The sequence below is a fragment of the Gemmatimonas sp. UBA7669 genome (genome assembly GCF_002483225.1).
GTDB lineage: Bacteria > Gemmatimonadota > Gemmatimonadetes > Gemmatimonadales > Gemmatimonadaceae > Gemmatimonas.
Genome location: NZ_DLHL01000051.1, coordinates 273,071 through 330,741 on the forward strand (window position 1 = coordinate 273,071; position 57,671 = coordinate 330,741).

Below are 57,671 nucleotides of genomic sequence, written 5' to 3' on the forward strand. Positions count from 1 at the left end.
CTCTGCGCCTCTGCGTGAGCTGTTCAGTGCCTGTCAGCGTCGCACGGGAACTGCCTACTTCACGTCAACAACCTTGACGCCCGCCGTCGACGCACCGGCGCTCACATAACCAATGGCGCCGGCGTTGGCCTTCACATAGGCCACCACCTCGTCATCCGAGGCCTTGGTGGGCGGCGGCACGTCCTTGCCCGAGAAGATCTGCTGCTGCCAGTAGCTCTCCACCGCCGCGACGCCACGGCCAAGTACGCTCTTGGAGAACGCGGCCCGCACACTGCTGCCCTTGGCCTGATCGACCGGCTGAGCGGCCGTGCCGTTGGGGAACTTCGTGGTCTGCTTGAGGAACAGCTTGGTCACCACGTCGCCCGAAAGATCGGCGGTCGAATTGGCGCTGTTCACGATAACCTTCACGTCCTGGGCCGCGGCCGGCGTGGCCACCACGAACAGGGCCAGCATCGCGAGAACGGTAAAAATCTTGCGCATCATGATGGGTTCCTCAGAAGCTGAAGGCGACGGAGAGCAACCCGTAATAGGTCCGCTGAGCCGGCGCGAGACGCGCCACCAGCGGCGGGGCCGTGGGCACGATCACCGACGGCACCGGCGTGTCAAACTGATAGCCCTCCACGCGATGCCCCTCGAGCTTGAAGGCCACCTGCGCCGACGGCTTGTACGACACACCCAGCGCCACATCCTGGTTGAGTGGCAGCGCCAGATTCGGGATGGGCGTATTGGCGAAGCGCACCATGTTGCGTCCGTCGTTGTACTCGGCCACCAGGGTGAGCTGCTCGGTGGGATTCACGCCGGCCTGCACGTAGTACGACGAGAAGTCCACGAAGTTGGGCGACTTGGTCTGCTTGAACGTCGTGTATTCGGCTCGCGCAAAGGCCTTGGAGAACACCGCCTCCGCCGAATACAGGAATGTCGTCGTGCGATTCGGCCGCTGCGCCTCCGGCAACGTGGCACTCGGCGTGCTCATGTAGTTGTTGGCGAACGCGCCAACGCGCACGCCATCAATGGGCGTGTTCACCCAGAGCTGACCACCCACCGTGTTCTCGTTGCGCGTGTTGACCACACTCACGCCGGTGGACGTGGGAATCTGCGCCTTGAGATCGTAGCCGCCGCCAAAAAGCGTGGCGTCGATGGACCAGTCGCTGCCAAGATCAAAGGGCTTGCGCAGTACCACGCCGTCCACGAACTCGAGTGTCTCACCGTACACCGCATTGCCCACGCGGAAGAGCGGAAGCAGCGTGCCGATGTAGCGGATCTCGTTGAAAATGCCGCGCGGCAAGGGGTTGCGACCGGCCTTGAGCGAGAGTCCGTTGTCGAAGCGATGCTCGTAGAAGGCCCACACCGGTTCGACATCGGGCGTGACGGCGTTGAGCGGGCTGCTGCCGATTTTGCGGTGCAGCAACTGCGTCACCACGCGATCCTTGTCAGAAATCTTGTAGCCGAACTGCAGCGCCAGAATCTGATAGTCCGACGTGCCGTCTTTCGTAATGCCCGTGACGGGCAGTCGATCGGACTTGCCGTAGGCAATCGTCGCCGATCCGTGAATGCTGAGGCGATCGTCCTGCTGCGCCTGGGCGGAGGCCGACACCGTCATGCCGGCGAGGAATACCATGGCCGCCGTGCGGCCGTGCTTCAATTGCGTGAACATGCTGGGGAGTTATCGGATGAATCAGTCGGAATAGCGTCGTTCCACTGTGACGATGGGCGGTGCATCGCTTGATGCACCGCCCATCGTTCACATCACCGGCGTCGGATCAGAACGATTCGAGAATGTCGTCGGAGTCCCCGTCCTCATCGAACGGGATGAGTGCCGCGGCACTCACCGGGAAGACATCGTCGGACTTCTCAGCGGCGGCCTGACCACCGCGGACCGGGGCAGCGCTGCGCGCCGGAGCCGGCTTGCCCACACCGCGCTTGGCGGCACGGGAGTTTGCAGGGGCCGTGGCCGCCCGACGCGCCGCCGACGTGACCGCCGGAGCGGCCGCGCTGTGGCTGATCGGGCGACCACGGTCACCCAGGTCGAACTGCGCGGCCAGCTCCTGCATTTCCGCCGACTGCGCCGACAGCTCGGCCGCGGCACTCGCCGATTCCTCGGCGTTGGCGGCGGTGCGCTGCGTGAGCCCACTGATCTGCGACATTGCGGTCGTGACCTCGGCGAGCTCCTTCTCCTGCTCCACCGCGCCTTCGGCGATGTTGTTCATGATCGTCGTGGCGCGCTGCACGCCGGTGCGGATCTCTTCGAGACGACGCTTCACGCTCTCGTTGAGCTGCACACCGGTCTCGGCCTTCGCCACCGACTCCTCGATGAGCGTCGCCGTGTTGCGCGAGGCTTCCGAGGCGCGGATGGCCAGGCTGCGCACTTCATCAGCCACCACCGCGAAGCCCTTGCCTGCATCACCAGCGCGGGCCGCTTCCACGGCCGCGTTGAGGGCCAGCAGGTTCGTCTGGAAGGCAATCTCGTCGATCGTCTTCACGATCTTCGCCGTCGCGTCGGCCGACTTCTTGATCTCGGCCACCGCATCGGCCAGCGCCGTCATGCGCTCCACACCCTGCTCGGTCGTCTGCGTGGCCTTGTCCATCGCCGCACGGGCTTCGGCAGCGTCAGCCGCGTTGGCCTTCGTGCGCTCGTCCACCACCTTGATGCGGTTCGACACCTGGTCGATGGCACCAGCCTGATCGGCGGCACCACTCGCCAGCTCCTGGCTGCCGTCGCCGATCTCGCGCGCCGCCGAGTTCACCTGGCTGATGGCCTGCGTCAGCGACGCGAACACCTCGCTGATGTTCTCGAGGGCCATGTTGAGCGACTCCTTGATGGCGGCGTGTTCGCCGACATAGTTGCCACGAACACGGGCCGAGAGGTCACGCGCGGCCACGCGGGCCAGCACGTCCTTGGCTTCGGTGATCGGCTCGATGACCGAGTCGAGCGTGGAGTTCGTGCCCGACACCAGCTCGGCGTAGGCGCCGCGGAAGTTGTCCGGATTGCCACGCTTGGAGAGGTCACCATGCTTGGCCGCGTCGATCACGCTGTTGATCTCACCCACCACGCCCTGCAGCGTGTCGGTGGCGCCATTGATGCTGCGCGAGAGCACGTCGTGCTCGCTGCGCACTTCCACCTTGGCGCTCAGGTCACCCGTCGCGAGGCGATCGGCCGCACGCGCCACCCCACCGATGTAGGAGAGCATGCCGCGGAAGGCCTCGGCCAGCTCGCCGATTTCGTCCTTCGACTGCAGGTCCACCTGCAAATCGATCTTGCCGCGAGCAATGTCACGGCCGGCATCGGACAGCGTGCGCATGGCGCCGATGATGCTGGTCAGCGTGCCCCAGGCCAGCACGCCGAGCGCCGCCAGCGCCACCACCAGCACGGCCGTGGTGACGTAGAACTGCGTGCTCTGCAGCTTGCCCGCCGAGGCGAAGGCCGTGGTGATGGCCGTATCCGACTGGGCAATCTGCGTGGAGATTTCGCCAGACAGTGTGGCGTACTTCTCCTTCACCTGCGTCATGCCGCCCATCAGGTCTTCCATCGAGCCCGTGATCATGCCGGTGCTCGATGCCTTGGCCGTCTCGGCATAGCCGACAAAGTCCGCGCCGATCTTGGCGATGGTGGCCGAGTCGGTGGTGGCGTTCGCCGCCAGCGAATCGTTCACCGCCTTGAACTCGGCAATGAGCGCGTCGGCCGCCGTGATGGCCGCCGTATCGCTGGCACCCACGGCATCACGCAGCGCGCGCTGGTAGGTCTCGAGCGTCGCGAGCTGCTTGCGGCTCTGTTCCAACGCCGGGGAATAGCCCGTGCGAATGGTGGTCAATTCGGATTGAGCCCGCCGACCGAGAACCAGAGTGGTGCCCAGCGTCACGAGGAAGCCGAGCGCGGCCACGACGGGGAGGGCCAGGATCTTGGCCTTCAAGGTAAGTGATCGAAACATGTGGGGTGAGTGCGAAGATCGGATTGCCAAGGTGCGGACGAAGGTCCACACACGCCTCGCTGTCGGGTATCGGACCGGGCGCCAATGCACTTGAGCGTCAATCACCAATCGAGGGTCAGAGTGTCACACTGCCGGCACAGTCGTCACCGCTGTGCGGGTCCGAGGTCAACAATGTGACGGTACAAAACACCGAACCCCCGGCGTCGGTCAGATCGACCGGGCCGGGGGTTCGGATCAAACAGGGATGGGCTCAGAGCCCGTCGAGCAGCGAATCGTTGTTGCTGGTGGCGGCAATGCGCTTGATGAGCCACTCCATGCCGGCCTGCGGTGGCAACTGATGCAGGCCGCGCCGCAACAGATGCACCTTATCCAACTGGTCGGGACGATAGAGCTTCTCCTCGCGCCGCGTGCCACTGGTGGCGATGTCGAAGGCGGGGAAGATGCGGCGGTCGGCCAGCGAGCGATCCAGCTTGATTTCGCAGTTGCCGGTGCCCTTGAACTCTTCGAAGATCACGTCGTCCATGCGCGAGCCGGTTTCCACCAGCGCCGTGGCGATGATGGTGAGCGAGCCGCCACCGTGCTGCGGCGCAATCATGCGCGCCGAGCCGAAGAAGGCCTTGGGCTTCTGCATGGCGGTGGCATCGAGGCCACCCGACATCGTGCGACCCGTCCCGCGATCGACGGTGTTGTGCGCACGCGCCAGACGCGTGATGGAGTCGAGCACGATGACAACATCCTTGCCGAGCTCTACGAGGCGACGCGCACGCTCGAGTGTCATCTCGGCCACTTCCACGTGCCGCTTGGGCGGCATGTCGAAGCTCGAGGCCACCACTTCGCCGTAGCCCCAGGTGATCATCTCGCTCACTTCTTCCGGGCGCTCATCCACCAGCAGCACAAACAGGACGGCCTGCGGATGATTGACGGCGACGCCTTCAACGATGGCCTGGAGCAGCGTCGTCTTGCCGGCGCGTGCCGGCGCCACGATGAGTGCACGCTGCCCATAACCAATGGGGGCGATGAGATCGATGGCGCGACGCGTGAGCTCAGGACCGGTCTTGGCCGGACGACCCGTCTCCAGCGTGAGCTTGCGGTCGGGATAACTGGCAATGAGGGTGTTGAAGTCGGGGCGCTTCTCGAGCACCACCGGTGACCCCTCGTTGAGCTGCTGCACTTCGACGACGCTGTAACGCCCGCGATGATCGCGGCCGTAGGTCACGTCGAGCTTGTCGCCGCGACGCAACTGATGCAGACGCACCAGTGCCGGCGGTACAAACGGATCGGTGGGCTCGGGCAGGTAGCTGTTCTCCGCGCGACGCAGGAAGCCACCATCACGCGAGGGGTCGAACCAGCCGGACATGGTGCCTTCGACCGCCACGGCGGCCGATGGGACCCGCTCAATCCCGCCATCAGGCGTCGGGACCGCGGCGCCGGGTGCACCGCCCTCACGCCGGAAGCGGTTGCGACCGCGACGGCCGTTGCGCCGGAAGCCACGATCGTTGTTGTCAAAGCGCTCGGGACGATCCCCACCCTCAGGCGCGGGACGTTCCGCGGCCACCGGACGCTCGGGACGCTCGGCGCGCTCCGGGCGATCGAAGCGCTCGTTGCGCCCCCGATTGCGGCCACGGCGACGGCCACCGCGCTCGCGACGGTCATTGAACGTGCGGTCGCCACGGTTGTCAGGACGGTCGTTCCGCTCGGCGGGCGGATCCACGCGATCGAAGGCGCGATCGTAGCGATTGCCGCCTTCGAGCTGATCACGCGAAATGCGCTCGGCCGGGTCCCAGATGGGCGCGGGAATGGGCTCAGGGCGCGGTTCGGGACGTGGTTCGAACGCGCGCTCAAAGCGGGGATCCAGAGGGCGTTCGGGTCGCTCGGGGCGCTCGGTGCGAGTCTCAACGCGCGGTTCGGGGCGCGGCTCATGGCTAGGCTCAGCGCGCGGCTCAGCGCGAGGCGCCGGTGCGGCGGCCGGCGGACTGGCGGACTCGCTGGCTTCGGCCTTGGGTCGTCGTGTTTGTCGTGGACGACGCGGGCGCTCGCCGTCGGTCTCGGCAGAGGCCGCGGGCGCAGGAGGTGGAGTCGGGGTCGCGCCGGTCTCGTCGGACTTGGCGGCGCGCTTGCGAGGAGCCCGCTTCACGGGCGCATCGAGGTATGGATTGTCGTCCCCGGCGGGTTCCGGGGCGGGCCGCGTACGAGGGCGGCGAGTCGGCTTCGGTTCGGTCATTCGACTACTGCGAGTGGGACAAACGGCGTGCGACCGATCGGACACACGCTCGGCGTCAAGCTGCGCCGTGCGGCACGAAGGTGCGGCACGACCCGGCCTGTGGCCACGGGACGCTGGGACCGGGACGGCCCAGGGAGGCGCGAACGCGCAAAATGCTCTTGTGCGGGTACTCGGGGGACGGAAAGGATGACCGTCTCACTGCCGGCGACGCGTCTGCGCGTTGCCGGTACCGCTGGGGGGAACACACGGAGGGCAATCCTCCGGTCGCTCGATGGGCCGCGTTGGGCTCTGCCAGGGCGCGCGCCAAAGGGGGCGCCGCAGCGATACATCCACCGTCGAGGTGCAGTGAGTATTGCGCCGCCCGACGCTTCGCGCAACCCTCGACTTCTACCCCGCCGGTACCGAAAAGGTTTCACTGGTCGGGAATTCCCGTCGCTTTCCGCCCCGGACCTTCTAGCTTTGTGGGCATGATCGCACCCCTGCTCGACCTCCCGGCCGCTCTGGCCGAGGCCGTGGGCGCCTACGAGGCCTCCGGCAATGTCGGCGCCCTGATGGAGCGCCTGCACCACCTGCGCGACGGCGCCATGCCCGACGCCATCGTGTCGGCGGCAGAAGTCTGGCTGCACATGCCGGAAGTCACCGGGCCCCTCTACGAAAAGGTGGTCGCGGAACAGCCCACCAACACCCGGGCGCTCGTCATTCTGGCCAACGCCTACTGGCTCTCGGGACGCGGGCCCGATGTCGTGGGGGAGCTGGCCAATCGCGCCCTCGCGCTCGACCCGGAGAACCGCGCCGCCTGGCATCTCTGGGCGCTCACCGAAGCCAATCAGCGCGACCGCACGGTACGCTGGCTGCAGGTCACGCAGCGCTTTTCAGACGACCTGCTGGCCAAGGCGGCCCTGGCCGACAATGCGGCCTCGCTGGCCGCCGCCGAGCATGACAAGGAAGCGCTCGCGCTGGCCATCGCCACCTACGAAGACCTCTGGAATCACTCGCCCACCGCACAGCAGCGCGCAGCGCTCGAAACGGCCCTGGCGACACTCCGCAAGTATGAGTTCTGACCCGCGTCGACGCATCGCCTTACCACCGACTCACCGCACTGCAGCATGAGCGACACCCTCAGCGGCGGCCCGCCGCACGATCACGCCACACCGGGCGAAAGCGCGGCCCTCGCCGAATTCCGGCAGTTCCGCGAGCGCATGAACACGCGCATCCTTGGCGAAAACAACCTCGTCATCAATCGCTTCTTCAACCTCGATGGTCGCGCATACGAAGGCGGCGCACTCGACGTGAAGACGAAGGAGCTGCTGGGACTCGTTGCCTCCCTCGTGCTGCGCTGTGACGACTGCATCACCTACCACATCGTGCGCTGCGCTGAAGAAGGCGTGACACGCGATGAGGTCTTCGAAACCATGAGCATCGGCCTCATCGTTGGCGGCAGTATCGTCATTCCGCATCTGCGCCGAGCGGTCGACCGCTGGGACGACTGCGAACGCATGCGCAGTGCGCCGAGCGCCTGAACGCCAATTGGCTGAATGCCAAGGGGCTGCAGGCCCATTGGTTGAATGCCAGGCACCTGCCGGTCAGGGCCTGGCGATGGTGTTCGGGTTGCCGTCGGAGACGTAACGCGCCCACTTGCTGCCGGGCTTGTCCATCTCGTTGAGTGTCGTGGTGAGATTCGTGCCGCCCTGCAGCGGCACGCGCGGCAGCTTGCCCGCATCGAACAACGGATCGTGCGGGCTGCGCGCGGGGCCGCCGGCCACCTCGAACACCGCCTCGTGTTTGTAGCGCACCACCTTCTTGCTCTTGGGATCCGTCCATGAGCCGCTGCGAGTGAGCGCGCGGTTCTTTGGCCACAGCCCGTAGGGCAGCGCCAGCCCACGCACCTGGTAGCCGGGCACAGCGGAATCGATGGCCATGGCGCCGCGCGCCAACTGCTCCTGCACCACGGCATCGGAATACTTGCTGAGCTTGGCGTGCCAGAGTGTGTGGTTGCACAGCTCGAAGCCCATCTCGTGCAACTGCCGAACCTTCTTGAGGCGCCACTCGGTCTTCTGACCGTCGATGCCCTTGTTGCCAAAGAAGGCATGCCCGGCGTCGGCGGCCGGTAGCATGCAGAACACCCCGCGCGTCTGCCATTCGGGATGCGCCTTGATGAAGTCGAGCAGAATGCCCAGCGCGCTGGTGGGATCGATGACCAGCTGACCGTTGCGCTCGAGGTAGCGGAACTGACTCGGCGACGCGTCATCGAAGGTGAACAGCACTGGAGACTTGCCCGCCGGAATGTCGATGCGCTTGTCGAGGTACGACGCCAGCGAGATCGGCACATAGCCCCGACGATGCAGCTCCTCCAGCTCGGCACGGAATCGCTCGCGCGAGACCTTGTACGTGCCGTCCTTGTCCACCACCTGATGCCATTCCACGATCGGAATCCGACCCAGCTCATTCGGGGTACGTACGGCGTTGGCGACGGGTCTGGCACTTTCCCGTCCCTGCGCCCGTAGGGCGGCAGGCGTAGCACCTGACACACTGCCAACCACCCCACCCATCAGCGCGAGCGCGCCCAGTCCCGATCTGACCGTCCCGCTCCATCTCCACCCGCAGTCCGCTCCAACCTTTTGGGCGCCTGGCGCTGTCTCACGCACCATGGTGCGTGACGCCACGCTTGGTGCGCCCGTGACGGAGTTCTGGTGAGAGCGCGCGACAGAACGAGAGACCAGCGACAGCAGACGTGACATGGGGCGGGGCAACCAACCGGAAATCGTGATGGCGGAGCAGCGGTGACTCCCGAGGAAGCTAACAAGCCACCGGCCGAATCGTCGGCTGGCGCGCCAGCAGAACGCCTGCTGGATCACGACCGCGCGCAGGCAGCCGCGCCCCGCCCCTCGTGGGTGGCGCGCACGCTTGTGCGTTGGCAAACCGGTCGTCGCGCCGCCCTGCTGCGTGTACTGCGTCGCGCGGCGCCCGCCCTTGGCATCGCGGCCGCGCTCACGGCCCTCACCTCCGCCTCCTGGTGGTACAGCTGCGGCTGGCATGGCTGCCCCTCGCCGGCGCAGTTGCAGGCCTGGCAGCCCAGTGAGGGCGGGGCCCTGCTCGCGCGCGACAGCGGGTTCGTGAGTTCGCTGACCATGATCAAGCGGCACAATGTGTCGCTCGACAAGGTGCCGCTGCATGTGCAGCAGGCGTTCATCGCCGTCGAAGATCGGCGCTTCCGGGACCACGAAGGCATCGACTGGCGGGGGGTGGCACGCGCGGCCGTGGCCAATGTGCGCGCGGGTGGCGTGCGCGAGGGCGCCAGCACCATCACCATGCAGTTGGCGCGCAATGTCTTTCTCGGCACACGCGCCGCGGAGCGGAGCTGGGGACGCAAGTTGCTCGAAGTGCGCTATGCCGGACTGATCGAGCGCGCGCTCAACAAGGATGACATTCTCGAGCGCTACCTGAACGCCATCTATCTCGGCAACGGCGTGTACGGTGTCGAAGCCGCGTCGCGTGATCTCTTCGGCAAGGGTGTCCGGGACATCACGCTCGGTGAGGCCGCACTGCTGGCCGGTCTGCCCAAGGCGCCGTCCACGTATTCGCCGCGCAACAGTCGCGCCCGGGCCCTGGCGCGCCGCGACGTCGTGTTTGCGGTGCTCGAGGAGACGGGCGCGGCGTCCGCGTCCGCGTTGGCGCGTGCCCGTCGCACGCCGCTCAAGTTTGCGCGGCGCGAGTACGTACCGTCGCGCACGATGGACTCCTGGGCCGTCGAAGCCGCGCGTGGCACCATCGACTCGCTGCGCCGCATTGGTGTCTTGCCGCGCGGGCTGGCGGATTCGGAGTTGCGCGTGTGGACCACCATCGACCGCCGGGCGCAGGTGGCCGCCGAGCGCGCGGTAGCGGCGCAGGCGCAGCGTATCGACGAGGAACGACAGTGGAGCGGGCAGTCCACGCGTGGCGCGCGTCGCACGCAGGGCGCGCTCGTGGCCATGGATCCCGTCAACGGCGCCGTGCGTGCCATCGTGGGCGGGCGCTCCGTCGAGCGCAAAGGCTTCAATCGCGCACTCAAGGCCAAGCGTCAGCCGGGGTCGACCTTCAAGCCGTTTGTGTACGCGGCCGCACTGCAGCAGGGCTTCACCACGGCCACGCTGGTGGATGATGAACCGGTGGCAGTGGACGCCGGCCGTGATGTCTGGCGGCCCGCCAACTACGGCGACGACTACGCGGGCCGCATCACGCTGCGCGAAGCCCTCGCGCGTTCTGCCAATGCCGCCACGGTGCGCGTCAGCCGTGATGTGGGCGTGGAGCGCATCGCGGGGCTCGCGCAGTCACAGGGCATCAGCAGTACACTGCCGCTGGTGCCCGCCCTCGCCCTCGGCGCGGCCAGCGTTACCCCGCTCGAACTCACGGCCAGCTACGCGCCGTTCGCCAACGGCGGTGAGCGCGTCACGCCCCTGCTGGTCACTCGCATTGAGAACCGTTTTGGTGACGTGCTCTGGTCCGCGCCCAATGCCGCGCGTCGTCGGGTCATTGCCGTAGAAGACGCGTTTCTCGTGACGTCCATGCTGCAGACGGTGGTCGATGACGGTACCGGACGTGCCGTGCGCGATGCCGGCATTCGCGGGCCGGTGGCAGGCAAGACCGGCACCACCAACGACGGTACCGACGTGTGGTTCGTGGGATACACGCCGTCGCTCGTCGCGGGCGTGTGGTTCGGCGCCGATGAACCGCAGCCGCTTGGCTGGAATGCCAGCGGTGGCCGGCTGGCGGCGCCCGCCTGGGCGCGATTCCTTCGCGAAAGTGGCTACGCTCCTGAACGCGAAGCGCCTTGGCGCGTGCCCGCGGGCATTGAGTCGCGGCAGGTGGACATCGCCACCGGCGCGCTCGCCAGCGACTGGTGCGGCCCGGCGCGGCGCGAGTACTTCAAGCGCGGCACGGCTCCCACCAAGTCCTGCGAGCAATCGGACTATCTGGCCATGCGCGACATGGACGACTGGGACGATCACGACGACGATGATGGCCGTCGTGACGATATGCGCGGCAACCGACGGGAGCTCGATGTCGAGGGCCTCACTCGTGAAGCCATCGAGGAAGCGCTGGAAGGCATCCTCGACGCGTCGGAGGCCAATGACAAGGCCCGTCGCGTGGCGCGCAGCATGATCCGCGAAATCCAACGCGCGGCAGAGCGCAATGTCGAGCGCGTGTCACAGCAGGCCACCCAGCAGGCCGCTCAGCAGGCGGAGCGCGAACGACAGCGCGCCCGCGCTGCCGCTCGCGACCGCATCCGCTAGGGCTCTACCCGCGAAGGACGCCGAGCCAATCGCGCGATGTGCCCTCGTAGCCCGGGAACATCGTGCGCAGGTCTTTTGCACCGAGATGACGTGAGGCCACTTCCGCAAACACGGCGCGGAAGTCGGTCGTGAGTGCGAGATCGCGGCCCTCATACAACTGCTCGGGCGCCAAACCAGGCCAGCGGCCGTGCACTTTCTGCGCACTGCCCAACGCACCGCCGATCACGAACATCGCGCCGGCATGTCCGTGGTCGGTACCGCCCGTGCCGTTCTGTCGCACCGTACGGCCAAACTCCGAACAGGTGAGGATGACCACGTCCTCCATGCGATCACCCAGGTCGGCGACCAGCGCAGCAATGCTGTCGCCAAAATCGCTGAGCCGATTGGCGAGCTGACCCTGCGCCGCCCCCTGATTCACGTGTGTATCCCAACCGCCAATGTCGGCGAACGCCACTTCGAGTCCGACGCCGGCCTTGATGAGCTGCGCGATCTGCAGCAGGCGCTGACCGAACTGTGAGCGCGGATACTGCGCGCCGCTGGCCGGTCGGTACTGCTGCGGATTGGCGGCGCGCAGCACCTTGAGCGCTTCGAACATGTCACTGCCACTGCCGTGCACGAGGTCGGCCGAGCCCGTGCGGTACAGAGCTTCGAGACGGCGCTCCGCGTCGCCGCCGTTGGTACGGATGCTGAACTCGTCGATGGAATTCATGGCCACCACCGGCGCCTTGCCCTCGAGAATGCGCGGCGTCTGCGCGCTCATGGCCACGGCGCGAAACGCCTTGGACGTCTCGGGCGTGCAGGCCTCGCAGGTCCCCTGCACGGCCAGGTATCGGTTGAGCCAGCCATCCGTCGTGCCTTTGCGATCGGGCGTGCCGGTCTCCATGTAGTCCTGCGCATCGAAGTGCGAGCGCGTGGCACTTGGGCTGCCGACCGCATGAATGGGCGCGAGCAGTCCGCGATCCCACAGCGGCTTGAGCGGCGACAGCGACGGATGCAAACCGTAGAAGCCATCGAGATCGATGGCGCCGAGCGACCCGTTGTTGCGCGCGGGTGAGCCAATGGCCAGTTGTGGACGCGCCTTGTAGTACTGTGCGTCGCCAAAGGGCACCAGCACGTTCAGTGCGTCAGCCGCGCCGCGCTGAAAGAGTACGATGAGGGTCTTGCCACGCGCGGCGCGCGGCAAGTCCATGGCCAGGGCGGTGCGGCGCAGGAAGCTGGGGCTCAGGCCCAGCGTCATCAGCGATAGCGCACCACCCTTGAGAAATACGCGACGATTCATGGTTCCGTCCGGCAAAGGTTGAGGCGCGACACTCAGCGCCGCTGAAATTCGGGAGAACCGAGCGCCAGCCCGATGATCTGCGCGAGGCCTGACGCCTGATTCATGCTGGCATTCGCGTTGCTATTCGCGTTCATGCCGCGTCTGGCTGGTCTGTTCCCTGCTGGTGGCGGTGTCATCATGCCGTTGGTGTCGTCATCGTCGATGATGAGCGAATCGGCCTTGGCGGCGTTGGCCTGCAGAAACGGGTTGGTCCCCGTGAGCAGCACTTGCCGCGTATCGGGCGAGACGGCACCGCCGAGCAATTCGCGAATGACGCCGTCAACCTGCTGTTCCCGCGGCAGTGGCTGCAGCGCAGCAGCGGCCGGCCACTGCTGCAGCCGCACACCCGGCACGCGACCACTGGCCACCGCGAGGCCAAAGTTGATGCGATTGAGAATGGCTCCGGTGTTCATCCAGGCGTCGCCGGTTTCGGGCCAGCCGTTGGGCGCCTGGTGCCCGTAGATGGGTTGCCCGAGACGCGCCACCAGTTGGGCCAGCACCGGCGCCGGTGTGGGCGTGCCGTGCATCGCGCGCAGCGTGCTCACGACCACTTCGAACGGCGACTTCACCTTGGCACGATAGGCCGCCGTGCTGAAGAACTCCGGGCTCGTGACGATCGTGCGCACCACCTCGCGAATGTCACCGTTGCTGCGTGTGAACGTGGCTGCCGCACGCTGCACCAGGGCCGGGGGCGGCGTATCACTCACCAGACGTCGCGCCAGCTTGGTGGCAATGTACTCGGCGGTTTTCGGATGACGCGCCAGCAGGTCCAGCACCGCCTCGCCTTCCTCCACGCCGCGGCCGGCGGGGAAACGCTGACCGAGAATGGTCTTGGCACCCGCGTCGTGCACCTGCGGCCGGAACACAAAGCCGCCGCCCTGGGCGCCGCGCTCGAGCGTCCAGCCGGTGAGCGCGCGTGCCACTTCAATCACGTCCTGCTGGGTGTAGCCGCCGTCCACACCCAGCGTGTGCAGCTCCATGAGTTCGCGGGCGTAATTCTCGTTGAGTCCGCGCCGCCGCTGCTGCAGTTGCGCCACGCGCTGCATCTGTTCGTCGTTCGCACCGCGCTGCTGCGCCGCGCGGCGCACAGCCTGCGCCCGACGCTGCGCCAGCCGTGGCGGAACGGGCTGCAACACCGGTCGTCCGCTGTCGGCCACACTCTGCCAGTTGTCGAGGTAGTAGAGCATGGCCGGGCTCTTGGCCACCGCGCCGAGCAGCGCGCGGAAGGAACCCAGCGCGTGCGGACGAATGGCCTCACGCTCGTAGTCATTGAGGAAGTAGCGCGTGCGATCCTTGCCCACGAACACGCTGAAGTGATTGAGCCAGAAGTCCACCATGACTTCTTCGAGCTGTCGCTCGGTGAGCACGGCGCGCGCCACGCGATGGGACGTGAGTTCACCGACGTACTGGCGGCCCAGCTGCGCGGCTTGACGCACACGCTGGCTGTCGGCTGCGGTCGCCGACGCCCCCTTGCGCGCCAGTTGCGCCTGCAGCTGTCCACCCGGTGGGCTCTCGGCAAACAACTGATCGGCCGACTTGGTGAGCGTGGTGTAGCGAGAGGCAAACGCCGTGGCGGCCGCGTCATCCAGCCGCTCTGGCTGCAACTGCTGCGCAATCCACGCGTCGACGCCCATGCGCCGCACGGCTTCGCTGTCGCCGGGCCGCGGGCCAAACGCGAGGCGATTGAGCACATGCTGCACCTGCTGATCGGCCGTTTGCTCGCGGGCGGTGCTCTGTGTCGCGCGCGGTGCCGCCGCGCGATTGCTCGAGCCACGAGCCATGTCGCCGGAGACTCCGCCTGTCTGGGCCACACCCGGCGCCGCGCTGCGGCAGGAGGCCAAGAGCGTCAGGCTGAGGAACATCGCCCCGGTGTGGCGCAGGGCGGGGCGGTGGACAAAGTCGAAGGCGGGGCGATAACGCATGGCGGTGCGGCTCCGTTGAAGTCGTCGAACTGCCCTCGCTTGGACGCCGACAAGTGGGCCGTGTTAAGACTACCGGCGGAACGTGACACACGGACCGGCGGTCCGACTTGAGACCCGCTGCCAATTCGGGTGCGCGGCGTCACCTTGCCGGCACGGTCGCCGTATATCTTACGACATGGCCGAGACGGATTCTCCCAGCCGATTGGAGCGCGCGCTCGATGCCGCGCTCGCTACCGGAACCTTGACGACCATTGCCACGGGCGGCGCGCTGCTCGGCCTGGGCTGGCGTGAGGGCGAAGCCGGGCGCGCATTTCGCCTAGCCGGTCGTGGATTGCTCGAGCGGTTTGGTGTGGCGTCACAAGCCGCGCCACTCACGTCGGTGGCCCTTGGCTATCTGCATCACCTCATTGTGGCGACCGCGTGGGGATTCCTGCTCGCGGCGCTGGTGCAGCCATTTCGCGGCATCTGGCGAGTGCTGGTGACCGGAGCGCTGGTGCTCGGGTATGTCTCTGTGTCACTCAGCGTTCTGCCCGCACCGTTGCGTATAGGCTACGGTGTGACGGGAAATACCCCCGGCGCGGTTCCTATTGCAGCGGCACTCGTGGTTGCGCTGCTCAGTGGAATCTGGCTCGACGCGAGTGACGCCATCCCGTCTTCGGTGGACACGACCAACCCGTGACCATTCGCGTCACCAATGGTGACACGGTTGGTGATGCACATCACAACGGGCACGATACGTGTTTCGCCATCGTTGGGTATGGAGTTGGGCACGGACCTGGGTCGGCACCCGGGTAGCACCAGAAGGACGGTCGGGATACAGCGGCCGTTGCCCTATCCGGTATGGCACGTCTTATGGACGCGTGGACGGCGCACGTGACGAGGCGGGCCATCCGGACCCCGAGACCCTCAACCCGCAGGAGGTAGCAAATGGACGTCCTCGTACGACTCGAGGCGCGTCCGAGCGATTCGCCGGTACTTGCGCACGTGAACTCGATTCCCGTGCTTCCCTTCGGCACTCGCTCGCGGCGTGAAGTGGTAACGCTGTACGGCCAGGCAGACGCGCAGTCGCTCGCGCTTGCCCTTGCCGCCACCGTGGAGAGTGAACGACTGGAAGCCGTGACGTCGGGCGTCGTGCGGCATCTTGGCGTGTGGCCGGACCGCGGTGCGGTCGGTGACTCGGCCTGGCGGGACAACGCGACAGGTCGGTTGGTGACGCAGGATCTCGATATTCCCTTGCCTACGCTCGAAGCGCGGGCGTCGGAGCTGCTTGGCAGCTGCGGCACCACGTTGCGGCGGGTGGCGGCCGGACTGGCCATGCCGGACTGGCCCGAGGGAACGGAACGCGCACTCAGCTTCTCCTTCCTCAGCGCCGTGGGCGCGAGCGGTGGAGCCGGTGCCTCACTGGAGGACGACGCCGGAGTGGAACGCTGGCTCGACTCCATCCGACAGGCAGATGCCTACGGATTCGACGTGGAGGGCGACTGAACGGACTCTCGTTTGTCAGATTGCAGGTCGTGAGCGGGTGGTGATCCTTCGGGGTTGCCACCCGCTCGGTATTTCGGGGGCGGCCACGACCCCGCCACCAGCATTCCCCCTACCCCCCGTCCGGCCCAGTCCGCTTGCTGCTCCCCTCCCCCGGCCGCATGGTCAACACGGCGGACGGGATGACGTCCCCGCCGCCCACGACCCCCACCTCCGGGGGCCGCGACGTCCGAACCATGCGGGGCAACGCACCAGGCCCAGCCTGCCGCGCCCCCGCGCAACCCGCTCGCCGGACCTCCGGCGACGCGCGGAGGGACGATGCGGGATTACGACAGCGCCGGCATCAGAAACATTGCCGTGGTTGGCCACGGCGGCAGCGGCAAGACCAGTCTCGTCGATGCACTCTGCTTCGCCGCCGGCTCCGGCAAACGCCACGGCAACATCCGCGACGGCACCGCCCTCACGGACCATCTCCCCGAAGAAGTCGAGCGCGGCTACTCCATCGCCCTCGGCTGTGCCTACGCCGAGTGGATGGAGAGCAAGATCAACTTTGTCGACACGCCCGGCTCGCTCGACTTTCAGGGCGACGCGCTTGCCGGCCTCGCCGCCACCGACGGCGCCCTCTGTGTGGTGAGTGCCGTGAGCGGCGTGGAAGTCGGCACCGAGCGCATGTTTCGCGCCGCCATGCAGCGACAGGATCCGGTGCTCTTTGCCGTCACCATGATGGACAAGGAACATGCCGACTTCGATCGCATCTATCTCGAGATCAAGTCGCGCCTCACCGCCAAGGTCATTCCCGTCGAGATCCCCTGCGGCGAAGGCCACGAGTTTGCCGGCGTCATCAATCTCTTCACCCAACGCGCGTACATGTACACGAGTGGCGCCAAAGGTGAATACGTCGAAACCGATATCCCTGCGCACTGTCAGGCTCGATTCGCCGCCTATCGACAGGAACTCATCGAGGCCATCAGCGCCACCGATGACGCCCTCCTCGAGCGCTACCTCGAAGGGCAGGACATCGACCGCGATGATGCCATACACGGCATGAAGGATGCCATGGCACGGCTCGATCTCTTCCCGCTCTTCTGCGTTTCGGCGGAGAACATGATTGGGGTGCGCGCCATGCTCACCGAGCTCGTGCAGCTCATGCCCAACGCCTGGGAAATGGAGGAAATCCATGCCCTCACCGGATCGGAGGGCCACGCGACCATTCAGCTGCATGCCAAGGACGACGGGCCCTTCGCGGCGCTCGTGTTCAAGACACTCTCCGAACCTCATGTGGGAGACGTGAGCTACTTCCGTGTGCTCTCGGGGTCGGTACAGACGGGCCAGGAGGTCTACAACGCCACGCGCGACGTGGTCGAGAAGCTTGGCCACCTCAGCGTGCCGCTGGGCAAGGAACGCGTGGAGGTCCAGACCCTGCACGCCGGTGACATTGGCTGTGTGGCCAAGCTGCGCAACACCCACACCAACGACACGCTGTCCACGCGCGAACATCCCATCCGTCTTCCGGCGATCACCTTCCCCGAGTCGGTGGTGCACTTCGCCGTGTCCGCCGCTGCGCGTGGTGAAGAAGAAAAGCTGCAGCAGGGCCTGCACCGGCTGCACGATGAGGATCCGACGCTCAGTGTGGCCTACAACCCGGAGACACACGAAACCATCGTGGGTGGCATGGGTGAGCGGCATCTCGACGTGGCCATGGCCGTACTCAAACGCAAGTTCGGCGTACAGGCCGATCTGGCGCCGCCGCGCATTGCGTATCGCGAGACGATCACGGCCAAGGCCGAAGGGCAGGGTCGTCACAAGAAGCAGACGGGTGGGCGCGGGCAGTTCGGCGACTGTTGGATCCGCATGTCCCCCATGCCACGCGGCGAGGGCTATCTCTTCGACGATCGCATCGTGGGCGGTGTGATTCCGTCCAAGTACATCCCGGCCGTGGACCGCGGCATTCAGGAGGCCGCGCAACGCGGCGTGCTGGCCGGCTTCCCGCTGGTAGACTTCCGCGCCGAGCTGTACGACGGCTCCACGCACTCGGTGGACTCGAACGAAATGTCGTTCAAGATGGCCGGCATCCTCGCGTTCAAGACCGTGGCCAGCAAGTGCCGACCGGTTCTGCTCGAGCCCATCGACCTCGTCGAGGTGACGGTGCCCGATCGCTACCTCGGCGATGTGCTGGGCGACCTGTCCGGACGTCGCGGCCAGATTCTCGGCACCGACACCGATGGGCAGCAGACCAGTGTGCGCGCGCTGGTCCCGCAGGCGGAGTTGCACCTGTACGCCACGCAGCTCTTCTCGCTTTCGCATGGACACGGCACGCTCACCCGCCGATTCAGCGGCTATGAGCAGGTGCCGCATGAAGCGGCACAGAAGGTCGTGGCGGAACACGCCCGCGAAATGGAGGAAGCCACGGGCTGACGGCGCTCCAGCCTCGGCGCTCCCGCCACGATGAGGCCATGAAAAGGCGTCGGTGCTGTCACAGCACCGGCGCCTTTGTCACACCGTGGCTGGCTGCGCCCGCCGAGGGCTGGCCGGGGTTGCCGGTTATCTGAACTGTTCGTCATGAAGCCGTGATCACTCATCGAGCCATGACGACATCCAGCCCCCGCCCCTCTTACTGCGCCACCCCGATGCACCGCCGGTCCCGCCTTCTTGCGGGCTACACGGTGGTCGAATTGCTGATCGTGGTGGCCATTATCGGCGTGCTCGCCGCGCTCGCGCTGCCGCGCTTCCGCGTGGAGCGCCTGAAAGTGGACTCCGCCGCGCGCACGCTCAACATGGTGCTGATGGCGGCCAAGACCGACGCGGCCGCCCGCGGACACAATGTGCTGGTCGTGTTCGATACGGCCAAGGGGTCGATTCGCACGGTGTGGGACGCGAACAACAACGAGCGCATCGACGCGGGGGAACACACACGGCCCGCCGTGTTGCCCGAAGGCGTGCGCTTCGCGCGCGGGGAAGCCGTGCCGGCCTTCGGTCTCGACGTGGACCAGTTCCCCTCGCTGCAGCGCCTGAACACGCAGCCCTACCTGGTGCTGCAGCGCAATGGCGCCTTCGATCGCGCGGCCGTGTTCTACCTCAGCCAGCGTGCCAAGCGCCATGACGATCCCTTCGGCGACACGCGCATGCTGCGAGTGGACCGGGCCACCGGACGCGGGCGCGTGTTCCTCTACACGAAAGACGGATGGAGGTCGCAATGAGTGCGTATCGTCCTGGGCGTGCGCCACGCGGTCGCGGTCGAGGTCGCGGTCGCAATACGCGGCGCCGCGGCTTCACGCTCATCGAAACCGTGCTGGCCATGACCATCCTCTCCGCCATCGTGCTGATGATCGGATTGGGCACCTCGCAGTTGCAGCGCGCGGTGGGTGATGCCGGCATTCGCAGCCGGGCACACGCGCGCGCCGACATGCAGATCGGTCTGGCGCGCACCTGGCCCACCTGGAGCACGCTCGAACGCCTGAGTGCCAGCAGCTACAACGGCCTCGCTGATGGATTGCGCACCACGACCGTCGTGACGGCCGATACCACCGGGCGGCGGCGCATCAAGCGCGTGCGGGTCACGGTGGAAGCCGTACCGGCTTCGCAGATGCCGTCGCCAGTCGTCCGCAACATTTCCATCGCCATCCCATGACCCGCGCCCATTCATCGCGTCGCCGCTCCGGCGTCACGCTCGTCGAGTTGCTCATCGGCATGACCATCTTTGGTGTCGTCATGACGGCCGGCATGGGATTCATGATGTCCCAGTCGCGTGGCCTGCGCGTGCTGTCCGACCGCAGCAACACCGTGCAGAACGGACGCTTCAGCCGCGACCTGCTGCGGCAGGAACTCCGCGCGGCCGGCACCAATGTCACCGATGTGCAGCCCATTCTCGTGATGGCCAACGACAGTGTGGTGGCGTTCAACGCCGACCTCACCACGCGCAATCGCGACTCGGTATCGCTCACCGGTGCCGTGTATGTGGATACCTACGCCAGTGACGCCACCGTCAGCGCCATCACGCTCGATCGGCAGTTCACCATTCCCGGCTCCAGTCCGGTGCTCATGTATCCGCTGCAGAGCTACTCGCAGGTGAACGCCATGTTCATCAACAGCGACGCTGAGCTGCTCATCTATCGCTTCACGCCGGATACGGCGGGACCGGCGGGCACCTATGCGCTGTTTCGTCAGGTCAACGACCAGAAGCCCGAGCTCGTGGCCACGGGCCTCCGCCGCGCCAGCAACAAGCCCTTCTTCCGCTACTGGTACGATCCCTCGCGTTACGGCAATGACGAACCCGATCTCGATACCGTGCCGCGCACCTGGCTGCCGCTCCGCAAGACGGCGCCGCGTCGTGGCCTCGATGCCGACACCGGTGTGGCGGTCTCGGCGCGCATCGACCAGTTGCGTGCGGTGGAGGTGACGTACGAAGCCAAGGCCACCGGCGCCAACCGTCCCGAGATTGTCCGCTATCTCGTGCCCATGCCCAACGTGGAGAACGCACGGCAGTCGCGCGCCTGTGGTCGTCCGCCACTGCAGCCCAATGCGCCGTCGGTGACCTGGCGAAGTGACTCGCAATTCGTGCAGATCACCATTCCCTCGGCCGTCGACGATGGAGCGGGTGAACGTGATGCCATTCGCTATGTGATCTGGCGCCAGCGTGTGGGGGCCGCCACCTGGGGGGAACCCATCAGCACCGTCGCGGCCACGCAGCGCGCCAGTTACATCGTGCGCGACAACGGCATGCCGACCCGCAACGCGTCGTACCGCTATGGCGTCGCGGTGCAGGACTGCACACCCAACGTTTCGTCCATGTCCACGTCCGCCGACGTGTACGTCCCATGAGGAGCCTCGTCATGCGTTCACGTCAAAGGGCGCGATTCGCCGCCCGTCCCCTAGTTCGTCCGCGTCGCGGCATGGCACTGCTCACCGTCATCGTGCTGGGGGTGGTGGCCATGACCATCGCGCTGGCCTCGTCCATGCTGGTCATGGCGAGCACGGTGTCCACCAAGGCCAGCGAGCGCACCGTCATGGTGGACGACGTGGCGCTCACCGGGCTCGAGGAAGCCCGCAATCGCCTCAACGCCAGGTTGGACACGGTGCCGGCGTCCGGCATTCTCACGCTGGAGAACGGCGCCACCATTGCCGGTACGCACGGGGTGAAGCGCTACACCTGGGTGAGCCGCATCGGCAACTCCGATTCGCTGTCCAACGCCGGCGAGTTTGGTGTGCAGGCCGAGATCGTATCGCGGGCCGTGGACAAGAGCGGGACGGTGGCCATTCGCCGCGAGGTCATCTACCAGGAGTCGTTCGCCAAGTACGCCTACTTCACCGATGTCGGGCGCACGGTCTCGAACGGCATTCTGTGGTTCGCCAATGGCTGGACGGCGCACGGGCCGATGCATTCCAACGACTCGCTCTACATCTACGACGGCGCGCCGCCGCAGGCAATCTTCAAGGACGTGGTGACCACGGCCAAGGGCGTGTACAACGCGAACGACGCGCAGTGGGACAAGGGGCGTGCCAAGATCATCAGCCCCATCGCCATGCCGGGCACGGCCGACCTCAACATCGTGCGCGACATCGCGGCCAATGCGGGATACGTCTTCACGCCGTCGGTGGTGACCGGCGACTCCGCGCTCACCACCATGCGCATCGAGTTCGTGGCCATTGACATCGACGGCAATGGCCAGGCCAACGGTCCCGACGAGGGCTTTTTTCGCATCTATCAGTCGCGCAGCACCAACCCCTGGGGGCATGGCTACACGGCGGCGCGCACGCAGGCCGCGCCGGGCGGCGCCTATGCGCCCAATGACAGCGTGATGTACTCCCCCAATTGTGGCGTCACGAACGTCGTAGGCGGCGTAAATGTCGTGACGCAGCGTTTCCGGCACGTACCGGAGGGTGGCTCAGGCGGCTACTCCACACGCATGAGCGGCAAGCGCAGCGCCTTCGAAAGCCCCAGTGCCCGCTGCTTCCTTGGTGGAGACCCGCGTCTGAACGGTGGCGTCTTCGCGGCCAGTGACTCCGCCGGCAACTGGCTGCCACGCACCTCCGGTACGGTGCCACCCGCCGTGGCGGCGCGTCCCGATGGTGCCTATCTCTGGCCGCTCAGCCCGCGCTTCAATCCGGCCTTTCGTGGCACCATCTTCGTCGAGGGGCGCGTGGGGCTGAGTGGTGTGGTGCGCGGCCGCGTCACGATTGCCGCCCGCAACAACATCGTCATTCTCGACGACCTCACGCAGGCCACCGCGCCCGGCAACACCACCTGCACGGCTGACGACGACATCGTGGGCGTCTTTGCTGGTGAACACGTCCTCTGGGCCGACAATCAGATCCAGTCGCCGCAGCAACGCCGCACCAATGACGGCACGGGCTGGCTGCTGCCACGCAAGGACTTCAGTCCCTCGCCGGCGCGCCCGGACTTCCAGTTGCACGCGGTGGTCATGGCGCTCAGAACCATTGCGTCGGAGCGGCCAAATCCACCGGGTGGACTGGGTACCGACTACTACGTCGATCGTGGTTTTGTGCGGCAGGTGGGCGGACGCATCATGCAGCGCGCCGGTACGGGTGGCACGATCGGCGGTGGCCGTATTCACGGATTCACCTCGGACATTTCGTTCAACCGCTGCTCCCTCTCGTTCCCGCCGCCGTACTTCCCCACCACGGGCCACTGGCGTGTCAGTCAGTATCTCGAAATCGATCCGCGCGGTTTCGACGTCAACGAGTGGTTCGCGCGGCGCTGAAGCCAGAGCCTGCATGAACGCACAACGGGCGACGCCACTCCAAACGGCGTCGCCCGTTGTGTTGTGTGCCCGCTACGGCGCGTGCGCCGTTCACCCCGTCACACCTTGTGGTACTGCAGGCGCGCCGCTTCGCGGCGGTCCGTGGCGTCGTAGATCTCGAAGTCACTGAAGAACGCGGCCGCTTCCTGCTGCAGCACACGCAGCACGGCCACCGCGAGTCGGCGGATCTCGAGCTCCGCGCCTTCGCTGGAACGCAGCTCAAGCATCGTGCGCCAGGCGCGCGCGTTGCCCGTCACGACAATCTTGGTCTCGGTGCTGTTGGGCAGCACGCCGCGTGCGGCCTCACGCGCCATCTTGCGGCGGTGCACCTTGTCGTCTACCCAGGCATAGCGGGTCATGAGCTGCTCCACGAGCGCCACGTAGCTGTCGAGGGCCGAGGTCACCTGCGTGCGCCAGGCGTCTTCCAGCGGCGTGTCCCCGATAATGGCCGGTGGCATCACGAACTGCGCGTCGCTTTCGTCCACATAGCGCTGCGAGAGCTGCGAGTAGGCAAAGCCGGCGCGGTGCCGCACCAGTTCGTGGGTGAGCGAACGGCTCACGCCCTCGAGCAGCAGGGAGTAGTTGGCATGCTCCAGCACGCTGCCGTGGCCCTGCTTCTTGATGTTCTCCAGATACTCGCGTGTGCTGCGACCGGCCGGATTGCGCTGACTCATGTAGCACAGGCGACCGGCAAATTCCGCCAGACGTTCACCGTCCGTGGACTCCCCCATCCACTGCACCGGCAGGTGGGCCGGCTCGGCAAACTGGGGGCGGGCGAGCACGGTGACACGGGGCTCACGCAGGATGGCGGCGTCGGAAAGCGGCATCGGAGGAATGAAAAGACGGGTTGATGAATCTCGCCGCAGAAGGTAACTCGGTAGGCACTCCCCCCGCGACGTTGCGCCGGGCCTGATGCCCATGATTCAGCTCACCGCCCCGTTCATCGCCTGTTCGGCCCGCCCCCCTCATGTCCGATTCCACACTCGTCAGGACCTCGCGCGATGTGCGCGAGGAAATTCAGCAGACCCGCCCCTTTCGCTCGTCCTCGCAGGAAGCGCTCATCGCGCTCATGCGCACGGCCTCGGTGCTGTCGCGGCGCGTGTCCCGGGTCGTCGAGCCCCATGGGCTCAGCCTGGCGCAGTACAACGTGCTCCGCATTCTGCGGGGGGCGGGAGCGGCCGGCCTGCCCACCCTGGCCATCCGCGATCGCATGATCGACGAAGGGTCGACCGTCACGCGCCTGCTCGACAAGCTGGAAAAGGCGGAGCTCGTGATCCGCGACCGGAGCCGGCCCGACCGTCGGCAGGTGCTGTGCAACATCACGCCGGCCGGTGAAGCACTGCTGGCGTTGCTGGACCCGCTCATGGATGCCGTGGACGACGACATCATGGCGCCGCTTTCGGAAGATCAGCAGCGGGCGCTCATCGACACACTTGGCGCTTTGCGCACGGGCGGCTGAGCGAAGCCCGTACCCGGATCGGAAACGGACCCGGCGCCGTCAGCCGGGCAGCAGGTCGAGTCGGAAGCGGTCCCAGCGCCGGCCGCGCTCCACGTCCTGGAGCGCGGTCTGCACGGCAGGCGGGAGGGCGGGGGCGGCCGGGTCGTGCCGCAAGTCGCCGAACGGCAGCGCGCCGGTGTCAGCCACCTTGCAGCCCGGGTTGAACACCCCGGCCGGATCGGCAGCGGCCTTGATATTGGCAAAGGCCGCCCGGGCTTCGAGGCCCCAGATGCGGTCCAGCAGCGGCGCGCGCAGTCGTCCGTCGCCGTGTTCGCCGGCCAGTGTGCCACCGAGTTTGGCGGTGAGTTCGCACACTTCATCGAGCAGTTGGGCAACAATATCGCGCCAATTCGGCGCCATGGTGTCAATGAGCGGATTCACGTGCGCATGACAGTCACCGGCGTGACCAAAAATGACACCGAGGGTGCCCGATCGTTCGAGCGCGTGGCGAACGCCGCGTACGTACTCAGGAAACCGGCCTGGCGGCACGCAGCCGTCTTCGATGAACTGCATGGACCGAAGTCGAGGCGCCAACTGGGAAAGGATCGGGCTGGCCGCATGCCGGAGGTGCCACAGTTGCCGCTCGAGCTCCGGGGTGTCGGCTTTTTGAATCTCTATCGCGCCATGAGAGAGGCACATAGACGCCACAGTATCGATAAGGATACCGCAGTGTGACCTGTCCTCTCCTTCCACTTCAATCAGCAACACCGCTTCTGCATTCGCCGGCACACCGGTCTCGCCACCCCGCGCCGCCACATCCAGAAATGTCCGGTCGAGCAGCTCGCAGGCAGACACCCCGGCTTCGGCCGCGTCCACCGCGCAGGCCGTGGCAGCGTCCAGCGAACCAAAGGTCACCAGCACCGTGGCTGTTGCGCCGGCAACAGGGATGAGGGCCAGCTCAATCGCCGCAAAGGCGGCCAGCGTGCCTTCGCTGCCGACCAGCAGGTCCACCAGGTCGCCCGATTCCATGGCCGCAGCCAATCCGTAGCCCGACGACTCCTTCCGCACGCCTTCGTGCCGGAGCAGGCCCACCGGCACCTGTGCCGCCACCTGATCGAAAGCCTTGCGGAGCCTCGCGACCGCAGGCACCGCCACCGGCCAGGCTTCGCCGCGGCGCACCCAGACCACAGAGCCGTCATCGAATACGGCCTGCACCCCCTGCACCCAGGGCCGCATGGCCCCAAAGCGCAGCGACCGCGCGCCCGCCGCGTTCGTGGCCGTCATGCCGCCCACCGTACAGAAGGCCCCGCTCGACGGATCGACGGGGAAGCGCAGGCCCTCGGCGCGGGCTGCCGCATCAACGGCCTGCCGCGTGGCGCCCACACCGGCCACCACGCGCCGCGCGTTGACATCCACCGGCAGCACGTCGGTGAAGCGCGACAGGTCCACGACCACATGCGGCCCTACCGCGCCGGCCGCCATGCCACTGCCGCTGCCCCGCGGAATGAGCGCATGCCCGGTGCGCTTGGCCCAGCGCACCAGGTCGCTCAGGGCCTCCACGTCTGCCGGTACGGCCACGGCTTGCGGCAGGCAGCGCGCAATGCCCGCGCCCTCGGCATACAGCGCACGCGCCACGGTGTCGGCGCGAAAAACCCCGCGAAACGCCGGCGGCAGATCGAAGGAGGGGGCGAGCATCGACATGCCTGCAACCAATCCCGCGCGACTGGCGCCAGCAAGTGCCTGGCTCGGCGGTCTGCGTGACAGGCCAACGTGGCAGGCCTGCATGGCAGGCGTGTGGAGACAGTGACGCCCGTCGAACGCCTGTCGTATCTTCTACGACACTACCGCTTGCCCCACTCCCCGACATGACCGTACCCGCCGCGGCGCTCGACGCCATCGCGCGGCAGGATGCCGCCCGCTTTTGCGCCGCCATTCTGCCCGCCGTCTCGCGCACCTTTGCCCTGGGCATCAAGGTGCTGCCGGGCGCACTCGGGCAGGCCGTGCTCGACGCGTACCTGCTGTGCCGCATTGCGGACACCGTCGAAGACGCGCCCGGAATTGCCCCCGACGTCAAGGCCGCGCTGTTCGACGATTTTCTCTCGGCATTCGACGATGCCGCCGCGCTCGCGCGCTTCACGGCCGGTGTCCAGGACCTGCCCGGCGAAATCGCGCATCTCACGCTCACGCGCAACACGCCGCTGGTGTTTGCCCACTTTGGCGCGTTGCCGCCCAACACGCGGGCCGTGGTGCGCAAATGGGTCGCGGAAATGGCGGTTGGCATGCGCAAGTTCGTGCTGCTCTATCCCAGCGGCATCCGCATCCAGACGCTGGCCGAGTATCAGGAGTACTGCTACTACGTGGCCGGAACGGTGGGCTACATGCTCACCGATCTCTGGCACGAGCATTCACCGAGTATTGGCGCCGAGCGCTACGCCGTGCTGCGTGAACGCTGCCGCGCGTTTGCCGAAGCCCTGCAGACGGTGAACATCCTGAAAGACGTGGCGGTGGACGCCGAGCAGGAGAACTCGGTGTACGTGCCCGAGGAACTGCTGCAGGCCCATGGCAGCACGCAGAGCCGCATTCTGGCCCCCGAGCTGCTGGCCAGCAATCGTGAAGCGCTCACCCAGCTCATCAAGCTGGCCTGGCACGATCTCGAAGAGGCGCTGACGTACCTGCTGGACATCCCGCGGCGCGCGGTCTCCATTCGCATGTTCTGCATTCTGCCATTGCTGCTGGCCTATGCCACGCTGCGTGATCTGGTGGAGAGCACGGCCATGCTGCGGCCGGGTGGCTCGGTCAAGATCTCGCGCCGCGAGGTCAAGTCACTGCTCATGACCGGCAGTGTCCTGGCCATGAGCAACGGGGGGCTGCGCTGGCTCGTGGCGCGCGTGCGTCAGCGGAGCTTCGAGCTGGGCTTCGCGGGCTGACGATATTTCGGATCGCCGTTGAGGGGGAAAGTTGGCGCTTCTTCCCGCTGTGTGAGCGGGTGACGATTCGGTTCCTCCACCGACACTCGTTATCATCGAGAGATCGCTACCCGCTCACGCGGAGAAGCAGAGGAGAGGAGGGCGCAGAGATAAGGGTCTGGGTCGAACGGCCTTGTCGCGGATGACGCGGATGACGCGGATTGGGCGGAAACGACACGGATCAAACATGAGAGCCACTCCGTAGACGATCGACTCTTCTGCGCGCTCTGCGGTTCTCCTGCAGTTCTCTGCGTGAGCTGTTGGCAAATCAGCCGCAACACCGGCACTCGGCGCATCCGCGAGACCGTCAACCGCTCGCGCAGAGAGAAGGAGGGCGCAGAGGGCGCAGAGGAAAAGCAACACGTTCCCATTTGTTCATCCGTGCAGTTTCCGCCACATCCGCGCAATCCGCGACAAGGCAGTTGAGCCCGGACTGCAGTTCTCTGCGTGAGCGGTTGACGATTTGTGCAAGATGCGCGGTAATCACGCGGCAGTCTTGGCTCGAATGGCGCCCTGCATCAGATCCCCTTGAGCATCTTCTCCAGCAGCGAGGGCGAAGCCTGCAAGCGCCCCTGCTCCTCGTCGTCGAGCAGTAACTCGAGACGTGTCTGCACTCGCGCAATCATGCTGCGAAACTGACTGCGCATCCCGCGCCAGGTGAACCAGCTCACCGCACCGGCGGTGAGCACGAGAAACGCCACCAGTCCGGCGGCCACCGCGGGCAGAATGGTGGAGATGAGAAACACGGGCAGCGATCCGATCAGCGCCACCAGCGCCATCATGCCCGTCACGATTTGCCCGGTGGTGCGCGCCGACTTGCGCGCGCCGGCCACCACGGCGTCGAAACGCAGCACGGTGCGCTCGGCGTCTACCGCCGTGGCTGTCACGACAAGCTGATCGAGACGTACCAGATCGAAGCGCCGCCCGCCGCCACCGATTGAGCGCAGCAAATTGCCCATGGGGTCGCGGCGTGGCTCCCACACCACGCGGTCACCGGTACGCCGCACCGGCGTGAGATATTCGTTGCGCGGCAGGTACTGCTCCAGCCGCTGCAGCACCTCGGCCGGCGATCCGCGCACGGTGCGCTGCGCGCCAATCACGGCGGGTCCATAGGCCGCCACAGCCGGTGAGTCGGAGGGGCCTGGTACGAGGCCACCGGCCACGCCGGGCAGCAGCAGCTGCGCACGCTCTTCGGCCAGCGCCTGCCGCACATGCTGCACGTCGAGCCCGACTTCGCGGGCGATCTCGAGCAGACGCTCCTCGCTGATCGTTTCCACGGGGTCGCTGCTGGACTGCGTTTGCAGCTCACTCGCGCGCGCCAGCACGCGCTCGAGTACCTGCCGGGGCACGTCACTCATGAATCGAAGGTCGAAGACTGCGGTTTATGCGCATCAGATACCGGCCAGTACGATGTCCACCTGCCGCGCGAGGGCCTCGGCAATCACACCGGGCAACGTGAACGCGGCATCAAATGCGGCGGTCAATGCCTCACCCGACCCATCACGCTTCACGGCGCGCCCCGTCTGTGCGAGGTAATAGCGTTGATAGCCCGCGAGCAACTCCGGGGCGACGCGCGCGAGCAGCATGGCCCCGGTGCGCACCTGCGCCAGCGACACCAGCCGCGCGGCCTCACCACTGCGTTGCTGCGCCGGTGTCACGTTGTCCGCCACCACGGGTCCCACCAGCGAACCCGTGATTTCATGCGCCAGCACGTACAGCACTTCCACTGCGTCCGCCGTTTGCTCGGGCCAGCTCACCGCCACCATCGGCCGACCGGCCGCGCCCGGGCCCGTGCGCCCCTCACCACCCAGCGACAGCGTGAGCAGCACATCGCCTTGCCGCTGGCCCGTATTGTTGAGAAAACGCTCGAAGCGCGCGCGATACACCTGCTGCCAGAGACTGTCGATGGCCGTGATCGTCGCCGCGCGCGAGCGCAGCTGCGTCGCATGCTCGGCGCGGAAAAACCGCACGTACTCGTCCTGCACGCCGGCCACGAACAGGCGCAGCCACTCGCGATCGGCGGCCGACGGGAACAGACCGTTGAGGCCAGCCATGAGCTGGCTCAGTTCGCGATCGCCAGCGCGGCGCGGGTCACCATCCAACTGGAGGAAGCGCTCGAGCACCGCGCGCATGCCGTCCCACGAATTGAAGCCAAACGCGAGAAACTGCGCGTCCAGATACCCGCGCCGCGCGAGGCCGCGCTGCAGCACCTCTCGGTTGCCGTCGAGCGCCGTGAGGATGTTGCGACGGTTCTTGATGACCGTGAGCGAGTCGCGGTAGCCGCGCCGATAGATGGGCACCGCCGATGAATCGCTGTCGAGCAGCGCGAACGCGTGCAGCCACAGGTCAACGTGGTCGAGCGTGCGTACGGGCCAGCGCAGCGGCGCTGGGGCCTGAGCTGGCGCAGACTGAGCCGGCAGCACCTGGGCTGGGGCACCCAGCGCACAGACCAGCGTGGCCGCTGCAAGAGACAGAACCCGGGGGACAACTCGCATCCCTTCAATACAGCCAGAGAGGGGCAGGGGATTCAACCCCGGCCCGGTCACAGCCTGACGTGTGTCAGTCGCCCGGTCGTCCGCAGGTTACACAGAACTTCCAATCCACCTCGAGCTCGGTGCTGCAGGCCGCGCACTGCTTCTTGGTCAGGTCCATGCCGCAGTGTGGGCAGAACGTCACCCGACGCGCCTCCGGCAGGCGGCAGTCGCAGTAGCGGCAGCAGGCCACCGGCAAGGCCGCACTCTGGCGCAGCGCCGCCTGGGATTTGCGCGGCGTCGTCAGGCGCGACAGTACGCCGGCTCGACCGCCGAGCGCTGCCGGTTCGGTCGCACGCGCGGGCGCCTGAGTCGGCGGTGGAAACACATCACCGACCATGGGGGTGTCCCTGCCGGCCGTGGGCACGCCACTCGGCGGGGTGCCACCGCCACTCACCAGGTTCAGCGTCGTGGACGACCATGACCGAATCATGGCCAGCGTGGGCGACGGAAACCCGAGCGCCTGACGGGCCGCCGTCTGCAGTGCGGGGTCGGTATCCAGATACTCCCGTTCGCCGGCAATCAGCCGCAGCACGGCCGTCTCGAAGGCATCCGGTCCGCTGTCCGCCATTTCGCGCCGCACCTCGCGGTACGGCAACAGCCGCTCCTCGAGATCGGTGAGCGTAAACCCCTGGTGCAGCAGTTGGGGGAACTGCGTGCGCACCACACGGGACAGACGAAAGGCCAGTCGATCGAGATCGTCCAGCGAACGGGAAACGACGGTCACTTGCCCTCGGCGGAGTACTTTCCGTCGATGTCGTTGCCCATCCGCTCACGCGTCGCACCACCGACGCCATCCAGCATGCGTTCGGCGATGTGTTTCTCGTTGACCTGTGCGTCCTTCCAGCCGTAGCTGTAGCCGAGAGCTACGCCGAGCGCGAGGATGAGGAGATACTTGAACATGGGTCGTCCGGAGGTGGCCTCCGGCGCCCTGGCGCCGGATGGCTTACGATTCCAGACGCGCGCGCGACGAGGCGGGTAACGCCGGGCTTGGCACAAACCGTTCCGCCACGGGAAAGCCCGACAGCGGCTGGCTGCGCACCTTGGGCGGCTGCTCCTGCATCCAGGTGTCGAACTGGGACGGGACCAGACCGTTCGACGCGTCCTGCGTGGCCGCAGCGCGCGTGGCGAGGTGGTTGGCGTACTCGTTCTGCGGATGCCCCGCGTGGCCCTTCACCCACAGCCACTGGGTTTCGTGCAGCGCAATGGCCTCCACGGCCTCCTGCCACAACTCCACGTTTTCCACCGCGCCGTCCTTGCGTCGCCATCCGCGCGCCATCCAGCCGCGCACCCAGGACGTCATGCCGTCCACGATGTAGCGCGAATCGGTGGTGAATTGCACCGACAGCCGGTTGCCCTTGCGCGACATGGCACGATACGTGTCGATCACGCTGCGCAGTGCCATGCGATTGTTGGTGGTGTCCGGCTCCGAGGCCCAGAGATCAAAGCGCGTGAGCGTCCCGTCGGATTTGCGAAATTCCACGAGCGCACCAAGACCACCGGGCGTGGCGCCGCTCTTGCCGTTGCCCAGACAGGATTCGTCGGCATACACGGCCACCAGCGGATAGCGCGCGCTCACTTCACGAGCTCCATGCTGTCGAGTTCGTCGAGCACCAGTTCCAGGTGCTGTCCGGTGCTGGGGTGTCGTGCCACAATCACTTCGCGTCCGTTCACCAGACGGAGACGCTCGGGAATGACGAGATACTCGGTGCCACGGCGCATGATGGCGAGACGCGTGCCATCGGTAATGGCGCGTTCGAGTTGGTCGTACTGCCTGGAGGAGAGTTGCACGTCAGATGGGGGCAGTGAGCACGGCATGCAACACCCGTTCGGCGGCGTGCAGCTGATCGAGTTCCACCCACTCGGTGGCGGAGTGCGCGCGGGCAATGTCACCCGGGCCAAAGCACACGGCGGGAATGCCGGCCGCCGCGAAGAGCGCGGCATCCGTCCAGCACCAGAGGCCGTCCACGGCATCCGGGACACTGGACGCCACGCAGGCCGCACGCAGCCGGCGCACAATGTCCGCCTGGGCGGCCGTGTCGAGTGGGGGCTGCGCGCACTCGAGTCGGACATGCACGTCCAGTCCGTCCTCGCGCAGGGGCTCGCACAAGGCGGCAATTTCCTGCTCCACGCCGGCGGTCTCTTCGCCTGGCAGTGTGCGGCGCTCCACGCGAACGACGCAGTGCTCGGCATACGTGGACCAGCCCGTACCGCCCGACATCATGGCCACATGCAGCGAAGCTCGGCCGAGCAGCGGGTGGGTTCGGTCACGCAGCACCTCACGCTCGTAGGTGTCGAGCGCCTGAATGAGACGCGAAGCGCGACGGTTCGCGTCGACCCCCACGTCATAGCGACTGCCGTGGGCGGCGCGACCGGCCACGTTGAACTCGAACCAGGCAAAGCCCTTGTGAGCCGGCACGACGGCAAGGCGCGTGGGCTCGGTGACGATGGCCGCCACCGGCTGGCAGTCGGTAGGCAAGCCGCCGGCCAGCAAATGTCGCGTGCCGATGGAGGCAAACTCTTCGTCGCAGACGGCCGCCACCAGCACCTCGCGCGGCAAGCGGCCCTCCTGCGCCGCACGCGCCGCGGCCACACACATGGCCGCGATTCCGCCCTTCATGTCGGAGCTGCCGCGTGCATACAGCGAACCATCACGCAGCGACGGGTCGAAGGCGACGTGTGTCATGCCCTCCACGCCCACCACATCGAGGTGCCCGTTGAGCACGATGGGCTGCACGCCGCGCGGGCCGATGCGCGCGAGCACATTGGGGCGACCGGGGGCGACCTCCACCACCTGCACCTCGAAGTCCCAGCCGCTCAGCACCTCGGCCAGAAACGCGGCAACGGCGGCTTCGCCCGGTCCACCGGGCACGAGCGAGGGATTGCGCGAATCGATGGACACGAGGGCGCGGGTCAGCGCCAGGGTGTCGAGGGGAAAGCGGGTCGTCACCCCCGCAGTCTAGCCGTCCGTGTCGTCGCTGACCACCTGCACGCGCACGCCGTCGGTGGCCACCTGCCAGTCGAGTACCTCGCCCAATGTCGCTGCCGCAGCGCGCACGGCCGGGGCCTGTTCAATTGACGAACACACCAGCACACAGCCGCCGCCGCTGGCGCCGAGGGCCTTGAAGCCAACGGCACCGGCCGCTCGCACGGTGGCCTCGAGCGCCGCAATGCGCGGCGTCGTGATGCGCGGATGCAGGGACTGCTGATGCACCCAGTGCTCGTCCATGAGTGCCCCCAGGCTGCTGATGTCCCCGCTGCTCAGTGCCTTGGCCATGTCGCGGGCCAGACCGGCCATGCGGTCCAGCGCGGCCACGACGCGCGCCTCGCGGGTGGCATAGGCATCGAGCACGGCCGTGATCGTCTCGGCCGAAATGCGCGATTCGCCGGTGTACACCAGTGTCAGACGGGCTTCGAGGCAGCGGCGCGTGGCCTGGGTGAGCGGCAGCGGCTCGGCATGTCGAGTCTGGCCGAGTGTGAGGCCCAGGGCGCCGCCAAAGGCGGCGGCATAGTGGTCCTGAAAGCCACCCGCCACCCGCAACTCCTCAACCTCCGTGGCGCGACTGCGTTCGGCCAGAGCGGCCGGGGTCAACTGCTCGCCGCAGGCCACAGCACAGGCCGCGGCCAAGGCCACCCCGGCGGCAGACGATCCGCCAAGACCCGCGCCCACCGGGAAGCCGCTCCGGAGTTCAATGGTTGGCGTGGCCGCAACGCGCTCTGCCCACCCGGGGCGCCGCGCCGCGCTGCGCAGCGCGGCCGCAATCAGGGGGTCTGGCCCGCTCTGCTCCGCCCCTTGGGCCGGTGGCGCAGTGTGCCACACCACGGTGGCCCGCCGTTCGATGGCGAGGTTGCAAACGAAACCGCCTCGCTCTTCGGGGTAGGGCGGGACATCTGTCCACCCTCCGCCGAAGTCGAGGCGGGTCGGCGCCGACGCGATGATCACGTCGGCTTACTTCTTCTTGGCTGCCTTCTTGGCCGGAGCCTTTGCCGGTGCCTTGGCAGCGGGCTTGGCGGGAGCCTTGGCCGGGGTCTTGGCGGCGGGCTTGGCAGGTGCCTTGGCCGGGGCCTTGGCGGCGGGCTTGGCCGGTGCCTTGGCCGGAGCCTTCGCGGCCGGCTTGGCGGCGGCGGGTGCCTTGGCCGGCGCGGTCTTGGCGGCGGGCTTGGCCGGTGCCTTGGCCGGAGCCTTGGCGGCGGGCTTGGCGGCTTCCTTGCTGCTCTCCTTGGCGGCGGGCGCCGGCGCGGCCGGCTTGGCTACGGGAGCCTTGGGGGCCGGCTTGGCCGGCGGCGGCGCGAAGTGCACCTTGTCGGACGGCTTCTGGGGCTCGATACGCATGGCCGCACGCGCCTCGAGCGCCGCCTCGGCCGCCGCAGCGGGCGCGGTGACGGCCTTGGGCAACTGACCGAGCGGGATGGGCTTGGGCGGCGCCTGCTTGGGCTGCGGCGCCGGCAAGGCACCGTGCTTGGCGATGTAGGCGGCCTCCGCCTGCTGAATCAGGACATCGGCTTCGTCCTGATTCATCTGGCCGCGGCGGACCATGTAGTTGATGAGGTCGCGCGCGCTCTCGATGACAAAATCGCTGAGCCCGGCCGCCGCACCCACGACGTCCCGCATGGCGCCTGCCATGCGGCTGCCCGCCTCGAGGCTGATTTCATGCGCCCGCTGCGCCATCTCCGCGGCCGTGTCGCGGGCATCCGCCGCGCGATGGCCGGGGCCGCGCCGCGGCGCGGGACTGGACGCTGGAGCGTCGCCTTCGGTAAGCGTTTCGTCGTCAGCCTGCATATCGGCCATAGGTGGAGCGCACTCCTTCCGCCATCCAGGGGGGTCGAGGTGGTCGCTCGACGGGCCCGGAACTGGCCGATCAGGCCGCCCCGCGCTCCGCGTCCACCGGAACGCGGGTAACTATATGATTTCCAGTCATCTACGCAAGGCATACGGACGTGATTTCGGAGGTCGGCACACATATAATGCACCGCACCACGCCCCTTGTCGCACCCCCGCGCACTCGGCATCCCCGGAGATATGTTTGACAGTATCGTGCCACTATAAAACGAGTAAACGCGCAGTATGAGAGAAATGAGCCTTTCAGGCCTGCGTGTGCTCGATCTGTCCAGGGTGCTGGCCGGGCCCTACGCGGCCATGATGCTGGGCGATATGGGAGCCGATGTCATCAAGGTCGAACGACCTGAATCGGGTGATGACACCCGTGGCTGGGGTCCGCCCTTCGCAGCCGATGGCCAGTCGGCCTATTTCCTGAGCTGCAATCGCAACAAGGTGTCGCTGACGGCCGATTTCAGGTCGCCGGACGACCAGGTGCTGCTGCACCGGCTCATTGCCCAGGCCGATGTGGTGATAGAAAACTTCCTTCCCGGCTCGCTTGCCCGATACGGGTTTGATGCTGACGCGCTACTGGCGCAGAATCCGCGGCTTGTGTGGTGCAGCATCTCGGGCTTCGGCGCCGACGCCACCCGTCCCGGCTACGATTTTGTGGTGCAAGCCGAGTCCGGCTGGATGGCCATGACCGGCGAGCCGACGGGTTCACCGATGAAGGCGGGGGTGGCCATCGTCGATGTGCTTACCGGAAAGGATGCGGCGCTGGGCATTCTGGCCGCGCTGGCGGCACGGGACCGTGCGGCTCTGGCCGGACGTCCCGCCCTACCCGTGTCGGCCCGCCGGGTGCAGGTGTCGCTCATTGACAGTGCGCTGGCGTCGCTGGTGAACGTGGCGCAGAACACGCTGGTTACCGGCCAGCCGGCGCGGCGCTGGGGGAACGCGCACGCCAACCTCGTCCCCTATCAGCTCTTCGCCTCGGCCGATCGGCCGTTGGTGCTGGCGGTGGGTTCGGATGCGCAATGGTTGGCGGCGGCCAGGGCGCTTGGACTCGACGAACTGGCGGACGATCCCGCCCTGCGCAGCAATGCGGGCCGCCTGGCACAGCGCGAGCGGGTGGTGACGGCGCTCAGCCTCTGTCTGCAAACGCGGCCGGCGGCCGAGTGGATGGCCCGGCTCGAAGCGGCGGGCGTGCCCTGCGGTGTGGTCCGCGAGGTGCACGAGGCCTTGGCGGACTCTGCCGTACGCAGCGGTCAGGACGTTTCCGAGCTGGCACAGACTGGCATTTCGCCACTCTGGAACGGCATCGTACGCCTTCGGCCGCCGAAATTGGGCGAGCACAGTGTCACTGTCCGGGAAAAACAGTGGAGTTTGTTCGACAACCTGCCGATACTGAGCGATGGCGACGTGTAACCACTGTGTGACTTCCCCGCGCATTTCTCGTCTTTCCCATGAGACGAGCAGTACGGCCATGGTCGGGCCCGAAAGGGCCGATGGCGTTCAGGGGTGTTCATCCCGTCCGTGTGGCGTTATCCTAGCGCCGTGCATATGACGGAATCACCAATCCCGCCGAACGACGTCGATTCCGATCAGGACGTCATCTCCCGCGTCCTGGGGGGCGACCGCGATGCGTTCGCGGTGCTGATCGGCCGGTACAGTGATCCGCTGTATCGACATGCGCTTGGCATGACGGGCAGTCCCGACGTCGCCGAGGACATTCTTCAGGTGTCGTTCATCAAGGCGTATCACCACCTCGCAGAGGTGCGCGGTCGCTTCGATGCCTGGCTGTTCCGGATCGTGGCCAACGGGTGCAAGGACTGGCTGAAGAACATTCGGCGCACGCACCTGAGCTATGACGAAGACGATCAGCCCTCCGGCTACGCGACACCCGATGAGGACCTCGACCGGACTGAACTCCGGCAGGATCTCGATGCAGCACTCGCGCAGTTGGCCCCATCGCTCCGGGAAGCCTTCATCCTGAAACACGTGGAAGGACGCTCCTACGAAGAGATGGCGGATCTCTTGGGTACAACAGTTGGCGCTCTGAAGATGCGCGTGCATCGGGCACGCGAAGCGCTTCAGGCCCTGCTCGAGGAGAAATACGCGTGATGCGCAACAACGAACCGCAGGACGATCGCAACATGGCGCCCCGCGCCGAGCGTCCGCTGACCGATCGCGAAGTGCCCCTGCCTGGCATGGCCGCCGCTGACGCGACCGCCGGCACCGTGCACCAGTGGCTGGACGGCGAAGCCTCCGAGGCCGACGCCCGTCGCGCCGACGAGCGCGCCGTGGAGTTCTGGAATCAGGTGGCCAAGGACGCGCAGGGCATGAAGGCTGTGAAGGCGCCGGCGCACCTCGCCGCCAACATCATGGCCGCCATCCCGGTGCGTGAGCCCGGCCCGCAGGCGGCGCGTGCCGCCCGTGTGAACGTCGAACTCCGCCCGGACGCTTAACTGCAGTCTGGAGTGATGAGCTTTGAGGTTTGAGTGCAAAAGGAAAGGCCCGATCTGACTCGTCAGATCGGGCCTTGCTCCTTCCAACTCAAAACACTGAGCTCATCACTCCAAACTGCAGTTTGCTACATGTGGAGTGCGCGACCAAGTGCCGACAACGCCGCTTCCTTCACCGTCTCGCTGAGCGTCGGGTGCGAATGCACCGTGATGGCAATGTCCTCCGCGCTGCCGCGGTACTCCATGGCCAGCACCACCTGCGCGAGATTGTCGGCCACATGCGGGCCGATCATGTGGCAGCCGAGAATCTCGTCGGTGTCCTTGTCCACCACGAACTTCACGAAGCCCTGGGTTTCGCCCATCGTGCGCGCGCGGCCGTTGGCGCTGAAGGGGAACTTGCCCACACGATACGCGCGGCCGCTGGCCTTCACTTCCTGTTCCGTGAGGCCGACCGTGGCGATCTCGGGCCAGGTGTACACCACACCCGGCATGGTGCGGTAGTGCATGTGTACCGGCTTGCCGGCAATGACCTCGGCGGCAATCACGCCTTCGTCCTCGGCCTTGTGCGCCAGCAGCTTGCCGCCCACCACGTCGCCGATGGCAAACACGCCCGGCAGGTTGGTGCGCATCTGGTCATTCACGGCAATCTCGCCGCGCGCGCCCAACGCAAGGCCCAGCGCCGCCGCGTCCACGCCTGAGAGCGACGGCTTGCGGCCCACCGACACCAGCACGTAATCGCCATCAAACGACAGCGCCGCGCCGTCCTTCTCGGCGTGAATGGTCACGCCATCGGCGCGCACATCGGCGCCGGTGACCTTGGTGCCCGTGTGGATGTCGAGGCCCTGCTTGCGGAAGATGCGGTCGGCTTCCTTGATGACATCGTCATCGTTGCCCGGCAGAATGGTGGGCGCAAACTCCACCACCGTGACCTTGGCCCCGAGACGGCGCCACACCGAACCCAGCTCGAGACCAATCACGCCGCCGCCAATCACAATGAGATGCTTCGGCACCTCGGGGATCTGCAGCGCGCCCACGTTCGAGAGCACGCGCTTCTCGTCGAAGGGCAGGAATGGCAGCTGCACCGGCACCGAGCCGGTGGCAATGATGGCGTGCTTGCCCTGCCAGGTGCTCACCGTCCCGTCGGCGGCGCGCACTTCGATGACGTTGCCCGGCTTGAGCGTGCCGAAGCCTTTGGCCCAGGTGATCTTGTTCTTTCGGAAGAGGAACTCGATGCCCTTGGTGTTCTGCGCCACGACGTCGGTCTTGCGCGCCATCATGGCCGGCAGATCGACACTGGCGCCGTCCACCTTCACGCCGTGCTCGGCGGCATGCAGACGCAGCCACTCATAGTGCTCCGAGCTCTGCAGCAGGGCCTTGGACGGTATGCAGCCGACGGTCACACAGGTGCCGCCGAGGGTCTTGTCGGCTTCCACGCAGGTGACGGAGAAACCGAGTTGCGCGGCGCGAATGGCGGCCACATAGCCGCCGGGGCCACCGCCGAGGACAAGCACGTCGGCGGTCTGGGGAGTCGGGGAAGTCATGCGCGAAAGCTATTCATCGCGCCGACCTGGGCGGAGGGGTGGCGCTAGACGCGGCCAGCGACCAACTCGCCCTCGCCCTGGACTCGGCCCTCGCCATCACGCTGCACCCAGTGCCCCACCATGCCATCGCCCCGCAGCCGCGCCTCAATGAGCAGCTGGGCACGTTCGGCGAGCCCCACCAGCACACGAGTGGTCCCGTCGAGCAAGTGCAGGGGCTCGGGCTCGCTGTCTTCCACCACCAGGGTCATGCCGCTGCCGCCCAAGGGGCCTGCGCCCAACGGGCCCGCGCTCACCGTGCTCTGCGCACCCCGCGCGGACTGGTGCAGGACAAAATGCCGAGCCTGCTGGCCGTGCGCGGAATAGAGCGCACCTTCCCAGGTGCCGGTGATGGTGACGGGCGAACTGTGTGCGATGGTGGTCGTGTGGGGCATGCGGCCTCCGGGCCGTGGGCGAGGTGCATCCCTCGCACTGTACGTACCACTCAGACACCCCCATTCGTCACAGGGTTTGCATTGGAATGGCGGACCAAGGCGCGGCTGCATCTCGAAATGGTCACGCCCGCTTGGCAAGTTGGGGCCGAGCGCTACATTAGCGATCAGCAGGGCGCGATGTGACGTGGCTCACGCCGTCGGCGTCCTACATGCGGATGCTGACTCGGTGCGGGGCAGGCCAGTCGGCAATGGAATGCACAACGCGGCGGATGCCGCTTCGACATCGTTGGCCACGGCCCCAACCCTCGCGTTGAAAACGTGCGCCGACGAAGCCCGACGTCCCGCGCGCAAGCGTTAGGGGCGTCGTGGTGCTTTGGGGGATGCCGCGCCGTGCGACAAGGCGCAACACACAACTCAAAAACTTGAACTCAAAGCTCACGGCTAACCGAAAGTCCGGTCAGCTTTGAGCTTTGAGTTCAAGTTGTGAGTTGTCAGTTCGACTGACCAACGACTCACCACCCAAACACAAAACCCGAAACTGATCAGTTCCGGGTTCTGTGTTGGAGTTTCGAGTCGTGAGTCGACCAGGCGTCGACCAGGCGTCGCTCAGTACACCAGCATCGCGGCCGGATCTTCCATCAGTTCCTTGACACGCACGAGGAACAGCACGGCCTGCTGTCCATCGATGATGCGGTGATCGTACGACAGCGCGATGTACATCATGGGCCGGATCTCCACCTTGCCATCAATGGCCACGGGGCGATCCTGGATCTTGTGCAGACCGAGAATGCCGACCTGCGGATAGTTGATGATGGGGGTCGAGACCAGTGAGCCGAACACGCCACCATTGGTGATGGTGAAGGTGCCGCCGGTGAGGTCATCCATGGACAGCTTGCCGTCGCGCGCCCGCTTGGCCACGGCGCCGATATCCTTGCCGATCTCCACCACGCTCTTCTGATCGGCGTCCTTGATGTTCGGCACCACGAGGCCCGCATCGCTGGCCACGGCAATGCCCATGTTCACATAGTGCTTGTACACGATGGTGTCGCCGTCGATCTGGGCGTTCACCACCGGGTAGGCCTTGAGCGCCAGCGTGGCGGCTTTGACGAAGAAGGGCATGAACGAGAGCTTGACGCCCTGCTCCTTCTCGACACGATCCTTGAGTCGCTCACGCAGGGCCGAGATGGCCGTCATGTCGATCTCATTGAACGTCGTCAGATGCGCGGTGGCGTGCTGCGACTGCAGCAGGTTCTCGGCAATGCGCTTGCGGCGCGTGGACATCTTTTCGCGGGTCTCGCGCTGCCCGGCACCAACAGCAGTCGCGGTAACTGCGGGAGCCTGGACGCCAGCAGCCGGCGCGACGGGAGCCCTTACCGCAGCAGCCTGGACGGCGGGGGCTGCCGCGGCGCTCATCACATCCGCCTTGCTCACCACGCCGCCGCGGCCCGTGCCCTGCACGTCGGCCGGGTTGATGCCCGTCTCAGTGGCCAGCCGGGCCGCGGCCGGCGACACCTTGGTTTCAGCAGCGGCAGGGGCCGCCGCAGGTGCAGTCGCCGCAGGTGCAGCCGCCGCAGGCGCCGCGGCAACCGCTCCCGACGCCCCGGCTTCCGGCGCTGCGGCTGCCGGCGTTCCCGCTCCCGCCGTTTGCTGTTGCAGTTCCCCGAGCACGTCGCCTACGGCCACCACGTCGCCCTCACCCTTGGCACGCGACGTCAGCACGCCCGCCTCGAGCGCCGGCACTTCGACCGTGATCTTGTCGGTTTCGAGCTCGACGAGCGCATCGCCCACGGCGACGGCGTCGCCCTCTTTCTTGAGCCAGCGCGAAACGGTCGCCTCGACGATCGATTCGCCAAGGGGGGGAACCTTGATGGACGACATACAGCAATTCCGTGGTGGGAGTCGACTGATCGGAACGAACCCGCAATATAGACAGAGGACCGGCGGGAATGGTCGGCCCTTGTAGATTCTGGAGCCGCGCATTGCGCCGTGGCGCGCCGTGTCATGGCTGTAGCTCGCGTTATGTCCCTCCCTTCCCCTCGCTCTCGCCCCGATGTCGCTGACATCCCCCCGAACGGCTGCTCCCATCGATGGCTGCCACCGCGCGCCTCGGTATCGTCTGCCGCTGCTGCTCACCGCGCTTGCCGTGACCGTTGGCACGGCCACCGGCTCTACGGCCTCCGCGCAGGGAGCGGGCCAGCCCACTCCAGTGACCGAGACTCCACTCGCCAAACCCAACGCCAGCATCGAGGGCCTCGAGGCCATTCGTGGGCTCCGCGAACTGGGCACCGGCCAACTGCTGGTGGTGAACGGCGCGCAGCTCGAAGTGGTGGATCTCGCCACCCGAAAGCGGACTGAGCGCGAACTCAAGACCACCGGTCCCGCCCCACGCGTGCTGCAGGGACTCTGGCGCTGGGTAGACGACTCGCTGGTCACCATCGACCCGCTGTCCGGTCGCTTCTTCATTGTGGACGGCAGCGGCAACGTGGCGCGCGAGCAGCGGGTCCGTCTTCCCAGTGGACCCATGCGCGGCCAGGGTGGCCCCGGCGGACCAGGTGGCCCACAGGGTGGCCCACAGGGTGGCCCACAGGGTGGCGGCATTACGGGCATTCGCGCCCTCGTCAGCCCCGAACTGGCGCTTGGCACTGGCCAACCCCCGCGCTCGCCGCTCACCGGTGCCGCGGCCGCCACGCAGGCCCCGCCGCGCGTCCCCATCCCCATCGTGCGCATCCGCCTGGCCTCGGCCAGCTTCGATACCGCCGCGCAACTCATGCCCGCCCAGGCGCCCAAGCCGCCGGTCATGGGCAGTGGCGGCAACTACAAGGTCTACGCCAACACCGCCGCGCTGCAGCCCGTCGATACCTGGGCCCCACTCTCCGACGGCACGGTCATGATTCTGCGTGCGGCCACGTACCGCGTGGATCTCATCGGCGTGGACGGCACCCGGGTGTCGCTGGGGCCCGTGCCCTTCACCTCCGTTCCCGTAACCGACGACGATCGCAAGCGCGTCATGGACGACAACAAGCGCAACGTGGAGGAAGCGCTGCGCAACAATCCGCGCCGCACGAGCATCTCCACCATTGCCGTCGAAGAGCCCTCCACCTGGCCCAACACACACCCGCCGTTTCGCGGCGACCTGGCGCCGGTCGTGGACCCCATCGACCGCGTGTGGGTCGTGACCCGCTGCGAGAAGGAGGCCAAGGCCCGCTGTTATGATGTCATTGATCGGGACGGCCAGCGCCAGGGTCGCGTGCGCCTTCCCGATCGCACGATCGTCGTGGGCTTCGGTGCGGTCTCACTCTACACCCTCGACGTGCAGAAGCCCGACAAGCCGGTGCTCCAGCGTCACCCTCTTCCGTTCTGACGTCATGTCCCTGTACCGCATGCGCGCGCTGACCTTTACCGAGCACGGTGGCCCGGAGCAGTTGGTCGTGCGCGATGACATCGCCATGCCCACCATCGACGCGGCCGACAGCGTGCGTGTCCGCCTCGTCGCGGCCGCGCTCAACCGGCTCGACCTCTGGGTGCTGGGCGGTATTCCCGGTTCCAAGGTCAAACCCGGCTGGCCGCTGGGTTCCGACGGCGCGGGCATCGTGGAGGCGGTGGGCAGCGGGGTGACACGCGTCAAACCCGGCGACCGTGTCATCATCAATCCGGGCGTGGCGGACCGCAGTTGCCAGTGTGAGTACTGCCGCGACGGCGATCAGCCCCTCTGTCTGAGCTACGGCATTCTGGGCGAGCATCTGCCCGGCACGCTGGCCGAGTACGTGGTGGTGCCCGAGGCCAATCTGCGCACCTTCCCTGACTGGTTGCCCTGGGAGACGGCAGCGGCCTTCCCGCTGGCCACGCTCACGGCCTGGCGCATGGTGGTCACGCGCGCCAAGGTGCGCGCCGGTGATCAGGTGCTCATCTGGGGCATTGGCGGTGGCGTGGCGCTGGCAGCGCTGCAGATCTGCAAGCATCTGGGCGCCACCGTGTGGGTCACCTCGTCCAGTCCCGAGAAGCTCGACAAGGCGCAGTTGCTCGGGGCCGACCACCTGCTCGATCATCGGCAGCCCGATGTGGGCAAGACCATTCGCGCCCGCACCGACAAGCGCGGCGTGGACGTGGTCATCGACTCCGTGGGTGAGGCCACCTGGGCGCAGTCGCTCACCGCGCTGGGCCGGCGTGGCCGCCTCGTGACCTGCGGGGGCACCAGCGGCCCCTTCGTGCAGGTGGACGTGCGTCGCATGTTCTGGAACCAGTGGACACTCATGGGCTCCACCATGGGCAACGACGCCGAATTCGGCACGATCAGCGATTTTTTCGATCACGGCTCGCTGCAGCCGCCGGTGGACTCGGTGTGGAGCCTCGACGAGGCGCAGGCGGCTTATGCGCGCCTCGCCTCGGGCCAGCAGTTCGGCAAGGTGGTCATTCGGCTGCGTGGGCAGGCCGGCGAGTTGGCGGGATGAGCGAGTGTACGGCATGAGCGAGTCGGCGCGCTACACCGCAGACGAAGAGCGTGCGCTCCGGGCGGCGGTTCAGCAGGGGGAACGCCCCGACTGCCCGCGCTGCGGCGTGCCCATGACCCAGCGGCCCATTGGCGGCGGGTCCTTTGGCCTGGGCTATCATCGCCAGCGCGAGTGGCTCCTGTGCCCCCAGTGCCGGCGCAGCGCGATCTTTGACGTGCGGCGCGGCACCCGGCTGTAGCCAGGGCGGAGCCGGAACCCCCTCTGTCCTCGTGACACAGGGCACTAAGTTTCCGGGACGTATCAATCCTCCATTCGTCAGGATCCCTTGTTTCAGCCGTCCGCCCCTGTCGGCGACTCGTCGTCGCTGTGGTTTGCCGATTCGCTGCGCATCGCACTCGCGGCCGCGCAGGACGTTTCGGGTGAATCGTCCGTCGCCAGCACGTTCACCGAACGCCTCGCACAAAGCTTCTCGCTGCTCGGCGAGTTTGTGCCGGCGCTCTTTGGTGCGCTCGTCATCCTCTTCGCCGGCTATTTGCTCGCCAAGGTGGTGGAGAAGGGCACCACGCGCCTGCTGCGCCGTGTGAAGTTCAATCAGTTGCTCGAGCGTGGTGGTGTGGTGCAGGCCGTGGAGCGTTCCGGCTCGCACCTCAATCCCGCCAAGGTACTGGCCAATCTGCTGTTCTGGGTCGTGATGTTCGCGGTGCTCATGATTGCCGCGAGCGCCATCGGTCTCGACTCGCTGGCCAATGTGTTCACGGAACTCGTGAGCTACATCCCGAGTGTCATCGCGGCCATCGTCATCATCATCCTCGGCATTGTGCTGGGTGGATTTGTCGGTGGACTCATCATGGCCTCGGCTGGCGGCCTGTACGGCGGCCCGTGGCTCGCGCGCATCGGGCGTGGTGGTGTGATTGTGCTCGCGGTGTTCATGGCGCTGCAGGAGTTGGGCATTGCCACGGACATCGTGACCACGGCCTTTGCCATTCTCTTCGGCGCTGTCGCGCTGGCCCTGTCGCTCTCCTTTGGCCTTGGCAATCGCGAACTGGCCGGACAGGTGACGCGCGAGTGGTACGAGCGCTATCAGGCGGAGCGTCGGGCCATCGATGCCGAAGCCGCGGCAGAAGAAGCGCAGGAACTGGCCGAACAGACGTCGGAAGAGGCCGAAGAGGCGGCAGAAGTTGCGGCGCAGTCGGCCAAGGCCGCCGCAAAGGCCGTAGCCAAGGCTGCTGCCGAGCAGTCGCGCACTGACGCGCAGGGCTCCGCCGCGCAGGGTACGGTGGCGTTGCTCGTGGTGTGTGGCCTGCTGCATTGGCCGTCGGCGCTCACGGCGCAGGCGGCGCCAGCCAAGAGCAGTCCGGCGGCGCAGAGCGATTCCGCGCGCGAGGCCCGCATTGAGCGTTCGCGCCTCGACGCGGAGACGGAGGCCGTGTACGGCCAGCTCAACGGGCTCCGTCGCAGCCTGCTTACGCGGGCGGACTGGGCGGAATTGGGCGACCGCTGCAACCCGGGGGCGCTGCGCGTGTTTTCGCGCGACACCACGCCGGAGCAGCGCGATTCCGTGCAGGCGATGGTGGAGCGCATGGAGTCCATCATCGTGAACCGCGGCGTTGGCGCGCGTCTCGACACGCCCGAAGCCCGTCGCCTGCTCCGCGTCATCGTGGGGTGGGAGGCCGGCGTCGACCGTCCCTTCTGGGACGAGCTCGAGCCGGCGGGGCGCGGTGCGGCCCGGCCGAAGCTGCGTGAGGCCGTGGCGACCGGCATGACGGGCGACGTGCCCGACCCGCAGGGACCGGGCTGTCTGCCGTCCCCGCTGGCGTCGGACACGGTGACCTTCGTGGTGCCAGGGTTCAGCGGTATGGACTTCCCCAAGGCCCCCAAGCCGCGCGTGAAGGCCTATTTCGGCCCGGAGGCCCAGCGCCACGCCCGGGACGAGTTCTATGCCGCCGTGGGTCGCACCAAGCCCGAGGCCGAGCTTGCCTACATGCTGGTGGCGCCGGTCGTCATCTGGCGGGACTACGCCCTGGTGGCGGTCCGCCGACCGGTGGAGCCGGGGGGCGTCATTCTCGACGCACCGGGCCGCGGCGGGGCGGTGTACCTCATGCGCCGGAACGGGACGGGAGCCGCCGCCGAATGGCGACTCGTCACCATTGTCCGTACCTGGGGCGCCTGAAACGGGCCAGCTCGGCAGTTAAATTTCAAGGCTACACCCCGATGGCCGCAGGGACCCGCCGGAAGACCGGCGCCACCCCCTGCCATCGGGTCCGCCAATGATTTCGTCCACGGCCACGCCGTCGGCTGCACCTCTCTTCCCGCCGTCCCATGACCGCACCGAACGCCCGCGAACGCATCCTGCCCCGCCTCATCGACGAGGAGGTCAAGGAATCGTTCATCAACTACTCCATGAGCGTCATCGTGTCGCGCGCGCTGCCGGACGTGCGCGATGGCCTCAAGCCCGTGCATCGCCGCGTGCTGTATGCGATGAACGAGCTCGGACTGTTGCCCGGGCGTGCGTACAAGAAATCGGCCACCGTGGTCGGCGACGTGCTCGGCAAGTATCACCCGCACGGCGACAGCAGTGTGTACGACGCGCTCGTGCGCATGGTGCAGGACTTCTCGCTGCGCTATCCGCTGGTGGACGGCCAGGGCAACTTCGGTTCCATGGACGGTGACGGCGCGGCCGCGTATCGCTACACCGAGGCGCGTCTGACGCGCATGGCCGTGGAGATGCTCAACGACATCGATCAGAACACGGTCGATTTCGCGCCCAACTTCGACGACCGGCTCGAAGAGCCGCGCGTGCTGCCGAGTGGCTTCCCCAACCTGCTGGTGAACGGCTCGTCCGGCATCGCGGTGGGCATGGCCACCAACATTCCGCCGCACAACCTCAAGGAAGTCATCAGCGCGGTGGTTGCGCTCATCGACAACCCCGAGCTCGACGGACCTTCCCTGCGCAAGCTCGTGAAGGGGCCTGACTTCCCCACGGGCGGTTACATCTACGGCCGTGCCGGCATTGCCGACTACCAGGACACGGGCCGCGGTCGCATCGTCATGCGCGCGCGTGCGGTCATCGAGGAGCGCGAGTCGAGCGGCAAGTCGCAGATCGTCGTCACCGAAGTGCCGTACCAGGTCAACAAGGCCAAGCTGGTGGCGGACATCGCCGAACTGGTGCGCGAGCAGAAGCTCACGGGCATCAGCGCGCTGCGCGACGAGTCCGACCGCGATGGCATCCGTGTGGTGGTGGAGCTCAAGCGCGACGCCATTCCGCGCGTGGTGCTCAACCAGCTGTACAAGCACACCGCCATGCAGAGCACCTTCGGTGTGATCATGCTGGCGCTGGTGCCCGATCCGAACACGCGGCAGCTCGTGCCCAAGGTGCTCACGCTCAAGCAGTGCCTGGAGCACTACATCGCGCACCGGCATGAAGTCATCGTGCGCCGCACGCAGTTCCAGCTCGACAAGGCGCTGGAGCGCGAGCACATCCTCGAGGGCCTCAAGATTGCCGTCGACAATATCGACGAGGTCATCAAGCTCATTCGTGCGGCCGAGGACACGCCCACGGCCAGTGCGCAGCTGCAGTCGCGCTTCGGACTGTCGGAGCGGCAGGCCGAGGCCATTCTCAACATGCGCCTGGCCAAGCTCACGGGCCTCGAGCGCGACAAGCTGGAAGAGGAACTGCGCGAGGTGCGCGCGGAAATCATCGAGCTGCGCGCCATCCTCGAGTCCAAGCCGCGCCGCATGGAAATCCTCAAGGGCGAGCTGCTCAAGCTGTCGGACACCTACGGCGACGAGCGCCGCACGGAGATCGTCAGCGACGAGGGCGAGTTCTCCATCGAGGATCTCATCGCCGAAGAGGAGATGGTCGTCACCATCTCCCACAAGGGCTACATCAAGCGTACGGCCGTGTCGCTGTACAAGCGGCAGGGACGCGGCGGGCGCGGCAAGAGCGGCGCGGATCTGCGCGAAGACGATTTCATCGAACGGCTGTACGTGGCCAGCACGCACACCTACCTGCTCATCTTCACCGATGACGGGCGCTGCTTCTGGCTCAAGGTGCACGAACTGCCGCAGTTGGGCCGGGCCACGCGTGGCAAGCCCATCGTGAACCTCATCAACGTCTCGCCGGACACGCGCATTCGCACCATCGTGCCGGTGCGGGAGTTCAGCGACACCGAGTTCCTGCTCTTCAGCACGCGCAACGGCACGGTCAAGAAGACGGCGCTGTCGCAGTACTCGAATCCGCGCAGCAACGGCATCAAGGCCATCAAGATCGAGGACGGCGATGCCCTGATGGACGTGCAGGTGACCAGCGGCAACAACGACGTGGTGCTGGCCACCAAGCATGGCTTGTCGGTGCGCTTCCACGAAAGCGATGTGCGCGAGATGGGCCGCGACACCACGGGCGTCAAGGGCATCGAACTGCGCCCGGCTGACGAGGTGGTGGGCATGGTCGTCATCAAGCGCGAGGCCACGCTGCTCGTGGTCACCGAGCGTGGACTCGGCAAGTGCAGCGAGGTGAGCGAATACCGCGTGCAGAAGCGCGGCGGCAAGGGCATCCTCACGCTCAACCGCACGCCCAAGACCGGTGACGTGGTGGCGCTCATGGAAGTCGTGCCCGAGGACGAGCTCATGCTCATGACCCGTCAGGGCATCGCCATCCGCAGCAAGGTGAGCGAGATTCGCGTCACCGGCCGCGCGGCGCAGGGGGTGCGACTGGTGGCGCTCGATGAGAACGACGTGGTCTCAGCCGTGGCCCGGGTCATTCCCGACGACAAGGATGACGGCGAGGGTGGGGCCGAAGACGCCAGCGGTGGGGACACCGCGGCGGAGAGCGGCGCGGAGAACGGCGGCGAGTAATCGTCGCCCAGAGCACCACAGGTCGTAGCAGGAAGGCAGTGGGGGTGGGCATTCCGTCCGCCCCTCGGGCTCTGGCGGAGAGGGGATGGCGACGTCGCGCATCCTGGTGGCTGACGATGACGAGGCGGTGCTCGAATCCGTGACCTGGTTGCTCCAGGAGAACGGATACGACGTCGTGCCCGCCAACGGCGGCGCCGCCTGTCTCGAGCAGCTCGAAAAGAAGTCGCCCGACCTGTTGCTGCTGGACATTCTCATGCCCGATGCCGACGGCTGTCAGTTGCTCGAGCGCATCAAGGGTGAAGAGCGCTGGCGCGACCTGCCGGTGCTCATGCTGTCGGCGCAGCCGCCCGAAGAAGCGTCGGTGCGCTCGCTGGGGCTGGGGGCGGCCGATTTCATTCGCAAGCCGTACCGGCCCAAGGAACTGCTGGCCCGCGTGCAGGCCCAGCTCCGCATGGGAGCGCTGCTGCGCTCCACACGCATGGCGCTGCTGCGCACCGAAGAGGCGCTGGTGCGTGCGCAGCAGGACGCTGACAGTCGCCGCAAGCTCGTGGACATTCTGCACGAGGTCACCGGCGATCTCTCGGTGTCCGAGCTCTTCCAGATTCTCGTGCGCCGCGCTGCGCGTGCCTTGGGCGTGTCGCACTGCAGCGTCGTGCTCGCGCGTCCCGGTGACTCACAGGCCGTGGTCGTGGCGGCGTATGAGAACCCGGGCATTCAGCACCTCACGGTGCAGCTCGATCGCTACCCTGAGCTCAAGGCCGCGCTGGAAAGTGGGCAGCCGGTGCTGGTGGAAGACCTCGATACGCATCCGCTCTACGATGGCGTGCGGCATGTGTGGGGCATTGAAGGTATCGAGGTGCCCATCAAGTCAGTCATCGCGCTGCCGTTCTCCATTGATCGCGGGCAGTACGGCGTGTTTCTCGTGCGTCGTCGCCGTGATCAGGAGCGCTTCTCGGCGGCCGATCTCGAGTTTGCGCAGGCCGTGGTCACGGCGGCCGTGGCCGTCATTCAGCGCGCGCAGATGGTGGAGAGCACCATGGCCGACAACGCGCGACTCGAGCAGCTCGCGCAGACCGACCCGCTCACGCAACTGCTCAACCGGCGCGCGCTCACCGAGCGCATCAACGCCGAAATGGAGCGTGCGCTGCGCTACGACAGCACCATGGCGCTGCTCATGATCGACCTCGACCACTTCAAGTCGGTCAACGACACCTACGGGCATCTGGTGGGTGACGATGTGCTGCGGGACGTGGCGCAGTTGCTGCACGACACCATCCGCACCAGTGACATCGTGGCGCGTTACGGCGGCGAGGAATTCCTCGTGCTGCTGCCGGAAACCGACGACGAGGGCGCCGAGTCGTTTGCCGAGCGCATCCGGGCGGCGGTGGAAGGCCACGGATTTGCCAGCGAGTCGCTGGCCGCGTCGCTGCGCCTCACGGCCTCGGTGGGTGTGGCCGTGTTCCCCGCCGCACGCATTGAAAGCGTGGAGGACCTGTTCTCACGCGCCGACGCCGCGCTGTATCGCGCCAAGGCCGACGGCCGCAACTGCGTGCGGATGTAGCCAGCGCTGTGGTCAGCGCAGCTGCTGATGCTCCACCTTGGTGCAGCGATCCTGTACCACCAGAATGCCGGCCCGTGCCAGCGCCTCGGCGGCGTCCTCATTGGCGATGCCGAGCTGCATCCACACCGCGCGCGGGCGCGCGGCGATGATCTCGTCCACATGCTGCGCCACGTCGGGTGAGCGACGGAACAGCACCACGAGATCGATGGGCCCCTCGATGGTGTGGAGTTCGCGATGCACCGGCTCGCCGAGGATCTCGGTGATGTCGGGGAAGTACACCGGCACCGGGATGATCTCGTAGCCGTGGGCCTGCAGGTACTGCGGCACGTAATACGCCGGTCCACCGGCGATTTCCGGCTTGATGCCGATGACGGCCACGCGTCGCGCCTGCTTCAGCACCGAGGCAATGGCCTCCGGCTCCTCGACAAGACGCTCCCGCCACGACGTGTCACCACCTGTTAGCTTCTCATCCACTCCCAGTATCTCCACACGTGCCTCCACTCATCGGAGTCAGCTGATGCGTTTGCTCGTCCTCGGCGCGGGACTGCAAGGTACCGCGTGCGCGTTCGATCTGCTCAATGTGTCCACCGTGACACAGGTGCTGCTGGCCGACGTGCGCGTCGGTCCCTTGCCCCCGTTTCTTGCAGCACATGCCGGACCGCGCCTCGAACAACTGGCGCTCGACGTGCGCAGCGACGATGCCGTGCGCGCCGTGTTCGCGCGCTGCGACGCCGTCCTCAGTGCCATCCCGTACTACTACAACGCCAATCTCGCGCGGCTTGCCGTGGAGATGGGCGTGCACTTCACCGATCTCGGTGGCAACACCGAAATCGTGCAGCAACAGAAGCAGCTCGATGCCGCGGCCCGCGCCAAGGGGGTAAGTGTGATCCCCGACACAGGGCTCGCGCCGGGCATGGTCAACGTCATCGCCCAGCATGGCATCGATCAGTTCGACACGGTGAACCGGGTCAAACTGTTCGTGGGCGGACTGCCGCAGGAACCCGAGCCGCCCCTGGGCTACCAGATCGCGTACTCCATCGAGGGCATGGTGGATTATTACACGACGCCGTCGCTGGTCGTGCGGGACGGCCGCCCCGCCCAGGTGCGCGCCTTGTCAGAGCGTGAGACCGTGCACTTTGGCGGTGACATTGGCGATCTCGAAGCCTTCCACACCGCCGGTGGGCTCAGCACCATGGTGTACCGGTATGCAGGGCAGATTCCCACCATGGAGTACAAGACGCTGCGCTACCCCGGGCACGCGCACATCATGGAAGCCATTCGCGACCTCGGTCTGCTGGACACGACGGCCGTGGACGTGAAGGGGCAGCAGGTCGTGCCGCGCGATGTGTTCGTGAAGGTGGCCGGCGATCACCTGCGCAAGGGCAAGCCGGACCTGGTTGCGCTGCGCGTGGAAGTGACGGGCACGAAGGACGGCACACACGCCACGCGCGCCTGGCAGGTCATCGACCGCTACGACGCCGCGCATGGCATTTCCGCCATGATGCGCACGACCGGTTACACGCTGTCCATCACGGGGCAATTGCAGGCCGGCGGTGACATTGCACCGGGCGTGCATACGCCGGATGAGTGTGTGCCGGCGGAGCGGTATTTCAGGATGCTGGGGGAGAGAGGGATTGGGGTGAGGGAGGTGTGAGCGTGGGGAGCTCGACTCTCATTTCGCATGTCCCGTTTCTCACGTCGCAATTCCCGTTTCGCGATCCACAGCTCTGAGCCGTGCGCTGTGGGCTGTGGGTGACAGTGGTGCATTTTGCGGCATCGCGTTCTCCGATGCACCGGAGCCCGGGGGCCATGATCGCGCCGATCTGATGGATCGCGCGATCTGGCCGACAAACCACCCTCACTCACAGCCCATAGCCCACCGCCCACGGCTGCGGATGGCGAACCCCGACCCCGACCGCAGTTACGAGGTCCTGAACTCCCCAATCATCCCCCTCACCCTCACCGACGCCGTCTGCAGCACTTCCGCCGTCGCGCTCACCTCCTCAGCCGACGCCGAAGTCTCCTCGGTGCTCGCCGCGACCTCTTCCGCCGACGCGGCATGACTCTCCGCCGTGTCGCGCGCGGTCGTCAGCGCCTTCTGCACCGTCTGCAGCGACTCCCGGTTGCTCTCCACGGCCTGCGTGACCCGCGCCGTCGCCGTCTCCACCTGTGAGACCGCGTGCTCGATGCGCGCCAGCGCCGATCCGACCGCTTCGGCCACCGTCTCCACGTCACGCAGCCGCGTCGCGCCACTCTCCACGGCCGTGGACGCGCTGGCAATCCGGCTGCGAATGCGTTTCACGTTGTCCGTGACCTGATTGGCCGCCGCCGCACTCTGCTCGGCCAGCACGCGGACCTCCTGCGCCACCACCGCAAACCCGCGCCCGGCTTGCCCGGCACGCGCCGCCTCGATGGCCGCATTGAGTGCCAGCAGGTTGGTCTGCGACGCAATCTCCGAAATCACACTCACGAAGTCGTCGATCACGCTGGTCGCATCGCGCAGCGACATCATCTCCTGACGCGACGCCGTCACGACTTCGCGGGCGCCGAGCAGCGTATCCACCGCCACCTGCACCTGATCGCGCGCCGAGTTGGTGGTGCCGCGAATCTCCCGGCCCACGCGATCGGTCTCTTCCGCGGCTTCGCCAATGGTCGCGCCGGCTTCGGCCAGCGTCTTCACCGATTCGCTCGCATGATTGAGCGCCGAGAGCTGCATGACCGCACCGTGGGAGATATCCATGACGGCGGTGGTGACATGCTGCGTGGACGCGGCTGCGGCCTGCGCCGATGCCGACAACTCGCTCGACGCCAGCGTGACCTGATCAGCTTCTTCGCGCACACGCGACAACAGCAGGCGCAGCCGCTCACGGGCCTGACGCATGGCCTCAATGAGCTCGGCGTACTCCCGCGCCACCGCGTTGCCGGAGGCCGAATTCGCGCTGCCGCCGTACGCCGCCTCGAGTGGCTCGCGCAGATCGCCGGCCCCAATGGCCATCATCTGGTTACGCAGCGCTTCGAGCGGATGCGTGACGGCGCGTGCCGTCGAGAGACCGAAGAACGCCGCCACGCCAAACGCGGCCGCCACCACCATGGCCAGACTGGCCTCGGCGCGCGTGAGCTTCTCCCGCATGCGATCCATGGAGCCTGAGGCGCCGTTGCGGGCCGATACGCGCAGCAGCTGCAGCGCCTTCTCGATGCTTTCGATGTCCTGCCGCGTGGCGCCCAGCACCCGGTCCGCCTCCGCGCCCTGATCCGTGGCCTGCCAGGCGCGCGTCACGGCAATGCGGACTTCGAGTGCGCTCTGCAGTCGACCGATCTCCTCCAAATGCCGCCGCTCTTCGGCGTTCAGCATGCCCTGCGCGAGCGCTTCCTCGCGCAGTGTCTCGGCATCGACCACCAGGTCGCGATAGGCCGCTTCGTCCTCACTGCGACCCGTATTGAGAAAGCGCAGACCGGCCACGAGTTCGCGCATGACCGTGTTGGTGGCGCGCTCCACGAACTCCGAACGACTGGCCAATTCGCTTACGGTGCGTTCCGCGTCGCGATTGGTGGTGGAGAGCCCGTACCACCCAAGCAATCCGGCCACGAGCAACAGCGTGAGCGATGTACCAAAGCCGGCAATGAGTCGCGCGCGAATGGTGGACAGCAAACGGAAGCGCTTCACGGCGTCGAGCCTCCCACCGAGGGCGTCGCTGCCGTGACACGTGTGATGACCACCGAGCGGCCCTTGATGTCGTGCTTCTCGTCAAAGGCAATGCGTCCTGCCACACCATCCACCGATGGCGCGCCGTTGCCGATCTTCTCAAGCGCCTGACGCAGCGACCCGCGTGTGCGCGCGCCCGCGGCCACCGTACGGCCAATCACCAGCGCGGCGTCGTACGAGAGCGCCGCAAACATGTCGGGATCCTGCTGATACTTGGCCCGATACTTGGGCAGGAACTCCATGGCTTCCTTGCTCGTCGCGCGCTCGGCGCGGAAGAACGCCACATAGCGTGCGCCAACAGCGTCGGCGTTACTGCTCATGGTTTCCGTGCCGTCGCCGCCCACAAAGGGCGCCGTCACATTGCGCGCCTTGAGCGCACGAATGAGGGCCAGCGCATCGTCGCCATCACCCGGAAACAGCACGACGTCGGGCTCGAGTTTGGCAATCAGCGCCGCGTAGGCTTCCCACTCCACCACGCCATTCAGGTACGGGTCGCGCATGACCACATCGCCAAACCCCTCCGAGAAGGTGCGCGCGAAGGTGGCCGACCAGTCACGGCCATAGGAGTCATTGCGATACACGATGGCCGCGCGGCGCGCGCCCAGAGAATCGAGCACCCAGCGGGCGGCGTCGCGCGCCACCTCGGCGTCACTCGGTGCCACACGAAAGAACCAGGGACTGATGCCGGTGAGCCGAGGCGACGAGGCCGTGGGCGACACGGCCACCACCCCATTGGCCCCCGCATGCTCGGCATCGGCGTAGATGGGCATCACCTCCACCGTGTTGCCGCTTTCCGGATGACCGACCACCGCAATGACCGAGGGGTCGTCGCGCAATTGCTGGGCGACGCGCACGGCCGATGTGGCCACGCTGTCGGGCAGGCGCACGGTAAAGCGCGTGCCCCCCGCGCCGCCGGTCTCGTTCAGGCGTGCCACGGCCATTTCCACGCCGCGCACGACCTGCTCATAACCGGGACTGCCGGGAATGGCCCCGACGCCAATGGCGAGGCCGGTTCCAGTGGACGGACCGCGCGAGCAGCCCGACAGGGCCAGCGCCACGGTCACCGCGACCAGTTGGCGTGTCGAATTGATGGCAAAGGGCAGGAGTCTCACGCTGCGTAGACGACCGGAGGCAGGAGGCGGAAACGACGGCTCACGCCAAGGTTGTCGGCATGTCTTGGCAGTGAGTCGAATCCTGCAGTTTCCTAGGGAAAAACCGGCAAAACTGCACATGGCAGTTACTTTGTCATGCAAAAGTCAGGTCACCCCCGACGTTTTTGCCCGGAATTCCTTGCGGGGTCTGGAAGCGTCCGTTTAGCTTCGCTTTCGTAGTCCTACCCTCAGCTGCCAACCCGGTCGGGCCATCGCGCAAACGATGTCGCCCGGGATGGCCGCCTCCAAACACTCCCTCAGGAACCGGCATGGTTGGCACGTTCCGCCCGCGGAGACTGGCTTCCGCCGCGCTGCTGGGCGCTCTGGCCCTCGGACTCGCTGCGTGTGGCGGCGAGTATCCGAATTCGACGTTCAATCACACCACCGACTTCAACGCGGATATCGACGCGTTGTGGGACAAGCTGCTCTTCTGGGGCACCATTGTCTTCATCGGTGTTGAAGCGGCGCTCGTGTACACGATCTTCCGCTTCCGCCAGCGCGCGGGAGCCGGCAAGCCGAAACAGGTACACGGCAACACGGCCCTGGAAATCACGTGGACGGCCATCCCGGCCGTCATCCTGATTTTCATCGCCATCCCCACGGTCCGCACGATCTTCAAGACCCAGGCCAAGGCGGCGCCCGACGCGCTGCAGGTCGAGGTCATTGGCCATCAGTGGTGGTGGGAGTTCAAGTACCCGCAGCTGGGCATCACCACGGCCAACGAGCTGTACCTGCCCAATGGCCGCACGGTCAGCTTCCAGCTCAAGACGATCGACGTGTTGCACTCCTTCTGGATTCCCCAGCTGGGTGGCAAGCGCGATCTGATCTCGAACCGCACCAACTACCTCTGGTTCACGCCCAACGCCGATCTGCCGTCTTCGGCGTGGAACGGCTTCTGCGCCGAGTTCTGTGGCCCGTCACACGCCAACATGCGCTTCCGCGTGTTCACCGTGACGCCGCAGGAATTCGAGCAGTGGGCCGCGCACCAGAAGCAGAACGCCATCTTCCCGGCTGCTGTGCCGGCGCCGGCGCTGCCCACGGGCACGGCCGCCGCGAGCGGTGCCGCTGCTGGCGCTACGCCGGTCGTGCTGGCCTCCAACACGGGCGCGCAGCCGGCCACACCGGCCCCTGCGGCCGACGTGCAGCCCGCCGTACCGGTTTGGACCTTCCCCAAGGAGAAGGTCGAAGGCGAATTCAAGCACATCATCCCCACGGCCAAGCTGCCCACCACGATCTCGTTCGATGAGTCGCTGCTGGCGCAGGGTGATGCCGAGCGGGGACGGGACAAGTACAGCAAGTCCACCTGCATTGGCTGTCACGCCATCGGTGGCACGCCGTTCAACATGGCCAATATCGGGCCGAACCTCACGCATGTCGGGTCGCGCTACACCATCGGCGCCGGCCTGTATCCGAACGATGCCAAGCATCTCGCCTACTGGATCAAGAGTGCGGGCCACATGAAGCCCGGCAGTCTCATGCCCACCATGGGTAAGGGCCTCACCGATCCAGTGCGCAAGAACGTCGTCAACGTCGGTGGTCTGACCGACGCCGACATTGCGGACATCGTCGCGTACCTGCAGGCTCTCAAGTAATCCCGTCTCCGACCGACTGACCAAACGACACGATGGCAACCATCGCTGCCGCGCCCCCGTACACCCAGGCCAAGGCCGCACCCGCTGATACCGGGTTGTGGTCCTGGCTCACCACGGTGGACCACAAGCGCATCGGGGCGCTCTATCTCATCACCGGCCTGTTCTTCTTCGTGGTCGGTGGACTCGAAGCCGCCGTCATCCGTGCCCAGCTGGCCGTGCCGAACGCCAACGTCGTTTCGGCCGACATGTACAACCAGCTGTTCACGATGCACGGCACGACGATGATCTTCCTCGCCGTCATGCCTCTCTCGGCGGCGTTCTTCAACTTCCTGATCCCGCTGCAGATCGGCGCGCGTGACGTGGCCTTCCCGCGTCTGAACGCCTTCTCGTACTGGATCTACCTGCTGGGCGGCATCTACATCACGGTGCCCATCTTCTTCTCGGTGGCGCCGGACGGTGGCTGGTTCGGTTACGCGCCGCTGAGCACGAAGGCGTACTCGCCGCAGATCAACATGGATTTCTGGGTGCTCGGCCTCCAGATCCTGGGTATCTCGTCGCTGGCCGCCGGCTTCAACTTCATCACCACGATCATCAACATGCGGGCGCCCGGCATGTCGCTCATGCGCATGCCGATCTTCACCTGGATGTCGTTCGTGGTGCAGTTCCTTGTGGTGCTGGCCTTCCCCGTCATCACCATCGCGCTCGTGTTCCTGCAGTTCGACCGGTTCTTCGGCACGAACTTCTACACGGTCGCCAAGGGTGCCGACCCGCTGCTCTGGCAGCATCTGTTCTGGGTCTTCGGCCACCCCGAGGTGTACATCCTCATTCTGCCCGCCTTCGGTCTCGTGTCCGAAGTGCTGCCGACGTTTTCGCGCAAGCCGCTGTTCGGGTACCCCGTCATGGTGTACTCCGGCATCCTGATCGGCTTCCTCGGCTTCGGCGTGTGGGCGCACCACATGTTCTCGGTCGGCATGGGTCCCATCGCCGACTCGGTGTTCTCGCTGGCCACGATGCTGATCGCCATCCCCACGGGCGTGAAGATCTTCAACTGGATGGCGACCATGTGGGGCGGCCAGATCCGCTTCACGGTGGCCATGAAGTTCGCCATCGCGCTCGTCGGCATGTTCACCATCGGCGGTATCTCGGGCGTGATGCACAGCTCGCCGCCGGCCGACCTGCAGCAGACGGACACGTACTTCATCGTCGCGCACTTCCATTACGTGCTCTTCGGCGGCTCGGTGTTCGGTCTGTTCGCCGGCATGTACTACTACTTCCCGAAG

The 57,671-nt window shown here is 66.7% G+C and carries 48 protein-coding genes (1 of these 48 cut by a window edge); 24 read left to right on the top strand and 24 right to left on the bottom strand.

The features are described from left to right. Positions 1 to 54: 54 nt before the first annotated feature. The 4 genes from B2747_RS15310 to rho form a co-directional block, all read right to left on the bottom strand. Positions 55 to 483, bottom strand: a complete 429-nt coding sequence (locus B2747_RS15310; RefSeq protein ID WP_291162816.1) for a substrate-binding domain-containing protein — start codon at positions 481 to 483, stop codon at positions 55 to 57. A gap of 10 nt (positions 484 to 493) precedes the next feature. After that, positions 494 to 1,654: a hypothetical protein gene (locus B2747_RS15315; RefSeq protein WP_291162818.1), complete on the bottom strand. Its 1,161-nt coding sequence runs from the start codon at positions 1,652 to 1,654 to the stop codon at positions 494 to 496. A gap of 106 nt (positions 1,655 to 1,760) precedes the next feature. Then, on the bottom strand, positions 1,761 to 3,926 hold the full coding sequence (locus B2747_RS15320) for a methyl-accepting chemotaxis protein (RefSeq protein WP_291162821.1): 2,166 nt from the start codon (positions 3,924 to 3,926) through the stop codon (positions 1,761 to 1,763). Between the two features lie 250 nt (positions 3,927 to 4,176). Further along, positions 4,177 to 6,060, bottom strand: coding sequence for a transcription termination factor Rho (gene rho, locus B2747_RS15325; RefSeq protein WP_291162824.1), 1,884 nt, complete (start codon positions 6,058 to 6,060; stop codon positions 4,177 to 4,179). Positions 6,061 to 6,614: 554 nt separating this feature from the next. On the opposite strand from rho, the gene B2747_RS15330 reads away from it, so the two are divergent. Together B2747_RS15330 and B2747_RS15335 are read left to right on the top strand one after the other, a co-directional pair. Then, on the top strand, positions 6,615 to 7,208 hold the full coding sequence (locus tag B2747_RS15330) for a hypothetical protein (protein ID WP_291162826.1): 594 nt from the start codon (positions 6,615 to 6,617) through the stop codon (positions 7,206 to 7,208). A gap of 45 nt (positions 7,209 to 7,253) precedes the next feature. Next, positions 7,254 to 7,667, top strand: coding sequence for a carboxymuconolactone decarboxylase family protein (locus tag B2747_RS15335; RefSeq protein ID WP_291162828.1), 414 nt, complete (start codon positions 7,254 to 7,256; stop codon positions 7,665 to 7,667). Positions 7,668 to 7,730: 63 nt separating this feature from the next. On the opposite strand, the gene B2747_RS15340 is transcribed toward B2747_RS15335, so the two are convergent. After that, positions 7,731 to 8,570, bottom strand: a complete 840-nt coding sequence (locus B2747_RS15340; protein ID WP_291162830.1) for a polysaccharide deacetylase family protein — start codon at positions 8,568 to 8,570, stop codon at positions 7,731 to 7,733. A gap of 357 nt (positions 8,571 to 8,927) precedes the next feature. Between B2747_RS15340 and B2747_RS15345 the strand changes: the two genes are divergently transcribed. Next, a complete protein-coding gene (locus B2747_RS15345) occupies positions 8,928 to 11,417 on the top strand; it encodes a penicillin-binding protein 1A (protein ID WP_291162833.1) in 2,490 nt (829 codons plus the stop codon). A gap of 4 nt (positions 11,418 to 11,421) precedes the next feature. On the opposite strand, the gene B2747_RS15350 is transcribed toward B2747_RS15345, so the two are convergent. Beyond that, positions 11,422 to 12,696 (bottom strand): DUF1501 domain-containing protein, encoded by a 1,275-nt coding sequence (locus B2747_RS15350; RefSeq protein ID WP_291162836.1) that lies wholly within the window; start codon positions 12,694 to 12,696, stop codon positions 11,422 to 11,424. Positions 12,697 to 12,728: 32 nt separating this feature from the next. Further along, positions 12,729 to 14,657: a DUF1800 domain-containing protein gene (locus B2747_RS15355; RefSeq protein ID WP_291162839.1), complete on the bottom strand. Its 1,929-nt coding sequence runs from the start codon at positions 14,655 to 14,657 to the stop codon at positions 12,729 to 12,731. Between the two features lie 175 nt (positions 14,658 to 14,832). Here B2747_RS15355 and B2747_RS15360 point away from each other — a divergent pair, with 175 nt between their 5' ends. The 7 genes from B2747_RS15360 to B2747_RS15390 all read left to right on the top strand — a co-directional run bounded on the left by B2747_RS15360 (position 14,833) and on the right by B2747_RS15390 (position 22,858). After that, positions 14,833 to 15,336, top strand: coding sequence for a hypothetical protein (locus tag B2747_RS15360; RefSeq protein WP_291162842.1), 504 nt, complete (start codon positions 14,833 to 14,835; stop codon positions 15,334 to 15,336). Between the two features lie 248 nt (positions 15,337 to 15,584). Next, a complete protein-coding gene (locus B2747_RS15365; RefSeq protein ID WP_291162844.1) occupies positions 15,585 to 16,142 on the top strand; it encodes a hypothetical protein in 558 nt (185 codons plus the stop codon). A gap of 315 nt (positions 16,143 to 16,457) precedes the next feature. Beyond that, a complete protein-coding gene (locus B2747_RS15370) occupies positions 16,458 to 18,554 on the top strand; it encodes an elongation factor G (protein ID WP_291162845.1) in 2,097 nt (698 codons plus the stop codon). 212 nt (positions 18,555 to 18,766) lie between these two features. Next, on the top strand, positions 18,767 to 19,336 hold the full coding sequence (locus B2747_RS15375) for a pilus assembly FimT family protein (RefSeq protein ID WP_291162848.1): 570 nt from the start codon (positions 18,767 to 18,769) through the stop codon (positions 19,334 to 19,336). Continuing rightward, the gene (locus B2747_RS15380; RefSeq protein WP_291162852.1) at positions 19,333 to 19,767 is read left to right on the top strand and encodes a PulJ/GspJ family protein; all 435 of its coding nucleotides are present in this window, start codon (positions 19,333 to 19,335) and stop codon (positions 19,765 to 19,767) included. The genes B2747_RS15375 and B2747_RS15380 overlap by 4 nt, the downstream gene beginning before the upstream one ends. Further along, the gene (locus B2747_RS15385) at positions 19,764 to 20,957 is read left to right on the top strand and encodes a PilW family protein (protein WP_291162854.1); all 1,194 of its coding nucleotides are present in this window, start codon (positions 19,764 to 19,766) and stop codon (positions 20,955 to 20,957) included. Before B2747_RS15380 ends, B2747_RS15385 begins: the two co-directional genes overlap by 4 nt. Positions 20,958 to 20,968: 11 nt before the next feature. Then, positions 20,969 to 22,858, top strand: coding sequence for a hypothetical protein (locus B2747_RS15390; protein ID WP_291162857.1), 1,890 nt, complete (start codon positions 20,969 to 20,971; stop codon positions 22,856 to 22,858). A 98-nt stretch (positions 22,859 to 22,956) separates the two neighbouring features. On the opposite strand, the gene thyX is transcribed toward B2747_RS15390, so the two are convergent. Beyond that, positions 22,957 to 23,724, bottom strand: coding sequence for an FAD-dependent thymidylate synthase (gene thyX / locus B2747_RS15395; RefSeq protein WP_291162860.1), 768 nt, complete (start codon positions 23,722 to 23,724; stop codon positions 22,957 to 22,959). Positions 23,725 to 23,864: 140 nt separating this feature from the next. Here thyX and B2747_RS15400 point away from each other — a divergent pair, with 140 nt between their 5' ends. Next, a complete protein-coding gene (locus B2747_RS15400) occupies positions 23,865 to 24,356 on the top strand; it encodes a MarR family winged helix-turn-helix transcriptional regulator (RefSeq protein ID WP_291162862.1) in 492 nt (163 codons plus the stop codon). 39 nt (positions 24,357 to 24,395) lie between these two features. Here the strand turns inward: B2747_RS15400 and B2747_RS15405 are convergent, their stop codons facing one another. Then, positions 24,396 to 26,036, bottom strand: a complete 1,641-nt coding sequence (locus B2747_RS15405; protein ID WP_291162865.1) for an FAD-binding oxidoreductase — start codon at positions 26,034 to 26,036, stop codon at positions 24,396 to 24,398. Between the two features lie 164 nt (positions 26,037 to 26,200). On the opposite strand from B2747_RS15405, the gene B2747_RS15410 reads away from it, so the two are divergent. Next, positions 26,201 to 27,262 carry a phytoene/squalene synthase family protein gene (locus tag B2747_RS15410; protein ID WP_291162868.1) on the top strand — a complete coding sequence of 354 codons (1,062 nt, stop codon included), beginning with the start codon at positions 26,201 to 26,203 and terminating at the stop codon, positions 27,260 to 27,262. Between the two features lie 557 nt (positions 27,263 to 27,819). Here the strand turns inward: B2747_RS15410 and B2747_RS15415 are convergent. The 9 genes from B2747_RS15415 to B2747_RS15455 form a co-directional block, all read right to left on the bottom strand. Continuing rightward, the gene (locus B2747_RS15415) at positions 27,820 to 28,659 is read right to left on the bottom strand and encodes a hypothetical protein (RefSeq protein ID WP_291162871.1); all 840 of its coding nucleotides are present in this window, start codon (positions 28,657 to 28,659) and stop codon (positions 27,820 to 27,822) included. A 33-nt stretch (positions 28,660 to 28,692) separates the two neighbouring features. Further along, the gene (locus B2747_RS15420) at positions 28,693 to 29,796 is read right to left on the bottom strand and encodes a hypothetical protein (protein ID WP_291162874.1); all 1,104 of its coding nucleotides are present in this window, start codon (positions 29,794 to 29,796) and stop codon (positions 28,693 to 28,695) included. 64 nt (positions 29,797 to 29,860) lie between these two features. Then, positions 29,861 to 30,559 carry a zinc ribbon domain-containing protein gene (locus B2747_RS15425; RefSeq protein ID WP_291162877.1) on the bottom strand — a complete coding sequence of 233 codons (699 nt, stop codon included), beginning with the start codon at positions 30,557 to 30,559 and terminating at the stop codon, positions 29,861 to 29,863. After that, the gene (locus B2747_RS15430; protein ID WP_291162880.1) at positions 30,556 to 30,735 is read right to left on the bottom strand and encodes a hypothetical protein; all 180 of its coding nucleotides are present in this window, start codon (positions 30,733 to 30,735) and stop codon (positions 30,556 to 30,558) included. The genes B2747_RS15425 and B2747_RS15430 overlap by 4 nt, the downstream gene beginning before the upstream one ends. Positions 30,736 to 30,778: 43 nt before the next feature. After that, a complete protein-coding gene (locus B2747_RS15435) occupies positions 30,779 to 31,411 on the bottom strand; it encodes a ribonuclease H (protein ID WP_291162883.1) in 633 nt (210 codons plus the stop codon). Further along, entirely contained in the window at positions 31,408 to 31,623 is a 216-nt protein-coding gene (locus tag B2747_RS15440) for a hypothetical protein (RefSeq protein WP_291162886.1), read from the bottom strand. The genes B2747_RS15435 and B2747_RS15440 overlap by 4 nt, the downstream gene beginning before the upstream one ends. A gap of 1 nt (position 31,624) precedes the next feature. Further along, a complete protein-coding gene (locus B2747_RS15445) occupies positions 31,625 to 32,782 on the bottom strand; it encodes a M20/M25/M40 family metallo-hydrolase (protein ID WP_291162889.1) in 1,158 nt (385 codons plus the stop codon). 9 nt (positions 32,783 to 32,791) lie between these two features. Next, positions 32,792 to 33,775, bottom strand: a complete 984-nt coding sequence (locus B2747_RS15450) for a hypothetical protein (RefSeq protein ID WP_291162892.1) — start codon at positions 33,773 to 33,775, stop codon at positions 32,792 to 32,794. 6 nt (positions 33,776 to 33,781) lie between these two features. Then, positions 33,782 to 34,621 carry a hypothetical protein gene (locus tag B2747_RS15455; RefSeq protein ID WP_291162894.1) on the bottom strand — a complete coding sequence of 280 codons (840 nt, stop codon included), beginning with the start codon at positions 34,619 to 34,621 and terminating at the stop codon, positions 33,782 to 33,784. A gap of 285 nt (positions 34,622 to 34,906) precedes the next feature. On the opposite strand from B2747_RS15455, the gene B2747_RS15460 reads away from it, so the two are divergent. The 3 genes from B2747_RS15460 (at position 34,907) to B2747_RS15470 (ending at position 37,113) form a co-directional block, all read left to right on the top strand. Beyond that, complete coding sequence (locus B2747_RS15460; protein WP_291162897.1) at positions 34,907 to 36,073, top strand: CaiB/BaiF CoA transferase family protein; 1,167 nt, start codon at positions 34,907 to 34,909, stop codon at positions 36,071 to 36,073. Positions 36,074 to 36,208: 135 nt separating this feature from the next. Beyond that, a complete protein-coding gene (locus tag B2747_RS15465) occupies positions 36,209 to 36,769 on the top strand; it encodes a sigma-70 family RNA polymerase sigma factor (protein WP_291162900.1) in 561 nt (186 codons plus the stop codon). After that, complete coding sequence (locus B2747_RS15470; protein WP_291162903.1) at positions 36,766 to 37,113, top strand: hypothetical protein; 348 nt, start codon at positions 36,766 to 36,768, stop codon at positions 37,111 to 37,113. Before B2747_RS15465 ends, B2747_RS15470 begins: the two co-directional genes overlap by 4 nt. A gap of 125 nt (positions 37,114 to 37,238) precedes the next feature. Here the strand turns inward: B2747_RS15470 and lpdA are convergent, their stop codons facing one another. The 3 genes from lpdA to odhB all read right to left on the bottom strand — a co-directional run bounded on the left by lpdA (position 37,239) and on the right by odhB (position 40,960). Then, positions 37,239 to 38,651 (bottom strand): dihydrolipoyl dehydrogenase, encoded by a 1,413-nt coding sequence (gene lpdA, locus B2747_RS15475; protein ID WP_291162906.1) that lies wholly within the window; start codon positions 38,649 to 38,651, stop codon positions 37,239 to 37,241. A 44-nt stretch (positions 38,652 to 38,695) separates the two neighbouring features. Beyond that, positions 38,696 to 39,082 carry a hypothetical protein gene (locus B2747_RS15480; protein WP_291162909.1) on the bottom strand — a complete coding sequence of 129 codons (387 nt, stop codon included), beginning with the start codon at positions 39,080 to 39,082 and terminating at the stop codon, positions 38,696 to 38,698. Between the two features lie 606 nt (positions 39,083 to 39,688). After that, positions 39,689 to 40,960 carry a 2-oxoglutarate dehydrogenase complex dihydrolipoyllysine-residue succinyltransferase gene (gene odhB / locus B2747_RS15485; RefSeq protein ID WP_291162912.1) on the bottom strand — a complete coding sequence of 424 codons (1,272 nt, stop codon included), beginning with the start codon at positions 40,958 to 40,960 and terminating at the stop codon, positions 39,689 to 39,691. A gap of 172 nt (positions 40,961 to 41,132) precedes the next feature. Between odhB and B2747_RS15490 the strand changes: the two genes are divergently transcribed. The 6 genes from B2747_RS15490 (at position 41,133) to B2747_RS15515 (ending at position 49,945) form a co-directional block, all read left to right on the top strand. Next, positions 41,133 to 42,443 (top strand): hypothetical protein, encoded by a 1,311-nt coding sequence (locus tag B2747_RS15490; protein ID WP_291162915.1) that lies wholly within the window; start codon positions 41,133 to 41,135, stop codon positions 42,441 to 42,443. Positions 42,444 to 42,447: 4 nt separating this feature from the next. Continuing rightward, on the top strand, positions 42,448 to 43,530 hold the full coding sequence (locus B2747_RS15495; RefSeq protein ID WP_291162918.1) for a zinc-binding dehydrogenase: 1,083 nt from the start codon (positions 42,448 to 42,450) through the stop codon (positions 43,528 to 43,530). Positions 43,531 to 43,543: 13 nt separating this feature from the next. Continuing rightward, positions 43,544 to 43,768, top strand: coding sequence for a hypothetical protein (locus B2747_RS15500; protein ID WP_291162921.1), 225 nt, complete (start codon positions 43,544 to 43,546; stop codon positions 43,766 to 43,768). 87 nt (positions 43,769 to 43,855) lie between these two features. After that, complete coding sequence (locus B2747_RS15505; RefSeq protein WP_291162923.1) at positions 43,856 to 45,700, top strand: mechanosensitive ion channel family protein; 1,845 nt, start codon at positions 43,856 to 43,858, stop codon at positions 45,698 to 45,700. A gap of 149 nt (positions 45,701 to 45,849) precedes the next feature. Further along, positions 45,850 to 48,384: a DNA gyrase subunit A gene (gene gyrA / locus B2747_RS15510; protein ID WP_291162925.1), complete on the top strand. Its 2,535-nt coding sequence runs from the start codon at positions 45,850 to 45,852 to the stop codon at positions 48,382 to 48,384. An 85-nt stretch (positions 48,385 to 48,469) separates the two neighbouring features. Further along, positions 48,470 to 49,945: a diguanylate cyclase gene (locus B2747_RS15515; protein WP_291162928.1), complete on the top strand. Its 1,476-nt coding sequence runs from the start codon at positions 48,470 to 48,472 to the stop codon at positions 49,943 to 49,945. 12 nt (positions 49,946 to 49,957) lie between these two features. Here the strand turns inward: B2747_RS15515 and B2747_RS15520 are convergent, their stop codons facing one another. After that, a complete protein-coding gene (locus tag B2747_RS15520; protein WP_291162931.1) occupies positions 49,958 to 50,434 on the bottom strand; it encodes a CoA-binding protein in 477 nt (158 codons plus the stop codon). A 28-nt stretch (positions 50,435 to 50,462) separates the two neighbouring features. On the opposite strand from B2747_RS15520, the gene B2747_RS15525 reads away from it, so the two are divergent. Continuing rightward, positions 50,463 to 51,599 carry a saccharopine dehydrogenase family protein gene (locus B2747_RS15525; protein ID WP_291162933.1) on the top strand — a complete coding sequence of 379 codons (1,137 nt, stop codon included), beginning with the start codon at positions 50,463 to 50,465 and terminating at the stop codon, positions 51,597 to 51,599. Positions 51,600 to 51,866: 267 nt separating this feature from the next. Here B2747_RS15525 and B2747_RS15530 read toward each other — a convergent pair whose 3' ends face one another. Both B2747_RS15530 and B2747_RS15535 read right to left on the bottom strand, forming a co-directional pair. Beyond that, positions 51,867 to 53,609, bottom strand: a complete 1,743-nt coding sequence (locus B2747_RS15530) for a methyl-accepting chemotaxis protein (protein WP_291162935.1) — start codon at positions 53,607 to 53,609, stop codon at positions 51,867 to 51,869. Beyond that, entirely contained in the window at positions 53,606 to 54,760 is a 1,155-nt protein-coding gene (locus B2747_RS15535) for an ABC transporter substrate-binding protein (protein WP_291162937.1), read from the bottom strand. Before B2747_RS15535 ends, B2747_RS15530 begins: the two co-directional genes overlap by 4 nt. A 308-nt stretch (positions 54,761 to 55,068) precedes the next feature. Here B2747_RS15535 and coxB point away from each other — a divergent pair, with 308 nt between their 5' ends. Beyond that, on the top strand, positions 55,069 to 56,391 hold the full coding sequence (coxB, locus tag B2747_RS15540; protein ID WP_291162940.1) for a cytochrome c oxidase subunit II: 1,323 nt from the start codon (positions 55,069 to 55,071) through the stop codon (positions 56,389 to 56,391). 32 nt (positions 56,392 to 56,423) lie between these two features. Further along, positions 56,424 to 57,671, top strand: partial view of a cytochrome c oxidase subunit I gene (ctaD, locus tag B2747_RS15545; protein WP_291162942.1) — the 5' portion only. It continues 636 nt past the right edge of the window; only the first 1,248 of its 1,884 coding nucleotides appear in the window; its start codon is at positions 56,424 to 56,426; its stop codon lies beyond the right edge, outside the window.

Coding starts and splice junctions, on each gene's coding strand:
- B2747_RS15310 (WP_291162816.1), bottom strand. CDS start 483: ATGATGCGCAAGATTTTTACCGTTCTCGCGATGCTGGCCCTGTTCGTG.
- B2747_RS15315 (WP_291162818.1), bottom strand. CDS start 1,654: ATGTTCACGCAATTGAAGCACGGCCGCACGGCGGCCATGGTATTCCTC.
- B2747_RS15320 (WP_291162821.1), bottom strand. CDS start 3,926: ATGTTTCGATCACTTACCTTGAAGGCCAAGATCCTGGCCCTCCCCGTC.
- B2747_RS15330 (WP_291162826.1), top strand. CDS start 6,615: ATGATCGCACCCCTGCTCGACCTCCCGGCCGCTCTGGCCGAGGCCGTG.
- B2747_RS15335 (WP_291162828.1), top strand. CDS start 7,254: ATGAGCGACACCCTCAGCGGCGGCCCGCCGCACGATCACGCCACACCG.
- B2747_RS15350 (WP_291162836.1), bottom strand. CDS start 12,696: ATGAATCGTCGCGTATTTCTCAAGGGTGGTGCGCTATCGCTGATGACG.
- B2747_RS15355 (WP_291162839.1), bottom strand. CDS start 14,657: ATGCGTTATCGCCCCGCCTTCGACTTTGTCCACCGCCCCGCCCTGCGC.
- B2747_RS15360 (WP_291162842.1), top strand. CDS start 14,833: ATGGCCGAGACGGATTCTCCCAGCCGATTGGAGCGCGCGCTCGATGCC.
- B2747_RS15365 (WP_291162844.1), top strand. CDS start 15,585: ATGGACGTCCTCGTACGACTCGAGGCGCGTCCGAGCGATTCGCCGGTA.
- B2747_RS15370 (WP_291162845.1), top strand. CDS start 16,458: ATGCGGGATTACGACAGCGCCGGCATCAGAAACATTGCCGTGGTTGGC.
- B2747_RS15375 (WP_291162848.1), top strand. CDS start 18,767: ATGCACCGCCGGTCCCGCCTTCTTGCGGGCTACACGGTGGTCGAATTG.
- B2747_RS15380 (WP_291162852.1), top strand. CDS start 19,333: ATGAGTGCGTATCGTCCTGGGCGTGCGCCACGCGGTCGCGGTCGAGGT.
- B2747_RS15385 (WP_291162854.1), top strand. CDS start 19,764: ATGACCCGCGCCCATTCATCGCGTCGCCGCTCCGGCGTCACGCTCGTC.
- B2747_RS15390 (WP_291162857.1), top strand. CDS start 20,969: ATGCGTTCACGTCAAAGGGCGCGATTCGCCGCCCGTCCCCTAGTTCGT.
- thyX (WP_291162860.1), bottom strand. CDS start 23,724: ATGCCGCTTTCCGACGCCGCCATCCTGCGTGAGCCCCGTGTCACCGTG.
- B2747_RS15400 (WP_291162862.1), top strand. CDS start 23,865: ATGTCCGATTCCACACTCGTCAGGACCTCGCGCGATGTGCGCGAGGAA.
- B2747_RS15405 (WP_291162865.1), bottom strand. CDS start 26,036: ATGTCGATGCTCGCCCCCTCCTTCGATCTGCCGCCGGCGTTTCGCGGG.
- B2747_RS15410 (WP_291162868.1), top strand. CDS start 26,201: ATGACCGTACCCGCCGCGGCGCTCGACGCCATCGCGCGGCAGGATGCC.
- B2747_RS15415 (WP_291162871.1), bottom strand. CDS start 28,659: ATGAGTGACGTGCCCCGGCAGGTACTCGAGCGCGTGCTGGCGCGCGCG.
- B2747_RS15420 (WP_291162874.1), bottom strand. CDS start 29,796: ATGCGAGTTGTCCCCCGGGTTCTGTCTCTTGCAGCGGCCACGCTGGTC.
- B2747_RS15430 (WP_291162880.1), bottom strand. CDS start 30,735: ATGTTCAAGTATCTCCTCATCCTCGCGCTCGGCGTAGCTCTCGGCTAC.
- B2747_RS15455 (WP_291162894.1), bottom strand. CDS start 34,621: ATGGCCGATATGCAGGCTGACGACGAAACGCTTACCGAAGGCGACGCT.
- B2747_RS15460 (WP_291162897.1), top strand. CDS start 34,907: ATGAGCCTTTCAGGCCTGCGTGTGCTCGATCTGTCCAGGGTGCTGGCC.
- B2747_RS15465 (WP_291162900.1), top strand. CDS start 36,209: ATGACGGAATCACCAATCCCGCCGAACGACGTCGATTCCGATCAGGAC.
- lpdA (WP_291162906.1), bottom strand. CDS start 38,651: ATGACTTCCCCGACTCCCCAGACCGCCGACGTGCTTGTCCTCGGCGGT.
- B2747_RS15480 (WP_291162909.1), bottom strand. CDS start 39,082: ATGCCCCACACGACCACCATCGCACACAGTTCGCCCGTCACCATCACC.
- odhB (WP_291162912.1), bottom strand. CDS start 40,960: ATGTCGTCCATCAAGGTTCCCCCCCTTGGCGAATCGATCGTCGAGGCG.
- B2747_RS15490 (WP_291162915.1), top strand. CDS start 41,133: ATGTCGCTGACATCCCCCCGAACGGCTGCTCCCATCGATGGCTGCCAC.
- B2747_RS15495 (WP_291162918.1), top strand. CDS start 42,448: ATGTCCCTGTACCGCATGCGCGCGCTGACCTTTACCGAGCACGGTGGC.
- B2747_RS15500 (WP_291162921.1), top strand. CDS start 43,544: ATGAGCGAGTCGGCGCGCTACACCGCAGACGAAGAGCGTGCGCTCCGG.
- gyrA (WP_291162925.1), top strand. CDS start 45,850: ATGACCGCACCGAACGCCCGCGAACGCATCCTGCCCCGCCTCATCGAC.
- B2747_RS15515 (WP_291162928.1), top strand. CDS start 48,470: ATGGCGACGTCGCGCATCCTGGTGGCTGACGATGACGAGGCGGTGCTC.
- B2747_RS15525 (WP_291162933.1), top strand. CDS start 50,463: ATGCGTTTGCTCGTCCTCGGCGCGGGACTGCAAGGTACCGCGTGCGCG.
- coxB (WP_291162940.1), top strand. CDS start 55,069: ATGGTTGGCACGTTCCGCCCGCGGAGACTGGCTTCCGCCGCGCTGCTG.